45 protein-coding genes (2 of these 45 cut by a window edge) are annotated in these 57,671 nt (G+C 60.6%); 22 read left to right on the top strand and 23 right to left on the bottom strand.

Annotation, left to right across the window (positions count from 1 at the left end):
* Positions 1-1,263, top strand: partial view of a cation:proton antiporter gene (locus J3P89_RS28070; protein ID WP_434696309.1) — the 3' portion only. It extends 501 nt beyond the left edge of the window; the window shows 1,263 of its 1,764 coding nt (coding positions 502-1,764); its start codon lies beyond the left edge, outside the window; the stop codon is at positions 1,261-1,263.
* 21 nt (positions 1,264-1,284) lie between these two features.
* Here the strand turns inward: J3P89_RS28070 and J3P89_RS28065 are convergent, their stop codons facing one another.
* The 3 genes from J3P89_RS28065 to uvrD all read right to left on the bottom strand — a co-directional run bounded on the left by J3P89_RS28065 (position 1,285) and on the right by uvrD (position 5,171).
* Entirely contained in the window at positions 1,285-1,692 is a 408-nt protein-coding gene (locus J3P89_RS28065) for an SMI1/KNR4 family protein (RefSeq protein WP_003187120.1), read from the bottom strand.
* Positions 1,693-1,830: 138 nt separating this feature from the next.
* Complete coding sequence (locus tag J3P89_RS28060) at positions 1,831-2,706, bottom strand: Tim44 domain-containing protein (RefSeq protein ID WP_434570624.1); 876 nt, start codon at positions 2,704-2,706, stop codon at positions 1,831-1,833.
* Positions 2,707-2,990: 284 nt separating this feature from the next.
* Complete coding sequence (uvrD, locus tag J3P89_RS28055; protein WP_434654433.1) at positions 2,991-5,171, bottom strand: DNA helicase II; 2,181 nt, start codon at positions 5,169-5,171, stop codon at positions 2,991-2,993.
* Between the two features lie 261 nt (positions 5,172-5,432).
* Here uvrD and J3P89_RS28050 point away from each other — a divergent pair, with 261 nt between their 5' ends.
* The 3 genes from J3P89_RS28050 to J3P89_RS28040 all read left to right on the top strand — a co-directional run bounded on the left by J3P89_RS28050 (position 5,433) and on the right by J3P89_RS28040 (position 9,706).
* Positions 5,433-8,309, top strand: a complete 2,877-nt coding sequence (locus J3P89_RS28050) for a putative bifunctional diguanylate cyclase/phosphodiesterase (RefSeq protein ID WP_434696308.1) — start codon at positions 5,433-5,435, stop codon at positions 8,307-8,309.
* A 182-nt stretch (positions 8,310-8,491) separates the two neighbouring features.
* Entirely contained in the window at positions 8,492-9,358 is an 867-nt protein-coding gene (gene hexR / locus J3P89_RS28045) for a transcriptional regulator HexR (protein WP_003187110.1), read from the top strand.
* Between the two features lie 138 nt (positions 9,359-9,496).
* Positions 9,497-9,706 (top strand): PA3496 family putative envelope integrity protein, encoded by a 210-nt coding sequence (locus tag J3P89_RS28040; RefSeq protein WP_305497700.1) that lies wholly within the window; start codon positions 9,497-9,499, stop codon positions 9,704-9,706.
* Here the strand turns inward: J3P89_RS28040 and J3P89_RS28035 are convergent.
* Positions 9,648-10,610 carry a LysR family transcriptional regulator gene (locus J3P89_RS28035; RefSeq protein ID WP_336072855.1) on the bottom strand — a complete coding sequence of 321 codons (963 nt, stop codon included), beginning with the start codon at positions 10,608-10,610 and terminating at the stop codon, positions 9,648-9,650. The genes J3P89_RS28040 and J3P89_RS28035 overlap by 59 nt on opposite strands.
* A 188-nt stretch (positions 10,611-10,798) precedes the next feature.
* On the opposite strand from J3P89_RS28035, the gene J3P89_RS28030 reads away from it, so the two are divergent.
* Positions 10,799-12,214: an acetyl-CoA carboxylase biotin carboxylase subunit gene (locus tag J3P89_RS28030; protein ID WP_003206982.1), complete on the top strand. Its 1,416-nt coding sequence runs from the start codon at positions 10,799-10,801 to the stop codon at positions 12,212-12,214.
* Between the two features lie 12 nt (positions 12,215-12,226).
* The gene (gene oadA, locus J3P89_RS28025; RefSeq protein ID WP_434570619.1) at positions 12,227-14,035 is read left to right on the top strand and encodes a sodium-extruding oxaloacetate decarboxylase subunit alpha; all 1,809 of its coding nucleotides are present in this window, start codon (positions 12,227-12,229) and stop codon (positions 14,033-14,035) included.
* 64 nt (positions 14,036-14,099) lie between these two features.
* Here oadA and J3P89_RS28020 read toward each other — a convergent pair whose 3' ends face one another.
* Positions 14,100-16,301 carry an autotransporter domain-containing protein gene (locus J3P89_RS28020; protein ID WP_434696306.1) on the bottom strand — a complete coding sequence of 734 codons (2,202 nt, stop codon included), beginning with the start codon at positions 16,299-16,301 and terminating at the stop codon, positions 14,100-14,102.
* A 647-nt stretch (positions 16,302-16,948) separates the two neighbouring features.
* Here J3P89_RS28020 and J3P89_RS28015 point away from each other — a divergent pair.
* On the top strand, positions 16,949-17,269 hold the full coding sequence (locus J3P89_RS28015) for a hypothetical protein (RefSeq protein WP_434696305.1): 321 nt from the start codon (positions 16,949-16,951) through the stop codon (positions 17,267-17,269).
* 604 nt (positions 17,270-17,873) lie between these two features.
* Here J3P89_RS28015 and J3P89_RS28010 read toward each other — a convergent pair.
* On the bottom strand, positions 17,874-18,710 hold the full coding sequence (locus J3P89_RS28010; protein WP_434626811.1) for an amino acid ABC transporter permease: 837 nt from the start codon (positions 18,708-18,710) through the stop codon (positions 17,874-17,876).
* Entirely contained in the window at positions 18,707-19,528 is an 822-nt protein-coding gene (locus J3P89_RS28005; protein WP_305497695.1) for an ABC transporter substrate-binding protein, read from the bottom strand. The genes J3P89_RS28010 and J3P89_RS28005 overlap by 4 nt, the downstream gene beginning before the upstream one ends.
* 113 nt (positions 19,529-19,641) lie before the next feature.
* Between J3P89_RS28005 and J3P89_RS28000 the strand changes: the two genes are divergently transcribed.
* A complete protein-coding gene (locus J3P89_RS28000) occupies positions 19,642-20,541 on the top strand; it encodes a homocysteine S-methyltransferase family protein (protein ID WP_434696304.1) in 900 nt (299 codons plus the stop codon).
* Between the two features lie 73 nt (positions 20,542-20,614).
* Here J3P89_RS28000 and J3P89_RS27995 read toward each other — a convergent pair whose 3' ends face one another.
* Genes J3P89_RS27995 through J3P89_RS27985 form a run of 3 tightly spaced genes read right to left on the bottom strand, consistent with a single transcriptional unit; the run spans position 20,615 to position 22,387 of the window.
* A complete protein-coding gene (locus tag J3P89_RS27995; protein WP_434696303.1) occupies positions 20,615-21,286 on the bottom strand; it encodes a GNAT family N-acetyltransferase in 672 nt (223 codons plus the stop codon).
* A gap of 10 nt (positions 21,287-21,296) precedes the next feature.
* Positions 21,297-21,743 (bottom strand): GNAT family N-acetyltransferase, encoded by a 447-nt coding sequence (locus tag J3P89_RS27990; RefSeq protein WP_434696302.1) that lies wholly within the window; start codon positions 21,741-21,743, stop codon positions 21,297-21,299.
* Between the two features lie 2 nt (positions 21,744-21,745).
* Positions 21,746-22,387, bottom strand: coding sequence for an FMN-binding negative transcriptional regulator (locus tag J3P89_RS27985; protein ID WP_434696301.1), 642 nt, complete (start codon positions 22,385-22,387; stop codon positions 21,746-21,748).
* A gap of 101 nt (positions 22,388-22,488) precedes the next feature.
* Here J3P89_RS27985 and J3P89_RS27980 point away from each other — a divergent pair, with 101 nt between their 5' ends.
* Entirely contained in the window at positions 22,489-24,039 is a 1,551-nt protein-coding gene (locus J3P89_RS27980; RefSeq protein WP_434696300.1) for a PLP-dependent aminotransferase family protein, read from the top strand.
* Between the two features lie 38 nt (positions 24,040-24,077).
* On the opposite strand, the gene J3P89_RS27975 is transcribed toward J3P89_RS27980, so the two are convergent.
* The 8 genes from J3P89_RS27975 to aspA all read right to left on the bottom strand — a co-directional run bounded on the left by J3P89_RS27975 (position 24,078) and on the right by aspA (position 37,923).
* Positions 24,078-28,685: a dermonecrotic toxin domain-containing protein gene (locus tag J3P89_RS27975; RefSeq protein ID WP_434696299.1), complete on the bottom strand. Its 4,608-nt coding sequence runs from the start codon at positions 28,683-28,685 to the stop codon at positions 24,078-24,080.
* 149 nt (positions 28,686-28,834) lie between these two features.
* Positions 28,835-29,935, bottom strand: coding sequence for a polyamine ABC transporter substrate-binding protein (locus tag J3P89_RS27970; RefSeq protein ID WP_434696298.1), 1,101 nt, complete (start codon positions 29,933-29,935; stop codon positions 28,835-28,837).
* An 11-nt stretch (positions 29,936-29,946) separates the two neighbouring features.
* Positions 29,947-30,978: a histone deacetylase family protein gene (locus J3P89_RS27965; RefSeq protein WP_434696297.1), complete on the bottom strand. Its 1,032-nt coding sequence runs from the start codon at positions 30,976-30,978 to the stop codon at positions 29,947-29,949.
* A 326-nt stretch (positions 30,979-31,304) separates the two neighbouring features.
* Positions 31,305-32,297, bottom strand: a complete 993-nt coding sequence (locus J3P89_RS27960) for an AraC family transcriptional regulator (protein WP_434696296.1) — start codon at positions 32,295-32,297, stop codon at positions 31,305-31,307.
* A 181-nt stretch (positions 32,298-32,478) separates the two neighbouring features.
* Positions 32,479-33,276 carry a hypothetical protein gene (locus J3P89_RS27955; RefSeq protein ID WP_434696295.1) on the bottom strand — a complete coding sequence of 266 codons (798 nt, stop codon included), beginning with the start codon at positions 33,274-33,276 and terminating at the stop codon, positions 32,479-32,481.
* A 147-nt stretch (positions 33,277-33,423) separates the two neighbouring features.
* Positions 33,424-34,428: an asparaginase gene (locus J3P89_RS27950; protein ID WP_434696294.1), complete on the bottom strand. Its 1,005-nt coding sequence runs from the start codon at positions 34,426-34,428 to the stop codon at positions 33,424-33,426.
* A 132-nt stretch (positions 34,429-34,560) separates the two neighbouring features.
* Positions 34,561-36,012, bottom strand: coding sequence for an alanine/glycine:cation symporter family protein (locus J3P89_RS27945; RefSeq protein ID WP_434654391.1), 1,452 nt, complete (start codon positions 36,010-36,012; stop codon positions 34,561-34,563).
* 486 nt (positions 36,013-36,498) lie between these two features.
* A complete protein-coding gene (gene aspA, locus J3P89_RS27940; protein WP_434570586.1) occupies positions 36,499-37,923 on the bottom strand; it encodes an aspartate ammonia-lyase in 1,425 nt (474 codons plus the stop codon).
* 182 nt (positions 37,924-38,105) lie between these two features.
* Here aspA and J3P89_RS27935 point away from each other — a divergent pair, with 182 nt between their 5' ends.
* Positions 38,106-39,017, top strand: a complete 912-nt coding sequence (locus tag J3P89_RS27935) for a LysR substrate-binding domain-containing protein (RefSeq protein ID WP_434602400.1) — start codon at positions 38,106-38,108, stop codon at positions 39,015-39,017.
* A 45-nt stretch (positions 39,018-39,062) separates the two neighbouring features.
* Here the strand turns inward: J3P89_RS27935 and J3P89_RS27930 are convergent, their stop codons facing one another.
* Positions 39,063-39,632, bottom strand: coding sequence for a reprolysin-like metallopeptidase (locus J3P89_RS27930; RefSeq protein WP_434696292.1), 570 nt, complete (start codon positions 39,630-39,632; stop codon positions 39,063-39,065).
* Between the two features lie 353 nt (positions 39,633-39,985).
* Here J3P89_RS27930 and purE point away from each other — a divergent pair, with 353 nt between their 5' ends.
* The 4 genes from purE to J3P89_RS27910 all read left to right on the top strand — a co-directional run bounded on the left by purE (position 39,986) and on the right by J3P89_RS27910 (position 42,545).
* Entirely contained in the window at positions 39,986-40,477 is a 492-nt protein-coding gene (gene purE / locus J3P89_RS27925) for a 5-(carboxyamino)imidazole ribonucleotide mutase (protein ID WP_003196369.1), read from the top strand.
* 12 nt (positions 40,478-40,489) lie between these two features.
* Positions 40,490-41,575 (top strand): 5-(carboxyamino)imidazole ribonucleotide synthase, encoded by a 1,086-nt coding sequence (locus J3P89_RS27920; protein ID WP_434696291.1) that lies wholly within the window; start codon positions 40,490-40,492, stop codon positions 41,573-41,575.
* Positions 41,576-41,677: 102 nt separating this feature from the next.
* Positions 41,678-41,923: a GlsB/YeaQ/YmgE family stress response membrane protein gene (locus tag J3P89_RS27915; protein ID WP_256229514.1), complete on the top strand. Its 246-nt coding sequence runs from the start codon at positions 41,678-41,680 to the stop codon at positions 41,921-41,923.
* 85 nt (positions 41,924-42,008) lie between these two features.
* Complete coding sequence (locus J3P89_RS27910; protein ID WP_305497682.1) at positions 42,009-42,545, top strand: DUF3299 domain-containing protein; 537 nt, start codon at positions 42,009-42,011, stop codon at positions 42,543-42,545.
* Between the two features lie 66 nt (positions 42,546-42,611).
* Here the strand turns inward: J3P89_RS27910 and J3P89_RS27905 are convergent, their stop codons facing one another.
* Together J3P89_RS27905 and J3P89_RS27900 are read right to left on the bottom strand one after the other, a co-directional pair.
* Positions 42,612-43,511: a D-hexose-6-phosphate mutarotase gene (locus J3P89_RS27905; protein ID WP_434654382.1), complete on the bottom strand. Its 900-nt coding sequence runs from the start codon at positions 43,509-43,511 to the stop codon at positions 42,612-42,614.
* 57 nt (positions 43,512-43,568) lie between these two features.
* Complete coding sequence (locus J3P89_RS27900) at positions 43,569-43,973, bottom strand: acyl-CoA thioesterase (RefSeq protein ID WP_003177184.1); 405 nt, start codon at positions 43,971-43,973, stop codon at positions 43,569-43,571.
* 375 nt (positions 43,974-44,348) lie between these two features.
* Here J3P89_RS27900 and J3P89_RS27895 point away from each other — a divergent pair, with 375 nt between their 5' ends.
* From J3P89_RS27895 to J3P89_RS27860, 8 genes are all read left to right on the top strand, one after another.
* Positions 44,349-45,647, top strand: a complete 1,299-nt coding sequence (locus tag J3P89_RS27895) for an MFS transporter (RefSeq protein ID WP_434696290.1) — start codon at positions 44,349-44,351, stop codon at positions 45,645-45,647.
* Positions 45,648-45,874: 227 nt separating this feature from the next.
* Positions 45,875-46,873 (top strand): phosphate ABC transporter substrate-binding protein PstS, encoded by a 999-nt coding sequence (locus tag J3P89_RS27890; protein ID WP_250963871.1) that lies wholly within the window; start codon positions 45,875-45,877, stop codon positions 46,871-46,873.
* Positions 46,874-47,269: 396 nt separating this feature from the next.
* Positions 47,270-49,303, top strand: a complete 2,034-nt coding sequence (locus J3P89_RS27885; protein ID WP_434631563.1) for an ABC transporter permease subunit — start codon at positions 47,270-47,272, stop codon at positions 49,301-49,303.
* Between the two features lie 15 nt (positions 49,304-49,318).
* On the top strand, positions 49,319-50,989 hold the full coding sequence (pstA, locus tag J3P89_RS27880) for a phosphate ABC transporter permease PstA (protein WP_434696289.1): 1,671 nt from the start codon (positions 49,319-49,321) through the stop codon (positions 50,987-50,989).
* A 142-nt stretch (positions 50,990-51,131) separates the two neighbouring features.
* Positions 51,132-51,965: a phosphate ABC transporter ATP-binding protein PstB gene (pstB, locus tag J3P89_RS27875; RefSeq protein WP_434570575.1), complete on the top strand. Its 834-nt coding sequence runs from the start codon at positions 51,132-51,134 to the stop codon at positions 51,963-51,965.
* A gap of 113 nt (positions 51,966-52,078) precedes the next feature.
* On the top strand, positions 52,079-52,840 hold the full coding sequence (phoU, locus tag J3P89_RS27870; RefSeq protein ID WP_072397242.1) for a phosphate signaling complex protein PhoU: 762 nt from the start codon (positions 52,079-52,081) through the stop codon (positions 52,838-52,840).
* 166 nt (positions 52,841-53,006) lie between these two features.
* Positions 53,007-53,960, top strand: a complete 954-nt coding sequence (locus tag J3P89_RS27865) for a response regulator (protein ID WP_434696288.1) — start codon at positions 53,007-53,009, stop codon at positions 53,958-53,960.
* A 246-nt stretch (positions 53,961-54,206) separates the two neighbouring features.
* A complete protein-coding gene (locus tag J3P89_RS27860; protein ID WP_434626772.1) occupies positions 54,207-55,103 on the top strand; it encodes a peptidoglycan DD-metalloendopeptidase family protein in 897 nt (298 codons plus the stop codon).
* A gap of 147 nt (positions 55,104-55,250) precedes the next feature.
* Here the strand turns inward: J3P89_RS27860 and J3P89_RS27855 are convergent, their stop codons facing one another.
* Both J3P89_RS27855 and phoR read right to left on the bottom strand, forming a co-directional pair.
* The gene (locus J3P89_RS27855) at positions 55,251-56,591 is read right to left on the bottom strand and encodes a hemolysin family protein (protein ID WP_434696287.1); all 1,341 of its coding nucleotides are present in this window, start codon (positions 56,589-56,591) and stop codon (positions 55,251-55,253) included.
* 123 nt (positions 56,592-56,714) lie between these two features.
* Positions 56,715-57,671, bottom strand: partial view of a phosphate regulon sensor histidine kinase PhoR gene (gene phoR / locus J3P89_RS27850; RefSeq protein ID WP_434698069.1) — the 3' portion only. 330 nt of this gene lie beyond the right edge of the window; 957 of the gene's 1,287 nt are visible here — the last part of the coding sequence; the start codon falls outside the window, past its right edge; the stop codon is at positions 56,715-56,717.

Genomic DNA, 57,671 nt, shown 5'->3' with positions numbered 1-57,671 from the left:
CTGCTCTCGAGCATCGCCGTCAGCGGCACGGTGAGTTCCGGCGAGGTGTTCTCCACGGTCGGCAAGTTATCGCTGTTCATGATCGTGGCGTTGGTCATTGGTATCCTGCTGGTGCCCAGATTGCTGGCGTACGTGGCGAAATTCGACAGTAACGAGATGCTGCTGATCACGGTGTTGGGACTTTGCTTCGGCTTCTGCCTGCTGGTGGTGAAGCTTGAATACAGCATGGTGCTGGGGGCATTCCTGATCGGTGCGATCATGGCCGAGTCCCGGCAGTTGCTGAAAATCGAACGCTTGGTAGAGCCGGTGCGAGACTTGTTCAGCGCGATATTTTTCGTGGCGATCGGGCTCATGCTCGATCCGGCGATCTTGCTTCAATACGCCTGGCCGATTGCCGTGATCACCTGTGCAGTCGTGCTGGGCAAGATGCTCTCCTGTGGTCTTGGCGCCTTTATCGCTGGCAATGACGGACGCACCTCCCTGCGAGTCGGGATGGGACTTTCACAGATCGGCGAATTTTCGTTCATCATCGCTTCGCTGGGCATGACCTTGCAGGTCACTAGCGATTTTCTTTATCCGGTGGCGGTGGCTGTGTCGGTACTGACCACGCTGCTGACGCCTTACTTGATTCGGGCCGCGGATCCGCTGTCAGTCAGGCTGGCCTCGGCAATGCCGCAACGGCTGGCGCGCGTGCTGGGCATGTATGGCGAATGGTTGCGCAGTATTCAGCCACAGGGCGAGAGCGCCCTGGTGGCCGCCATGATCAGGCGAATCCTGCTGCAGGTCGGCATCAACCTGGCATTGGTCATCGCGATTTTTGTTTCGGGCGGCTATTTCGCCGAGCGGATGTCGGTTTACCTGCAAGCCTGGATCAGCGATCCGAGCTGGCAAAAAGCGTTGATCTGGGGCGGGGCGCTGCTGTTGTCGCTACCGTTCCTGATCGCCGCGTACCGCAAGCTCAAGGCGTTGTCGATGCTGCTGGCGGAGCTGGGCGTCACGCCGGAGATGGCCGGCCGCCACACGCAGCGCGTGCGTCGGGTCATCGCCGAAGTGATCCCGATCCTGTCGCTGCTGGTGATTTTCCTGCTGCTGGCAGCCTTGTCGGCCAGTATCCTGCCGACCAACAAGTTGCTGGTATTGATTGCCGTGGTGGCGACTGCGGTGGCGGCGCTGCTCTGGCGCTGGTTCGTCCGCCTGCATACGCGGATGCAGGTGGCCTTGCTCGATACGCTGGACAATCACAAGGAGTCGTCCGGGCATTGACCGGCGCCAGGCATGGGCGTGTCAGCTTTCCAGCCAGACATCCCGTGCCCAGTGCCAGACCGATTCCCAGGTTTCCTCGGCAATCAGCTCTTCCTCGGCCTGCCACAGCACCACGGTGCCGTCTTCTTCGACGCAATAATAATCGTCGCCGTCCTGGCAGATCGGGATCAGGCTGCGATCGACACCCGCATCCCAGGCATTGGCTGCCACGTCGGGCAAGTAGGTATGGGACTGCGGGTCGGTAACGGTCACCGGTTCCAGGCTGCCATAGACGACGTCGCTGACAGTCAGCAAAAACTCCCTGAAGACGAACGGGATATCGATGAACAGCTGTTCCTCGATCTCTACCAGCAAGTCTTCGTCAGGCAACTCCAGTGGAACCGGTACAGGTTCGTTGGCTTCACGCAGTTGTTCGATGATTTCTTCCACGTCCGGGGATCCTCTTTCTCAATGGCGCGGTTTCATATGGGGCGGTTTATACAGTAGCTCGCTATAGATGCAACCGTGAAATAGAAAACCCCGGCCAAGGCCGGGGTTTTTATTTCAACATGCGAAACGTGCAAAGGGTCAACCGTTCTGGCGGATACCTGCAACCAGCCAAGGCTGGTTCTCGCCTTGGGCACGTTCCATGTTCCAGCTTTCGCTGAACGCTTCGCCCTGGTCGAAGCGAGAGTCCTTCGACACGCCGACAAAGGTCAGGGTGGCGATGGTCTTGTCTGCACGATCGTCGACGCCGTCCAGTTGCACCTGCAGGTTGTCGATGTAGGTGGACTGGTAGCCGTCGCCCAGTTCGGCGCGTTCACGCTTGAGGAACTCCAGCAATTGCGGGGTTACGAACTCGGCGATCTTGTCCATTTCGTTCGAGTCCCAATGTTGCTGCAAGGACATGAAGTGGCTGCGAGCGGCTTCGATGAAACGTTGTTCGTTGAACCAGGCGGGTGCGTTGATCACCGGGCGGGCGGCCACTGGAGCGGCTGAGCCACCGAAGATCGAGCCGCTGGCAGGCTGCTGGTTGAACACTTCACGTTGCATTGGCGCATGACCGGCCGGAGCGAGTTGCTCCTGCTGCTTGCGACGACGGGCGGCAATGAAGCGGAAGACCAGGAAGGCGATGACCGCCATGATCAGGATGTCGAAGATCTGCATGCCCTGGAAGCCGTCGCCCATGAACATGGAGGCGAGCAGGCCACCGGCGGCGATGCCGGCCAGTGGGCCGAGCCAGCGCGAAGCACCGCTGGCCTTGGTGGCAGCGCCAGCCGCACCGGCAGCGCCTGCGGTGGCAGCGGTTGAACCGGCGGCAGAGGACGGCGCCATCTGGCTGGTCTGGTGAGTCGGGGCGGCGCCCGAACTTTTACCACCGCCAAAACGCTTGGCGGCATTGGCGTCGATGGCCATCGTCAGGCCGATGCACAACGCCATGGCGATGCTAAGAAAACGTTTCATATTAAGGCATTCCCATTTGTGGATAGCACGCGCGCCATGTTGCACAGGTGAACTGTTGCTGGCTAGCGGCAGAGTGTTTCGGGCTTTTGCGTGACAGCTGAGGTTCAGCTTCAGATGCGCAAGAAGGCCTGTTCGCTTTGGGCTGTAGGAAAGGGGGACAAGTTCTATCGGAATGCTGAGTGGTTCCCTGTGGGAGCGAGCCTGCTCGCGAAGACACTGTATCAGTGACATCAATGTCAACTGATCCAACCCCTTCGCGAGCAAGCTCGCTCCCACAGGTTCTTTTAGATAGCTTCCAGCTTGGCATACCCCAGCATCAGCCATTTGCTGCCTTCGCTGAAGTTCACCTGGACCCGGGCCTGGGCACCGGCGCCTTCGAAATTGAGGATCACGCCGTCGCCAAACACCGAATGCCGCACAGCCTGGCCGAGGCTGAAGCCGGTTTCCGGAATGTCGCTACCGCCAAACAGGCTGCTGGTGCCTTGCTGGTTGCCGCCAAACGGTCGGCTGACGCTGTTGGACAGGCGTACTTCCTGGATAAGACCTTTCGGCACTTCGCGTACGAAGCGTGACACTTTGTTGTAGGTCTCGCTGCCATACAGGCGGCGGGTTTCAGCGTAGGTCAGCACCAGGTTCTGCATCGCGCGGGTGATGCCGACGTAGGCCAGGCGACGTTCCTCTTCGAGGCGTCCCGGCTCCTCCAGGCTCATCTTGTGGGGGAACAGGCCTTCCTCCATACCCACCAGAAACACATACGGAAACTCCAGACCCTTGGCGCTGTGCAGCGTCATCAGTTGAATGCTGTCTTCATGCTCGTCGGCCTGGGTATCGCCGGCTTCCAGGGAGGCATGACCGAGGAAAGCCGACAACGGGGACAGGTCTTGGTCTTCTTCGGTGTTTTCGAAGTTGCGCGCGGCGCTGACCAGTTCCTCGAGGTTTTCTACTCGCGCCTGGCCTTTCTCGCCTTTTTCCGCCTCGTGGTAGGCGATCAGGCCGGACTGCTCGATGACGGTCTGGGTCATCAGGTGCAGCGGCATCTCGGCGCATTTGGCGGCGAGGTCTTCGATCAGGTCGATGAACGCTTTCAGCGCACCGGCGGCGCGCCCGGTAACGCCTTTGTTGTCGACCAGCTGGCGCATGGCTTCCCACATTGACACGTGGCTATGGCGCGCATGGTCGCGAATCGCCTCGACGGTTTTCTCGCCGATGCCTCGGGTCGGCACGTTGATCACCCGCTCCAGGGCCGCGTCGTTGCCGCGTCCTTCGATCAGGCGAAGGTAGGCCATGGCGTTCTTGATTTCCGCGCGCTCGAAGAAGCGTTGGCCGCCATAGATTCGGTAAGGGATCCGTTCGCGCAGCAGCGCTTCTTCCAACACCCGCGATTGCGCGTTGGAGCGATAGAGAATGGCGATATCGCTGCGAGCCAGGCCAGTTTTCAACGCGCTCTCGATGGTTTCCACTACATAGCGGGCCTCATCGTGTTCATTGAAAGCGGCGTACAGATTGATCGCCTCGCCTTCGCCGCCGTCGGTCCACAATTCCTTGCCCAGGCGCCCGGTATTGTTGGCGATCAACGCGTTGGCGGCCTTGAGGATACCGGCGGTGGAGCGGTAGTTCTGCTCCAGGCGGATGACCTCGGCGTCGGGGAAATCCGCCGAGTACTGATGAATGTTTTCGATCTTGGCGCCGCGCCAGCCGTAGATCGACTGGTCGTCGTCACCTACCACCATCAGGCTGTCGCCACCCTTGGCCAGCAGGCGCAACCAGGCGTACTGAACAGCGTTGGTGTCCTGGAATTCGTCCACCAGTACATGCCGGAAGCGTTTCTGATAGTGCGCCAGCAGGCCTGGGTGGTCGCGCCACAGGTCCAAGGCTCGCAGCAGCAGCTCGGAAAAGTCGATGACTCCGGCGCGTTGGCATGCCGCTTCATAGGCTTCGTAGATGCTGCGCATGGTCGCCAGGAACAGGTCGCCACTGGCCTGGATGTGCTGCGGGCGCAAGCCTTCGTCTTTCTGGCCGTTGATGAACCATTGGGCCTGACGGGCGGGCCAGCGCTGTTCGTCCAGGCCCAGTTCACGGATGACCCGCTTGACCAGGCGCTGCTGGTCATCGCTGTCGAGGATCTGGAAGGTCTGGCTCAGGCCGGCCTCCTGCCAATGGGCCCGCAACAGGCGGTGCGCCAGGCCGTGGAACGTGCCGACCCACATGCCGGCCGGGTTGAGGCCCATCAACTGCTCGATGCGATGGCGCATCTCGGCAGCGGCCTTGTTGGTGAAGGTCACCGACAGGATCGAATGGGGCGAGGCGTTCTCGACCTGGATCAACCAGGCGATACGGTGCACCAGCACTCGGGTCTTGCCGGAGCCGGCACCGGCCAGGACCAATTGACGACCGACGGAGGCAGCAACTGCCTGGCGTTGGGCGTCGTTCAGGGAATTCAGCAGAAGGGAGAGATCATCGCGCATCGAGGCATTCTAGGGTGCGGCGTCACCCCGGGCAAACCGAGCTTTGCATCAGCCGATAAAAAGCCTCCTGGGTGATGACCGGTTGGTCAGCGGCTACAAGCATGGGCGGGGCTCGCTTTCCAAGGTTATTACCCAATGGAATCGCGACTTTTTCGCTGTTTTTATGAGCAGGAGCAGTGTGGGATGGCCTTTGGCTTGTGTATGCTCGGTGCTCGTTTCGGGTGCAGCACGCGCCCCTGAATAAGAACAAGAACATCGCCTATGACCTCCAGTTCCGATCTGGCGGGGCCCTGCGTGGAGCCGCGCCTCATCTGCAAGCAGTACGCCACGGAAATGGCCGTCGAACGCACCAGGCTGTTATATCAGGGTTCGCTGCTGCCCACGCTGTTCATGCTGCTCAACGGGCTGGTGTGCGCGGCGCTCTTATGGACGCCGTCGCGCTACTTCCTGGTCAGCGTCTGGTTGGTCTGGCTGCTGTCGCTGGTGGCGTTGCGGGTGATTCAGGTGGCCGCGTTCGATTCGGCGATACCAAGCCGCCAGGCCCACCCGATCTGGTTGCGCATGTTCCTGCTGGGCTCGGCCATGACCGGCTTGACGTTGGCCGGTGCCGGTATCGCCCTGGTCCCGGCGGACAGCTTCCAGCAACAGGCCTGGGTATTCGGCCTGATCGGCGCGGCCACGCTGTCGGCGAGTGTCGCCTATGCCGTGAGCCTTGCGGCGTTCCTGTCCTTTACCTTGCCCTGCCTGTTGCCGGCCATCGGTTATCTTTTCTGGGGCGGCGACGAGCAGCAGCGTGGCTGGGGCTGGCTTGGGCTGGTGGTGCTGGTTTCGCTGAGTGTGGTGGCCTGGCAGGTCAATCGGCTGATACAGAACGGCATGCTGCGTCGGTTCCAGAACCAGGCACTGATCGAGCATCTGCAGCAAGCACAAGCCCGCGGCGCCCAGCTTAACGAGGCATTGGCCCGGGAGGTCGAACAACGCCGTTCTGCCGAAGCCCTGCTGCGTACGGCGCAGGTTGGCCTGGAGGCGCGGGTCGCGCAGCGCAGCCTTGAACTGGAGGCGGCCAGCCAGGCGCTGAGTAAAAGCGAAGCACGCCTGGCACTGGCGCTCAAGGCCAGTGAGCTGGGGTTGTGGGACTGGAACCTGCAGACTGATGAAGTCCATCACACCCAACTCAAGGAGCTGTTTGGCCTGGAACCCGAGTACATAACGGCCATGCTCAGTCATCTCACCCCGCGCCTGCATCCACAGGATCTTCCGGCGCTCAAGCGTGCCCTGGTCGAGCATCTCAAGGGCCGCAGCGAGGATTACCAGATCGAATACCGCGTCCGTCATGGCGACGGCCATTGGGTCTGGATCGAAGACCGTGGCCGGGCAGTGGAGCGCAGCGCCACGGGTCGGGTGTTGCGCATGGTCGGCACCCGGCGAGACATCAGTGCCAGCAAAGAGCTTGAACAACAGCGGCAACTGGCGGCCACGGTCTTTGAAGCAGCCAGCGAAGGCATTGTGATTTTCGACCCCAACTACGCGTTGCTGGCCGCCAACCAGGCGTTCGCGCGGGTTACCGGCTTCGATATCGCCGACATGCTGGGGCGCAGCGTGGTCGACCTGCCCTGCAGTCGCGATGCACGCCGGCACTATCCGATCATTCGCCAGGCCCTCAAGCAGCATGGCACCTGGCAAGGCGAGCTGGTGGAAGCGCGGGCCAACGGTGAACTCTACCCGCAGTGGTTGCAGTTGAATGTGGTGCGTGATCTGCGAGGAAAGGTCAGCCATGTAGTGGGCTTCTTCGCCGATCTCTCGGCCCGCCGCGAATCCGAGGAGCGGATGCGCTACCTCACTCATTACGACGAGCTGACCGGATTGGCCAACCGTTCGCTGTTCCGCGAGCGCCTGCACGAGGCCCATCAACGGGTTCGCCAGGGCGGGCGGCGCAGCCTGGCACTGCTGCACATCAACCTTGATCGCTTCAAGTTGCTCAACGACAGCCTCGGCCACGACATCGCCGATCAGTTGCTGCAGAAAATGGCTCGCCGCCTGATCAATGCGTTGCCGGAAGCCGACACCATTGCCCGGCTGTCCGGAGACGAGTTCGCCGTGTTGTTCGACGCCTATGGCAACCTTTCCAGCCTGGCGAGGGTAGCGACCCGGCTATCAGCCAAGCTGCGGCTGCCGCTGACGATCGAGGGACATGAGCTGGTGGTCAGCGCTTCGATCGGCATCAGCCTGTTGCCCGACAACGCTCGGGAAATCTCCACGCTGGTCAGCCAGGCGAACATGGCGATGCAACACGCCAAGCACCTGGGCGGCAATAGCTTCCAGTTTTATACCGACAGCCTTCAGGCCAGCACGCTGGAACGTCTGCAGTTGGAGAACCAGTTGCGCAAGGCGCTTGAGGAACAGCAATTGAGCGTTTTCTACCAGCCCAAACTGTGCCTGGCGACCGGCCGCCTGAACGCAGCCGAGGCGCTAGTGCGCTGGGACCATCCGACCATGGGCCAGATTCCACCCGCTGACTTCATCGGCTTGGCCGAGGAGACCGGGCTGATCGGACCCATTGGCGAATTCGTGCTCCGCCAGGCCTGCTGGCAGGCGTGCGAATGGCAGCGCCAGGGGCTTGCGCCTATCAGGGTGTCAGTCAATCTCTCGGTGCATCAGTTGCGCCAGGGCAAACTGGTCAGTCTTGTACGCCAAGTGTTGGAGGAGACCGGCCTGGCCCCGCAATACCTGGAGCTGGAGCTGACCGAGAGCCAGTTGCTCGACAGCGTCGAGCACATCATCGCTACGTTCCAGCAACTGCGTGATCTTGGGGTCAAGCTGGCGATCGATGACTTTGGCACCGGCTATTCTTCGCTGAGCTATCTCAAGCGTATTCCGGTGGATTACGTGAAGATCGACCAGGCATTTGTTCGTGGCCTGGCGGAGGGAGGGGAGGACGCAGCCATCACCCGGGCAATCATCGCCATGGCTCATGGGCTGTCGCTCAAGGTAGTGGCCGAAGGTGTCGAGCGGCAGGAGCAGCTGGATTTCCTGAAAAACGAGCAATGCGACGAGGTTCAAGGCTATCTCATCAGCCGACCGGTGGGAGCCGAAGGCCTGGCCCGCCTGATGCTCGAGCAGAATAAGCCTGCTTTGTAGCAAAGGGCCCGAGGTCCTGCGATGGCTAGCCTTCGTAACGGCTACACGAAGCGTCCCCCGCCAAAACAAGGGGGAACAAGGCCAACTCAGTTACGTATTGGGCGGGCAGAAAGCCAATTCCTGTAGTATAACTACAAGCTTGCTACATCCCGGCACCCGCCCCATAACAAGAGTCCAGTCCTTTGAACCTGTTGCAACACATCGCCCAGTCGCGCCATCTGCTACGCAAGTCGGAACTGAAGGTCGCCGATCATGTACTGCTTGATCCTGCGGCAGTGATGCACAGTTCCATGGCCGATCTGGCCCATAGCGTCGGCATCAGCGAGCCGACCATCGTGCGTTTTTGCCGCGCGATTGGTTGTTCGGGTTTCCAGGACCTGAAACTCAAATTGGCGCAGAGCCTGGCGGCGGGTGCAAGTTTTGGCCAATTCGCGATTCATGAAGACGATTCGGTCGCCGATTACAGCTTGAAAATCTTCGACACGACCCTGCACACCCTGATGGAAGTTCGCGAGAAGCTCGATCCGGTGGCGCTGCAGAAAGCGGTTACGGCCATGTCCCAGGCCCAACGTGTCGAGTTCTATGGTTTTGGTGCTTCTGGCGCGGTCGCGGCCGATGCCCAGCACAAGTTCTTCCGTCTGCTGCTCACGGCGGCGGCCTATTCCGATCCACACATGCAAGCAATGTCGGCGGTGACGTTGAAGCCTACCGACGTGGCGATCTGTATTTCCCAGTCGGGTCGCTCCAAGGACTTGTTGATCACTGCGAACCTGGTACGTGAAAGCGGTGCCTCGCTGATCACCTTGTGCCCGAGCCAGACGCCATTGGCTGAATTGTCGACGGTGAACCTGGCGATCGACGTGCATGAAGACACGGAAATCTACACGCCATTGACCTCGCGCATCGCGCATCTGGTGGTTATCGATGTGTTGGCCATGGGCGTCGCCATGGCGCGCGGCCCGAGCCTGGTCAATCACCTCAAGAGTGTGAAGCGCAGCCTTCGCAGCTTGCGGTTGTCGCCCAAGTCGGTGAAGGCGCTGGATGACTGAGCGCTGTTCCCGGGGTTGAGGGGTTTCTGTAGCAGGGGAGCGCCCCTGCGAATTCATCGTTCTGTAACGCTCGCGCCGCCAAATCGTCATCGCGCGCCGTCATCTTGAAACTCCCGTATACGTCTTGGGAGTCTCGACATGACCCAGTCCTACGAAGACCGCAGCGCCGCCAAAACCCGTCGCCAACAGGAAGACCAACGCCGCATGGCGTTCCGCCGCGCGATCGAAGATCGCTATGAACAACGGCAGCTTCTGGCAGAAATCAGCGAATTTCCTGACGCCGTAGAGTTCAATTACTGGCAGGCAGCGCCGGCGGCTTCCCGTCGAAACGCTCAACCAGGCCGATAATCTGGGCGCGCTCGCCGCGCACGAATGCCAGGAAGGCATGAGCCACCGGTGACAAGCGCTTAGCCCTGGCCTGCACCAGGCACCAGCTGCGGTACAGCGGCAGCTCCTCAACCGGCAACTCGATGAGTGCGCCGGAGCTTAGCTCGCGGCTTACGGCGTGGCGCGTCAACAGTGCCACGCCCAGCCCGGCCACCACGCACTCGCGCTGGGCCTCCGCCGACGCCACTTCCAGCGTCTGGGTGAAATGCACCCGCTTCTCCTTGAAATACTCCTCGCACGCCAGCCGCGTGCCCGAACCGGGCTCGCGCAACAGCAGCGTATAAGGTTCCAGGTCCTGCAGGCGCAGCGGGCCAATGTGGCAAAGCGGATGGTCGGGTGGCGCCACGGCAACGATCGGGTTGTTGAGAAATGGCAGGAATTCCAGGCCCATGTCCTGAGGCACCATCGACATGATCACCAGATCGTCACGGTTGTCTGAAAGGCGCCGGATCACCTGGCCGCGATTGACCACGGTGAGGTTCAGATTGACCTCGGGATGTTGACGCTTGAACGCGGCGAACAGATGCGGGACGAAATACTTGGCACTGGATTCTACCGCCAGCTTCAATTGCCCCTGCAGCGAACCCTGCATGTCCGAAAGCTGCATGTCGAGGTTCTCCAGCCGCCCGAAGATATCTCGACTGGCGCGTTGCAGGGCTTCGGCCGCTTCGGTCATGTAGAGTTTTTTTCCGACGTACTCAAACAGCGGCTGGCCAATCAGCTCTTCAAGGGATCGAATCTGTAGGCTAACGGCCGGTTGTGTGAGAGACATTTCATCAGCCGCGCGGCTGTATGACCTCAGGTCGCACACCTCATTGAAAATCTGCAATTGACGCAACGTCATACGCATCAATGACTTACGCATATATCTGGCTCTCGGGGCGGGGGCGGGCAAGACGACTATAAGTCTTTGCTTATGCACGACCCAACAAATATTCATTTTTGTTAATCAACGACCGGGACTAGTGTGGAGCTGCGACCAATTGTTACATCTGGTCACGCATCGGCCTGGACCTCAGGCCGTGGGTATCACCGGCTCAAGGGAACCTCCAATTGATAACAAAGATCCTGATCGCCAACCGCGGTGAGATTGCCGTCCGAATCGTGCGCGCCTGCGCCGAAATGGGCATTCGCTCGGTCGCGGTCTATTCCGACGCCGACCGCCATGCCTTGCATGTCAAGCGTGCGGACGAGGCCCACAGCATCGGCGCCGATCCGCTGGCCGGCTACCTCAATCCGCGCAAACTGGTGAACCTGGCGGTGGAAACCGGCTGCGACGCGCTGCACCCCGGCTACGGCTTCCTCTCGGAAAACGCCGAACTGGCGGACATCTGCGCCGAGCGCGGAATCAAATTCATTGGCCCGTCGGCGGAAGTCATTCGCCGCATGGGCGACAAGACCGAAGCGCGCCGCAGCATGATCAAGGCCGGCGTGCCGGTGACTCCAGGCACCGAAGGCAATGTGTCGGGTATCGAAGAGGCCCTGACCGAAGGTGATCGGATCGGTTACCCGGTCATGCTCAAGGCCACGTCCGGCGGTGGTGGCCGTGGTATCCGTCGCTGCAACAGTCGCGAAGAGCTCGAGCAGGCCTTCCCGCGCGTCATCTCCGAAGCCACCAAGGCGTTCGGTTCGGCGGAAGTGTTCCTGGAAAAATGCATCGTCAATCCCAAGCATATCGAAGCGCAGATTCTCGGTGACAGTTTCGGCAACGTGGTGCATCTGTTCGAACGGGATTGCTCGATCCAGCGCCGTAACCAGAAGCTGATCGAAATCGCCCCGAGTCCGCAACTGACGCCTGAACAGCGCGCCTACATCGGCGACCTCTCGGTGCGCGCCGCCAAGGCCGTGGGCTACGAAAATGCCGGCACCGTGGAGTTCCTGCTCGCCGAGGGCGAGGTGTACTTCATGGAGATGAACACTCGGGTGCAGGTGGAACACACCATCACCGAAGAAATCACCGGTATCGACATCGTTCGCGAGCAGATCCGCATCGCCTCCGGGCTGCCGTTGTCGGTCAAGCAGGAAGACATCCAGCACCGGGGCTTTGCGTTGCAGTTCCGCATCAACGCCGAAGACCCGAAAAACAACTTCCTGCCCAGCTTCGGCAAGATCACCCGTTATTACGCACCGGGTGGCCCGGGCGTGCGCACCGACACAGCAATCTATACCGGCTACACCATTCCGCCGTTCTACGATTCGATGTGCCTGAAACTGGTGGTCTGGGCGCTGACGTGGGAAGAAGCGATGGACCGTGGCCTGCGAGCCCTGGATGACATGCGCCTGCAGGGGGTCAAGACCACCGCCGCGTATTACCAGGAGATCCTGCGTAATCCGGAATTCCGCAGCGGCCAGTTCAACACCAGCTTTGTTGAAAGCCATCCCGAACTGACCAATTACTCGATCAAGCGCAAACCCGAAGAGCTGGCCCTGGCCATCGCCGCCGCCATCGCCGCCCACGCAGGCCTGTAAGGAATCATGACAATGTCCAAGAAGATCCACGTTACCGACACAATCCTGCGCGACGCCCACCAATCGCTGCTCGCCACCCGCATGCGTACCGAAGACATGCTGCCGATCTGCGACAAGCTCGACAAAGTCGGCTACTGGTCGCTGGAAGTCTGGGGCGGCGCCACCTTCGACGCCTGCGTGCGCTTCCTGAAAGAAGATCCGTGGGAGCGTCTGCGCCAACTGCGCGCAGCGCTGCCCAACACTCGCTTGCAGATGCTGCTGCGCGGCCAGAACCTGCTCGGCTATCGCCATTACAGCGATGATGTGGTCAAGGCGTTCGTCGCCAAGGCCGCGGTCAATGGTATCGACGTGTTCCGTATCTTCGATGCGATGAACGACGTGCGTAACCTGCGCGTAGCCATCGAAGCGGTGAAGGCTGCCGGCAAGCATGCCCAAGGCACCATCGCCTACACCACCAGCCCGGTGCACACCATCGAAGCCTTTGTCGCCCAGGCCAAGCAGATGGAGGCCATGGGGTGCGACTCGGTGGCGATCAAGGACATGGCCGGCCTGCTGACTCCTTATGCCACTGGCGAACTGGTCAAGGCGCTGAAGGCCGAGCAATCCTTGCCGGTATTCATCCACTCCCATGACACCGCCGGCCTCGCCGCGATGTGCCAGCTCAAGGCTGTCGAGAACGGCGCCGACCACATCGATACGGCCATTTCCAGCTTCGCCTGGGGCACCAGCCATCCGGGTACCGAATCGATGGTGGCCGCTCTCAAGGGCAGCGAGTTCGACACTGGCCTGGACCTGGAACTGCTGCAGGAAATCGGCCTGTATTTCTACGCCGTGCGCAAGAAGTACCACCAGTTCGAAAGCGAGTTCACCGCGGTGGATACCCGCGTCCAGGTCAACCAGGTACCAGGCGGAATGATTTCCAACCTGGCCAACCAGTTGAAAGAGCAGGGCGCACTGAACCGCATGAACGAAGTACTGGCGGAAATCCCGCGAGTGCGCGAAGACCTCGGCTTCCCGCCGCTGGTAACCCCGACCTCGCAGATCGTCGGCACCCAGGCATTCTTCAACGTGTTGGCCGGTGAGCGCTACAAGACCATCACCAACGAGGTGAAGCTCTATCTGCAAGGCGGCTACGGCAAGGCGCCAGGTGCGGTGAACGAGAAGCTGCGCCGCCAGGCCATCGGCAGTGAAGACGTGATCGACGTCCGTCCCGCCGACCTGCTCAAGCCGGAGATGACCCGGCTGCGTGGCGAAATCGGCGCCTTGGCCAAATCCGAGGAAGACGTGCTGACTTATGCGATGTTCCCGGACATCGGTCGCAAGTTTCTCGAGGAGCGCGAAGCCGGCACCTTGACCCCGGAAGTGCTGTTGCCTATCCCCGAAGCGGGCAGTGTGAGCTCTGCGGGCGGCGAGGGTGTACCGACCGAGTTCGTCATTGATGTCCACGGCGAAACCTACCGCGTCGACATTACCGGCGTGGGCGTCAAGGCCGAGGGCAAGCGTCATTTTTATCTGTCCATTGACGGCATGCCGGAAGAGGTCGTGTTCGAACCGCTCAACGAATTTGTCGGCGGCGGCAGCAGCAAGCGTAAGCAAGCCACTGCACCGGGCCACGTCAGCACCACCATGCCGGGTAACATCGTTGATGTGCTGGTCAAGGAGGGCGATGTGGTGAAAGCCGGCCAAGCCGTGTTGATTACCGAAGCCATGAAAATGGAGACCGAAGTCCAGGCAGCCATACCGGGCAAGGTCACGGCCATTCATGTCGCCAAGGGCGACCGGGTCAATCCGGGCGAGATCCTGGTCGAAATCGAAGGCTGATCCAAACAGCCTCGATGCAACGTTTTACCTCGGGGGAGCAGGTGCTCCCCTTTTTTTTTGCCCGTCAGAACGTCATCCGCCACTGTCCCACCAGCGCACCGTTGCGGTTGTCCTGCCCTGTTTCGCCGCTGTAGCTCAACCCCAGGGTATGACGTGGCGAAAGCGCCAGGTCCAGCCCTGCCTGCAGAAGCAGGCTGTCGCGGTCCAGTTCGCCACCTTTGATGTGATAAGTGCTGCTTCCCCTGACCAGGCGCTGATGGGAACTACCCTGGACGTCCCCATACAAGTGCTTCCAGCCGATGTCCAGACGCGGCGTCACGCGCATGCCGCGATCAAGCAGGAAGGGACGGGCGAGGCGCAGGCCCAGGTCGCTGCTGAAGTGTTCCTGGGCCTGGCCGTTGTACTGCAATGCCGCATCGCCGCCTTTCTCCGTGAAGCCGTCACGTTGATAACGTTGGTAGCCCACTTGGGCATAGGGCTCGAGTTCGAAATGGCCGATATCCAGCTGGTAGCCAAGTTGCCCGAAGACCTGCTGCGTCGTCGCATCGTAGCGACCTTTCAGACGATCCCTGAACCCATTGAACGCAACGTGGCGCTTGGTACTGCCGTCATGATTGCCATGGACAACGCCCAGGCGCAGCGCCAGCGGCCCGTCCTGGCGCAATGCATACGCGCCCACCAGCCAACTGTCGAGAGCTCCGTCGAACTGATCGCCGTCGAGCCGCGTCCGGGTTGTGCTGCCGATAAGGCCCAGCCGCCAATCGGAGCTGACAGCCCAGTCGGTTCCCAGCATCAAACCTTGTGTCGAATGCTTCATGGCAACGCCGCCCGGTTGCTTGGCGAGGCTGCCACTATTACCGATGGCCTGGACCCAGACCTGTCCACTGTCGTGCCCAGCCGCCGGGTTTCGCCGGCCCATGGCCGAGAGCATACCGCTGCTGACTGGCGCGACGCTGCTCAGGGTGGCGTTGCCAAGGTTTGCCGTGTCATGGCCGCTCAGTTGGTCGATGGCGACAGCGGCGGTGGCCATATTGGTGCCAAGCAGGGCGTTGATGGCGGCGTTGGGTTTGGGGGCAGGTTTGACCAGTTCTGGCTTGGCTGGGGGCTTGGCCTCGGCGCTTACAACCGCAGGTGGTGCGGCGGGCTCTGACGTTGGATGACTGGGTTGCGGCTCGACGGCAGGCGAGTGCGCAACCGGTGCCGCGATGCCGGGTTCGGGCTGCGCAGGGCTGACCGGCTGCTGTTGAATGGCGTCCACGAATTCGAGCGCGTTGGCGGAGGAAGCTGCCTCTCCCAATGGGACACCGTTGCGCTTGAAGGTAAGCCCTACCTGGTTTTCCAGCGTGTAGTCAGGTGTAGCCGTCAAAAAGGCGAGTTCATCGACGACCTTGCCGAATGTCCCTTCAATCTTCTCCGCCTCGATCACGATGCGTCTGTTTGTGTCGACGAACTCACCCGGTACGGAGGGGATCTTCAGAGTCGCATTGCCCAACGTAGCGGTGCCGCCAACCTTGATCGTGCTGCTGCCTTTCTCGGCGTCGATTGCGTAAACCAGCGTCGCGCTCTTGGAAAGCTTCAGGTCATTCGTCACCGAAGGGGCTCCCATTGCGGGGCCGACTTCCAGGATGCCCGCCACGTCCAGCGCATCGACCGTCCCGCTGCCGCTGAAGCGGGCCTTTTTTCCCACGAAAACAGGTCCGGTGACAGTGCCTTGGTTGGTGAGTTCGCCAAGAACGTGCACCGCGCCGTTGATGTGGCCGCTGTTCAGCAATTTGGCCTTCGAGTCGACCAGGCTATTTGCGTCGATACGACCGCCGTTCGACCACTCGCCTTGCTTCAAATACAGATCCTGGAAATTGCGTATCTCGCCTAATTCGCCTCCCTGGGTATCCAGCTGCAAGACATTGGCTCCGCCGCCGCCGTCGGTGAGCCCGAAGAGTCTGCCTTGCTTGCTGACCATCACCAGATCGTTGCTGTCGTCCTTCAATAAGGCGTCTTCGCGAACGGTCGTCACGTTGTCGCGTTTCGTATCCGCTGTTGGTGCCATGAACGCCTTGAGACGAGCCTGCATCTCGGTTGTTGTTTCCAAGGGGCGGGTTTCCCCGGCAACTGACTGAGCTATCGAAGACTCGACACAACCCAGTGCCAAGGCAATCGCCAGTGCGAGATGTTGGGGCAGGAATACATGTTTGGTAGGCATCGAATGCGATCTCTCATGAATGAGGTCGCACTTTAGAAATTCCCTCTGGATGGCGATGCCAGCCATGTTCTCGCCGCAGACAGGATTTGGCGGATGGAATCTGTAGGCTGTTCGTGCTGCGATCAGCGCGTCGTCCGGTTGGATTTCAGGGGTCGCAGCTTTGCCCTACAGCGGGTATGGGCCTTTCTGTTTGATCGACACTTGAAGTTTTTCATCGGGCCGCACCCAGTGCTTTCGGCCCCTGAGGAATGGCGGCTTCTCGCGGGAAATCGTCGTGTTCGGAAGGCTTGTTTATGTCCTTGCGATGAGAAGAGACTCGCTCCCTGAAAGCGCAGTTGATCAACTGCTTGATACAGATTGAGCACGCGATGGTAGGCTTGCGGCCGACCAAAGTTGGCTTTGTAAACCCATTCTGCGTTTCGCGTAGGATAGTTCCGGGATACAAATCCAGCGTTGTATCGTTGGGACCTCGTCTATAGTCCTCTCGTCATCGACAAAATCGGTGATCGATCTTAGCCGGTCGAACAAGAGTGCACGAGCGCCCCCAATGGCGGCGCTTTTTGCTGCCCGTGTTTTACATTTATGGCGGCTGTGCGGGGGACATCTTCGGGTGTGCCGGGTTCTCTTGTCCGGTCGGCTAACCCGCGTACAGCTGCCACCAATATTCGTTTAGCCGCGAACGGTGGTAGCTCCTGACTCAAGAGAGCAAACCGATGACCAAGTATCACCCCCTTCAAGCCAATACCAGCGGCGGCCCCACACTGTTTATCGACACAGAAGCTGGCGCCTCCGATCTTCTGGAAACCGCTGCGCACCGCATCAAAGCCGCCCGCGACTTACTCAACAGTGTTTCCTGTCTCTGCATGAAAAACGCCGAGGGTTATGACCTGGAGCATTTCGCCAACGCCGCGCATCTGTTGTTCCAGGACGGATGTGATGCATTGGAAGTGTTGGGGTGGAGTATCGGTGGAGGTGATATCCAATCCTCACCTGCTAGCGATTCTGCTGTACATCAGGCAGATCTTCCCGTCTAACCACTAAGCTGCAGAGTTGAGAGACCTTAGGATTGGGATTTAAGTCTTTGAATGGTCCGGCCCCTTCGTGAGCAGTCTGCTCGCGATGGCGTAGGGTCAGTCAGTGAAGATGTTGGATGTGCGGGCCCCTTCGCGAGCAAGCTCGCTCCCACAGGGACTCTATGTTTGCCGTAAATCTGAGCCTGCCGAAGAACCGAGGTGGGAGCGAGCTTGCTCGCGATAGCGGTGGGTCAGTTACGCAGTGCTGGCATGCGCCCTGCTGTTGCTGTTGCTGTTGCTGTTGCTCTTGCTCTGCTTTTGATTTTGATCTCAGCGCCCCGTTAACCACGCTGGCCGAACGCAGGCATTGCGCAGTGGGCAACCCGGCATGGATGCCGGGTTAGCCGCGCTGGGCCATGGATGGCCCTTCGCGGCGGCCCGCGGAGCAATGCCGGAGTGAGGGCACACCGAGCCGAGGCGAGGTGCCAAGTGGTGGGGCAAGAGCGTTTTGGTTACTTTTGCGCTTCTCAAAAGTGACCCGCTGTAAGAGCGGAACCATAAGCCGCCGTTACCGCAGCAACGGATATGTACACGACCCTAAGAGTACATCCCCCCCAGCAACAGCTCAGCGATTATGCAGATAAGCCTTCCCATAATGCCGCTCCATCCGCGCCTGAATCAGCTCCAACGCAATGGACATCAGCCAGTAAATAACCGCCGCCGTAGTCAGCATCTCGATATACCGATAGCTGGAACGACCATAGGACTGCGCCAGAAACATCACCTCCCAGACCCCCATCACCGAGATCAGCGAAGAATCCTTGAGCATCGAGATGAACTGGTTGGTGGTCGGCGGGATGATGGTACGCATGGCCTGGGGCAGGGTAACGCGCCAGAAGATCACGGTTTCGCCCATGCCCAGGGCGAGGGAGGCTTCCCGTTGGCCGTGAGGCACGCCGAGAATCCCGGCACGGAAGATTTCGCTCAAGTAGGCGCCGTAGTTGAGTGACAGGGCGATGATTCCCGCAGCGATGGCGCCTGGGACCACGCCCAGTTGCGGCAGGCCCAGGTAGATCAGCAGGATCTGGATCAACAGCGGCGTGCCACGAAAGAACGACGCGTAGAAGCTGGCGATGCCGAACGCCACCGCGCTGCTGGACAAGCGCGCCAGCGCGGTGATGAAACCCAGCAGTGACGAGGCGACGATGGAGCACAGGCACAGGAACAGTGTCAGCACCGCGCCCTGCAGAAAGCCGTTGGGCGCCAGGTGCACGCCCAGCAGGTTCGGCAGTTTGTCGAGGATGATCGAGAACTTCAGGTCGAAACTCAGGAAGAAACTGGCGAACAGCACCAGCATCGCGGCCCAGGTCAGATACAGCCGTGTGCGAAAACCGAAGATTTTTTGCAGGCGCGACTCAGCCACCGGTGGAGGTGGCTGGATAGGGGGCGGAAAAGAACTCATTGGCTGATGTCGGCACCGATCCATTTTTGCGAGAGCTTGCTCAGGGTGCCGTCCTGCTTCAGTTGGGCAAAGACTTCACGCACCTTGCTGTTCCACTCGGCGTCGCCTTTCTCGATGGCAACCGAATTGGGCTCTGAATACAGTGGTTCGCCCGCCAGTTTGAAGCGCTTGTCTTCGGTCAGGCGTGGCTGCGCGGTCACCAGGTTGGTCAACACCGCATCCAGCCGAACCCCGGCGCCGAGGCCCAGGTCCTGGAACGCCACGTTGTCGGTATCGTATGGCGCGATTTGCACATCCTCGAACGGGTAGCTCAGCTGGGTATCCTCGGCGCCTTCGATCACGAGGTTCTTGTTCAGGTAGCTTTCGTAGCTGGAGGCGCTGGTGAGACCGACTTTCTTGCCGCTCAGATCCTTGGCCCCATGGATGCTGTCGTCCTTGGCGTTGACCACGATCACCGCTGGCGAGGCGTAGTACTGCACCGGAAAATCGAACACTTCGGCGCGGGCCTTGCTCGGTGTCATCGAGCAGATGCAGATGTCGTAGCGGCCACTCCAATGGCCGGCCGCGATCACATCCCACGAGGGCGTTTCCAAGCGCAGCTTGACCCCAAGCTTTTGCGCGACGGCCTTGGCGACGTCCACGTCGAAACCGTCAAGCTGGTTCTGGTCATTGAGAAAAGAGAAGGGCGGGTAGCTTTCCATCAACACCCCGACCAGTTCTTTTTTCTGCTCGATACGGTCCAGCGTGGTGCCGGCAAGGATCGATGAGGAAGCGGCCAGCAGCGTCAAGCCCAGGGCAAGCGGTAAAGGTAATTTCACGATAGATCCCAGGCTGAAAAATAGGTTGTGATTGGCGGAAGAGTGCGCATTAAATAGTTATAAGAACGACTCCGATAGTGAGTATTTTTCATAAGCTTATGAGTGAATCGCATATGGCCGCAGCAAGGACAACTATTCTCGACGGCGGCATGGGCCGTGAGCTACAACGCCGTGGTGCGCCGTTTCGACAGCCCGAGTGGTCGGCCCTGGCCCTGAGCGAAGCGCCCCAGGCTGTGGAGGCGGTGCATGCGGCTTATATCGCCAGCGGCGCCGATGTGATTACCAGCAACAGCTACGCCGTGGTGCCCTTTCATATCGGCGAAGCGCGCTTTGCCGAGGAAGGCCAGGCGTTGGCGGCATTGGCGGGGAAATTGGCCAGGCGGGCGGTGCAGGCTTCAGGCAAAGCGGTGCGGGTGGCCGGATCGCTCCCTCCGCTGTTTGGTTCCTACCGTCCCGATCTGTTCGACGCCTCTCGCGCCAGCGAGCTGCTGGCGCCATTGGTTGCTGGCCTGACACCCCATGTCGACCTGTGGCTGGCCGAGACCCAGAGTTCTACCGTCGAGGCGCGGGCCATTCATGCCGGACTGCCGAAGGACGGCAAGCCGTTCTGGCTGTCGTTTACCTTGAAAGACGAAGACACCGATGAAGTGCCGCGCCTGCGCTCCGGCGAGCCGGTGGCGGACGCCGCGGCAGTGGCGGCGGAGCTGGGGGTCGAGACGCTGCTGTTCAATTGCAGCCAGCCAGAGGTGATTGGCGCAGCGATCGACGCGGCGCGCGAAACCTTCGAGCGCCTGGGCGTTAAAATCCACATCGGTGCCTACGCCAACGCCTTCCCACCGCAGCCCAAGGAAGCGACAGCCAATGACGGGTTGGACCCGCTGCGCGAAGACCTCGATCCGCCGGGCTATCTGCGGTGGGCGGCGGACTGGCGCAAGCGTGGGGCCAGTCACTTGGGCGGCTGTTGCGGCATCGGGCCGGAGCACATTGCGGTGTTGGCACAGCAACTGCGCTGACCCTGGTTGCAAGCCCCGTGGCGAGGAAGCAAGCGCCCTCGCCACGCAGACGCCGGGCGGTTCGCCCTGAGGGTCAGGCTCGGCACTGTGCGAGACTGCGCACCTGGCCCTCCGCGCTCTGGTTTTCCTCACTCAGCCAGTGCTCGAAGGCTGCCCCGATCACCGGCCATTCCGAGTCCAGCATCGAATACCACGCAGTGTCGCGGTTCTGCCCCTTGACCACCATATGTTGGCGAAATACGCCTTCAAACGTGAACCCAAGCCGCTCGGCGGCATACCGGGAACGGGCGTTGGCGTTATTGCATTTCCATTCCAGGCGTCGATAGCCCAGGGCGAAACACTCTTTCGCCAGCAGGTACACCGCCTCGGTACTTTTCGGCGAGCGCTGCATCGGCGCGCCGAAGGTGACATGGCCAATCTCGATACGGCCCTGGGCCGGCACGATGGACATCAGGCTGAGGATGCCTTGCACTTCGCCACTGGCGCGGTCGATCACGCTGAAAAAATATGGATCGACGTTGACCGCATGGTTGTTCAGCCAGGCATCGAACCCGCTGCGCTCCTTGAACGGGCCGTAGGGCAGATAATCCCAGAGTTTCGGATCGGCGCCGGGACCTTCGAGGGCTTGCCACAATCCGTCGGCGTGACGCGCCGGGTCGAGTTTTTCCAGGCGGATGAAGCGTCCTTCGAGCAAGCGCGTAAACGGCGCCGGGACACCTTTCCAATCAGCGAGCGAAGTCGACATGCTGCGTTCCTTAGAGGGCTTTGCGAAATTGAATGAAGCCAGGGCGTTCGGCAATCCGCTCGTAGAGCTGGATTGCGGTCGCGTTGGTCTCGTGGGTCAGCCAGTGCACTTTGCAACATCCGTCGGCCTTGGCGGTGGCGTAGACAAATTCGATGAGTTGGCGACCTGCGCCCTTGCCTCGGCAGTGTTCTGCCACCAGCAGATCCTGAAGATAGCAGGAGTTCTCGATGCTCCAGTTGGAACGGTGGTAGATGAAATGCACCAGGCCCACCGCCGTGTCGCCATCCCAGGCGAGCGCGCCATGGGTGGGCTCACGGTCGTCGAGCAAGCGTTGCCAGGTGCTCTGGCTCACCGCGTCTGGCAGTTCGGTGTTGTAGAACCGCAGGTAGGCCTGCCATAGCGGTAGCCAGGCAGCGTGGTCGGCGGCGGTGACAAGGCGGATCTCGAGCTGGCTCATGTTCACTCCTGAGGCGATTGTTCAGGTATCAGGCGTGCGAGTGCCTGGTCCTGCGGGTCGGGGCTCATGGCGAGCCCGTTGCGAACCCCGGCGGCATCCGCGGGGCTGCGGTTCTGGCTGAGCTTGCGCTTGCCTTCCAGACGCTGGATGGGCAGCGCGAAGCCGACGATGGCCTTGAGCATGCTGTCGATATATTCCGCCGGGGCGTCGTCGATTTTCCATGGCTGGGCCCGACCGCTTTCATGGCGGTGGGTGAGCTCGCCGACCAGGTTGCGCAGCCGTTGAGGATCGCTGAACACCTCGGCGTTGCCATAGGCGTGGACGGCGAGGTAATTCCAGGTGGGCACGACCTTGCCGTGCTCGGCCTTGCCCGGATAGAAACCCGGGCTGACGTAAGCGTCGACGCCTGCAAATACCACCAGCGCTTCGGCACCGGCTTCCAGGTCACGCCACTGCGGATTGGCGCGCGCCATGTGCCCATGGAGGGTTCCGTACGGTCCCTGTCGAGTGTCCAGCAACAGCGGCAGGTGGCTGGCCTGCAAGCCGTGTTCGCCGTGGGTAACCAATACGGCGAGGCGACAGTCATCCATCATGCGATGCAAGTGAGGCAGGTCTTCCACAGCAAAGGCTTTTGGGTTGTACATGGAAATTTTTCCTTGGCGATTGGCTTCATCGTAGGCAGGCTATTGGTCTGTTGTAAGAGCCACTTTCGGCCAATTCGACAGGTCCATTTACAGGTGCAGTCATGCCCGATGCCGTACCGCCATTGTCTTTCAACCCCGCCGGCATCGAGCTGGACCGCCGCCATGGGCTCAGTCGCCAGCTCTATCAGGCCCTGCGTGGGCGAGTACTGGACGGACGCCTGGCCAGCGGCACACGGTTGCCGGCTAGCCGCGACCTGGCGGCGGCGTTGTCGATTTCCCGCAACAGCGTGGTACGCGCCTACGACCAGCTGTATGCCGAAGGCTTCATAGAAGGACGAGTGGGTGACGGCACCTACGTGGCGAAACTTTCACCGCTGGCAATGCCGTCGGGAAAATTATCCACAAAACCATCCACAGGGTTTTCAACAGGCTTACCCACAGCCTTATCCACAATTCAGCTGGATTTCCCTGTGTTTTCATCCAGCAAAGTTATCCACAGCAACGCGCTCGAACGAGTCGAAACGCACCATTTGGCCCAGCCCCCGAGCGGACCGCCAAGAGCGTTTCGGGTCGGCGTCCCGGCGTTCGATCTGTTTCCTTTCGACGTGTGGGCCAAGCTGAACGCGGCGTTCTGGCGGAAACCGGACCTGCAGCAGTTGTGCTACGGCGATGCCCAAGGCGATGCGCGCCTGCGCGGCCTGGTCGCGGCCTACCTGCGTAGTTCACGGGGTTTGCACTGCTCGGCTGAGCAAATTGTGATCACCAGTGGCGCGCAACAGGCGATCAGCCTTTGTGCACAGTTGCTGGTGGACCCTGGCGACATCGTCGCGGTGGAAAATCCCGGCTATCGCGCCGCAGGGCATGCGTTTGCCGTGGCCGGTGGCGATGTGCGGGGCGTGCCGGTGGACAGCGACGGGCTCGATTGTGCAGCGCTGGCTGCACTGGACCACTGTCGGCTGGCTTACGTGACGCCATCCCATCAATATCCGACCGGAGTAGTCATGAGCCTGGCACGGCGTCTGGAACTGCTGGCCTGGGCCGGGCGCAACGATGGCTGGATCGTCGAAGACGACTATGACGGCGAGTACCGCTACAGCGGCGCGCCGCTGGCGCCCTTGGCTGCGCTGGATCGCGGAGGCCGCGTCCTGTATGTCGGGACGTTTGGCAAGGTTGCGTTCCCGGCGTTGCGCCTGGGTTACCTGGTGCTGCCGCCCGGCCTGGTCGATGCCTTCGCCCGCCGTCGGGCGGTGGATGTGCGCCATTCTGAAGTCAGCACTCAAGCGGTGATGGCCGAGTTCATGGCCGCTGGACATTTTCAGCGGCACATCAGGCGCATGCGTCGGGCCGCTCTGGCCCGCCGCGATGCGCTTCTGGCGGGCTGGCCGGAGGCTGTCGCAGGCGTTGGCGCGATGCCCACCGTGGTCGCCGGGCTGCACGTCACGGTTCCAGTGCAGAGCATCGAGCGCGAGCGCGAGCTGGTTGCCCAGGCCGCCGGTGTGGGCATCGAAATCAACGGATTGAGCAGTTATTGGTTGCCCGCCACGGCGCCGTCCCAAATCCGGGCAGGCATGGTGCTGGGGTTCGCCGCCGTGCCGCCTGCGGCGATAGACACTGCGCTGGCAAGTCTGGCAAAAGCCTGGGGAATCCGCTGATACGGAACCGGAGTGGAGGGCACCCCGGTTCTTGCACTTTAAGACCGGACCGGTGGAAAAAACACCGCTTTGGCCTGTTCCACGTCGATCTCGCTACGGTAACGATCGATCAATTGGCTTTGGCTAAGACGATGAGGGGAAGCGCCTGGTTTCCCCGACTCAACTTGTTCAGGGGTCTTCAAACGGCCGCTGAGAAACGCATGTTCCGGTGTCCAGCTTCTGGAGTAATGGAAATCTGCGAACCATAGGGTTTTCCTGTCGGCCTGGTCCCTGATTTCGTACCGGTCCAGATAGTGGGCACTCTTGATTCTCTGGCGTTTGTGCTTTGCCGAAATGACAATCTGTTTCCGCTCTTTGAGCCAGAGGACATTACTCATGGTCGGTGGGCTTTGTTTGATGACTTGTTGTTCGATATCAAATCCCAGTGCATAAAGGGCTTGGGTTTCCTTTTCAAGTTGTACCCGCAGGGATTCGGCTGCTCGCTGTTGGGTTTTTTCCGCTGGCGAAACTTCAAGCGTCTCGTTTGCACCGGCGCTTTGCACCTGGTCGAGCACCTTTTTGATCGCGACGCTGATTGTATTCAACCTGCGTGCATGGGCATTGATCACCACCCCGACCCCCGCCGGAGTACGACCTGACTGCTTTTTGCTTTCTTCCACTTGCACCTTGAACGCAGGCAATCCATCGATAAGGGCTTGGCCCTTGCCAATACTGACAGCCAACGTTGGGGTGGGTTGTGGCGGCGCGTCGGGATTGATGTGTTGTACCCATTCTCCGGTTTCTTTATGGTGGAACGTGACAATGATTTCATCCGAGAACGGTTTTTTCACGTCGGCCCAATCGGTTTCTTCATACAGCTCCGATAGGCGGGGTTCGACGCTCACAAGACCCCAGAAGCGCGCCCTGATGAACTTCCTCCTGGGCCGCGGACGTTCCTGGTAGGGAGCAGGTGTACTGCGCCGGGTGCTTCTTTCGTCGAGGGCAAGCGCCAAATGGCGCAAGGCCCTTTTCTTCAGGGCGCTGACCTGGTTTTTGAGTCGGTTGAGTTGGGCCAACCGGGCATGTTCCCGGTATTCATCAGCCACATACTTGACGTGGTCTTCAATGGCCGTGAATTGTTCGGTCAGGCTGCCGAGTGCATTGATTTGCTCATCCAGGCGGATCACGCTGCGCTCGTCAATTGCGTCGCGCAGGCTTTGGAACGCAACCGTGGAGTTATCAACCATCTGATTAATATCCGCCCAGGCTTCAGGTACGGTGTTGACACTGTCGAGCGACAGGCAGAGGTGGCGATACATGTCCAACTGGTACAGCCGAAGATCGTCGCTCTTATAGACAGGCATCATTTTTCGGTGTTGCCGGACAAACTCGAATCCCTCTCTGCCCAGCTTCTTGAGCCTGGAAAAGCGAGTCTCCATGTAGTCCAGGCGTTCGATCATCTCGTCGCCGAGCTGGAGCATGCTATAGGCTGTATTGGCATGCTGTTGCTCCAGGATCTTGACTCCGGAGGTAATCATTTCCGTGGCGGCTTGCATCACTGGGGTAAATTGTTCTCCCAGCGTGTCTATCTCTGCGAACGTGAAATTGATTTGCGCGTTGAGGTAACCGAGTCTGGTTCGGGTAGAGTCCGGCCTGGACTGAGAAATGGGCCAGTCAAGCAGCAACTGCAACGCTTCGTCATAGCTCTCACGCTGCGTCTTCAATGCGCTCAAATATACCTCACGGCTGGCGTCCCTGGACGGACCCGAGTCTTCCTTAAACTGCTTCGAATGCATTGCCAGCAGTTTCTGGTTTTCCAGCCTGCGGTCTTCGAGCCGGTTCAGCTCTTCGTACGCTTTAACGTTGCGACGGCTCGCCTCGGCGTTTATCTTTCGTACGATACTTGCCGATCCTGCTCCGCGTAGACGCAAGCGGGTATCAATGTACCACTGGCCTTGCGTGTCGCTCATCAGCAGAGGTCCCGCTCGGGTGTGGTCATTCCCGTCGACGATGGCGACTTGTTCTTCGTCCGCGAGTACCTGGAACCATTTATCTGCCAATTCCACATAAAGCTTCCCGCCTTGCTCGTAAAGCCCTTTGAGCGGGCCCTCGCTCTTGGGTTGCCCTGGGTTTTGCGGTTTTCCGACACTCAGGGGTTCCAGAAGCTTGGCGCTTTCTCGCGATAGGCTGATCAGTGCGCCGCTGGTTCGCAAAGTGTCATAGTGCTCGATGGCCGCGAGTTTTTGCTTCACCGGTGCGAGCTTTTCAATAATGAGTTCGGGTTTTGGTTTGGCCAGGCTCTCGAGTTCGCGAACCAGTTCAGAAACTTCTGTCGGATGTTCGCGCCCGGCTGTCCTGGCGCGGTCGAGGCTGAAAGTAGTAGTCGCCAGTGCGATATTGCACAGCAAGTCGGTAATGACTTGCCATCTGGCCTGGGCGCCAACCGTTTCGTCGCTCTGCGACAATGTCTCCAGATCATCAAGGATTTGCCACAGCCAGAACGCATTGCCTACGGTAGTGCCCAAGTAGGGCAGTGCCAAGTTGAAAATCACCCAGCCTGCCTGCCTGAAGCTTTCCCAGCGGCTTTCGCTGTTGGAGACCGATTGGCGATCGGCAAGCTCCACCAGGGCCGTGGCGTTGGCTTTGTATAACAAGGGCAGGAAATCCGACCCCAAGGTCTCGTTGCTCAAGCTGATGGGGCCGCTGTTGGAGATCGCCGCCAAAGGGTTCGTCACGAACTCCACGATGCTCCAGGGTGAAGGCAGCGGCCCTGGGAAAATGTACCGGCTGTAGCTGTTATGCACTTCCTTGGGCAGCCAGGCGAGTACGGATTGACGCAGGGAGGCGGTTTGCCTGATGTCATATAGCAAGTTGCTGAATGACGGGTACTGGCACAGCTGTGGCTCAAGCAGGGGACGGTAGAGCAGGCAAGGCCCGGCATTTGAATCTTGCGGGCCGATTACAAACATGTTGGCCACGATATCCTGGGTATTGCCCGGCTGCAGCTCGGGTACGAAAGCCAGTTGTCGCAGGACGATGGGCTGCCCGTCCACCTTGCGATCGGCCTCGTCGGGCTTCATCAGTGCCGCGACATAAGAATAACCCCTTTCATCTATGCCGCCTTGCCCGCGGAGTTTGCTTTCCAACGCAAGCAGGGGCAGCTGTAGACGTAACTGGGACGTGTACAAATTCTGGCGGCGTTCAGACTCTAGCGGGTCGTCGAGTAATTTACTTTTGACCCACTGCGGATAAGTACGACCGATGTCGATTTTGATGACGACATCTTCGATGAAGGCAATCGTCATCCACACGGGCAACTCTTTACCATCGAGCGATCGGACGGTTTTATCGCCCAAGGGAACGGCGATGAGGTTTTGCAGGGCCAGTTCGACGAGGCTGAGTCGAGTGGTTTCGATCTTTCCGGGGACGACAAAACTACCCCAGACGATAACGTTGCTTATCTGGATTTCAATGTTTTCCAGATCCAGCGTCGAGGCGTCGGCGTGTTGTGACTGCATCTGTTTTTTCAGAGCACTCAATACGAAACTCTTGATGGAGGGGATGTCATCCAGGTAGGTCTTGCCAGCCTGCGAGCCATTCAGTTCCGAGAGTTTTTTCAGGTGTTCGGCAAACATATTCTGGTCGGATGCGGAAGCGGTCGTCAGCCAGTCGGGTAACTTGTTTTTGAACCACTCCAGATCAACGGAACGACGCCCGTCCGGCGATTCAGTTTCGTCAGGGGGCGACATTTTCGCTATACCCGGGTCGCCGATAATTTCGATCTGCGACGAAATTATTGCGCAGGCTGCATAAGCAAAAATGTTCTCGGAGGGCTCAAAGAAGCGCCACTGCATCTTATAGTCGGGCCTGGGGTAGGCATGGTCCGCAAGCGATTGTTCGAGTGCGGAGCGGGAGTCGAACTTTTCATAACCATTAAGCATTGAATGCGCAAGAATGACTTCTAAGCCGTCAATCGTGCCGGTCAGTACCACCAATGCGTTTGCCCTGTGGCGTCCGGTTCCATAGTTAGTAATCGCATTGATATCGATCAGGTATGCCTGGGCCCCATAACGGCTGTTATTTTCACGATCCTGCAAGGTGGGGTTAAGGAACAGTTCTCTGGCCATGTCGCATTCAGTCTCGGTCCAGCCGTTGACTTCTGTGACGTTCCAGATGTTTTGCAGGGTTTCGGATAAATAGTGCCAGCGCGGGCCGGAACTGTCGGATAACGCGTTCCAGAATTTCAACTGCTGTTCCTGGCCCGCCGCAAAGATGGCCGGTGTCAATTCGTTGATAAGACACCCGATCTGCTCGATGCGGACCGGTAAATGCACATCGGGCCTGCTCAGCGGTAGTCGACTGAGGAAATGCAAGCCGTCGATCAGCAACACCGGATCGCTATTGATGACCTGCTCCGCCAACCTATCGCTGAGTGTTTCATAGCGTGTGGGAAGCTCAACGATTTCGCCATCGATGATGTCCCACGCCGGTTCGCCGATTACCGTTGTGTTCGGATCAAGGTCCAGCGTCGGATATTGCTTTTTTAGAGCATCGCGTAGAAGGACGGCGGCTACCTCTATATAGGAGGGGCCCATGAGAAGTTGGCTAAATACGGCTCTTTGAAGATCGATCTCAGAAGCGGGATTGCTGGATGGAGGTTGTGTCATCTGAATATTCCTGTCTTGTGCCCGATAAAGCCCCCGAAGCCGGATGCTTCGGGATTTTCATCCTAGGAGGGCGCAAGGCAGGAAAGGTGGTAACTATGTATAGGTCTTTCAACAGATCCGAGATGACGTCTCGAGTTTTTGCAGCCGCGTTACTGGCCGGATTTAATCCGCGTCCAAGCCCTCGTCCGCGCCCGCTCGGCATCCCTCGGCAAGGGTTGCAACGTGTAGAGCGTCGCCATTGCCGCCTCGGTCGGATACAGGTTGGGATTGTTGCGGATTGCCGGATCGACCATGTCGGTGGCGTCCTTGTTCGGGTTCGGGTAGCCGACAAAGTCACTGACGGGCGCGATCACCTTCGGCTGCAACAGATAGTCGATGAAGGCGTAGGCGTCGTCCGGGTTCTTCGCGCCCTTGGGAATGGCCAGCATGTCGAACCAGATCGGCGCGCCTTCCTTGGGCAGGCGCATGTCCACGGTCACGCCGTTCTTGGCCTCCTTGGCGCGGTTGGCGGCCTGGGAGAAGCTGCCGGAGTAGCCGACCGCTACGCAGATATCGCCGTTGGCGATGTCGGCCATGTATTTGGATGAGTGAAAATAGGTGATGTGCGGCCGGATCTTCATCAGCAGCGCTTCGGCCTTGGCATAGTCCGCCGGTTTTTTGCTGTTGGGATCCAGGCCCAGGTGCTGCAGGGCCAAGGGCAGGATTTCCGAAGGCGAATCGAGCAGGGCCACGCCGCACTGCTTGAGCTTGCTGATGTTTTCTTCCTTGAAGATCAGGTCCCAACTGTCCACCGGCGCATTGTCGCCCAGCGCGGCCTTGACTTTGGCCGGGTTGAAGCCGATCAGGATGGTGCCGTACATGTAGGGCACCGCAAACTTGTTGCCCGGATCGTTGGCTTCGATCAGCTTCATCAGCTTGGGATCGAGGTGGTTCCAGTTCGGCAATTTGCTGCGGTCCAGGGGCTGAAATACGCCGGCCTCGATCTGCTTGGCCAGGAATACATTGGACGGCACGACCACATCGTAGCCGGCGTTACCGGTGAGCAGCTTGGCCTCCAGGGCTTCGTTGGTGTCGAAGATGTCGTAGACCAGTTTGACCTGGCTGTGCTGCGCCTTGAAATCTTCAAGGGCCTTGGGCGTGATGTAGTCGAACCAGTTGTAGACACGCAGGGTGCGCTCCTCGGCCTGGACCGCGCCGCATAGCAGCGTGGCGAAGAGGGCTGGAGCCATCAGACGCTTGAGTCTTTTCATGCTGATATTCCTCATTGGGCGCTTTGAAAACCTTCGAGAACGTTCACCGCGTTGATGCCGATTTCTTCCACCGCATAACCCCCTTCCATCACGAACAGCGTCGGTTTGCCGAGCGCCGCGATGCGTTTGCCCATCGCCAGGTAATCCGGGCTGTCGAGCTTGAACTGAGAGATCGGGTCGTCCTTGAAGGTGTCCACGCCCAGGGAGACGACGATGACATCGGCGTCATAGTCCAGGACCTCGCCGCAGGCCTGTTCGAGGGCGGCGCTCCAGCTGTCCCAGCCGGAACCGGCGGGCAGCGGGTAGTTGAAATTGAATCCCGTGCCGGCACCTTCGCCGCGCTCGTCGACGTAGCCCAGGAAGAACGGGAATTCGGCTTCGGGATGGCCATGGATCGAGGCGAACAACACATCGCTGCGTTGGTAGAAAATCGATTGGGTGCCGTTGCCATGGTGGTAGTCGACATCGAGGATCGCGACCTTCCGGTGGCCCTGGTCAAGGAAAGCCTGGGCGGCGATCGCCGCGTTGTTGAGGTAGCAATAACCGCCCATCAAGTCGCTGGCGGCGTGGTGCCCCGGTGGCCGGCACAACGCGAAGGCACTGCGGGCACCGCGCTGGATTTCGGCCTGGGCGGTGAGGGCGACCTGGGCTGCGCTGTAGGCGGCCTGCCAGGTGCCGGCGGTAATCGGGGCGCCGCCGTCGAAACTGTAATAGCCGAGTTGACCGTGCAGGCTCGTCGGGATAACGGTACGCAGGGTGCGCGCCGGCCAGGTATAGGGCAGCAGGTCGCCGTCGCGGTTGAATTCGCTCCAGCGGTCCCAGGCACCCTCGAAGAATTCAAGGTATTGCGCACTGTGGATGCGCTGGATAGGCCCCAGCCCGAAATCCCGTGGCGCCTCCACCGGCCCCAACGCCCGGGCCTTGACCCGCTCCAATACATGATCGGCGCGGGAGGGCATTTCGAAGCAGGGCATCAGCTGCCCGTCCATCAACTCGCAACGTCCATGGTGCAGGTGGTGATCGTCGGAATAGATCGTCAGCATTCTTGTTCTCCGCAGGGGCTGATCCGGTATCCACAGTCTTGCGGCGCGCCGCGTTTGGGAGAACGGCAGGAGAGGCCAAAAGGGGATCGAAATGGCCAAAATAGTTGACCGTAAATCGCCCCTTGTTGGCGCGGGCATGCGCCGGTTCGGGGCAACAGCGATATCCAGGCCTCCCCTTATGTCCCGTGGCGAGAGAGCTTGCTCCCGCTGGGTGGCGAAGCCGCCCCAAAACGCCTGATACGTTTTTTACAGATAAACCGCGTTATCCGGTTTGCGACGGCTGCGCCGCCGAGCGGGAGCAAGCTCCCTCGCCACGGGGGCAGCGTTCATGGCCTGAACTGACTCGGCGCCACGCCGCTCCAGCGTACGAATGCGTGGCGGAAGCTGGCTGTTTCGCTGAAACCGAGCATTTCGGCGATCCGGTAGATCGGCAATTGATCTTCACCGAGCATCTGCTTGGCCCGTTCGAAGCGCAGTTCATCGAGCAATTCCTGGTAGCTGCAGCCCAGGTCCTTGAGATGCCGGCGCAGGGTGCGCGCCGAGCAGTTCATCTGTTCGGCCAAGCCTTCCAGGCCTGGCGGGGCATCCAGTTGTGCGGCGAGCGAGTGGCGGATGCGTCCCAGCCAGGCCTGCCTGCCAGTGAACTCGGTGTTCTGGCGGCGGCAGCGTTCGGCCATGGCGTGATGAGTGATGGGGTCAGCCAGTGGCAAGGGCTGCGCGAGCCAGTGACGATCGAAGGCGAACGCGTTGTCGATACTGTCAAAACGCACAGGGCATTCGAACAGGGCCTCATAACGTGCCTGATAATCCGGTGCCGAGTGTTCGAAACGTGTCGCTCGCAAGGGGAGCGCATGACCGAGCAGGTCGTTGCAGATGACCCTCAGCGAGACCATGCAGAACTCGGCATTGAACACCGCCAGGGCCGGGTTCTCCCGATAGTCGCTGGCGCTGAGCCAGATGTGCTCGCCGTCATCTTCCAGTGTCAGCTCAAAGAGTGTTCCCAATAGCGCCGGGTAACGCAGCGCCAGGCGTAAAGCGTCACCTAAGGTGGCGCTGGTGAGCAGGGCATAGCCGAGCATGCCGTAGGACGAAACGTGCATGTTGCGGCCCAATTCCAGGCCTATGTCACGTTTGAGCGCCACGGCGTTGGCGCAGACCTGCATCTCCTGGTTGGTGGTGATGCGTGTGTCGGCCCGGCTCAGGTGCGCCATGCTGATGCCGCTGCCGGCCAATAGCGCGTCACTGGGCAAGCCTTCGTTCCTGAACGCGTTGAGCACCAGGGAGACCGCGTTGAGCGTGGTGAGGTGGGAATGCAGCATGGTCCGTTTCCAGCCGGGGGAGGCTGGAAGGAGGGAGCAAGTTGTATGCCGGACGGTGCTTGCCAGAATGTGGAGTGTGAGTGCGCTTGAAATGACTGGGGACGCTAAAGCATTAGTCGCCCCTCGCAAGCGAACGCACGCCACAACGCTCAGCCAAAACTGAGCGAGCAGTAACTTGGCTCTATCTGACGAAGCTGAACTTGTGACCACCGAGCCCAAAAAACTGAGCATCAAGATCGTGAGGCTCGAAACTGACACTAACTACGCATTCACATGTCGCCTCGGAGGGGAACGCATAGGCCTGTGGTGGGATACGGAAGCGATAAGGCAAGCCTGGCGCTACCGGGAGGGTCTGCTGCAGGTCATAGAGGGTGACTGGAAAACCACCCTCTACACGGTAGCTCACCCACCATCTGCACGCCACGACGCTGGGATACTCCAGATTCAGAATTATAGATTGATCCACATCCAGTCCATCCGGGTAGTCGGTCACCTTGAGCTTCGAGTCAATCACCCCCTCCACGACGGGAAACTTAAAATCCAGGGGAGAGGTGACCTTGGCGAACAGCTCCTCGGAACCTACCGGTTGCTCATCCGGCAGTTGGACGATATAGCGGACGGAAACCTTCTTGCCGGCAAAACGCTTGAGGTCTTCTTGCGGCACTTCGATGCGCAGGGTTTCCGGCGAAACGATTGGCTGAGGTTTCGAGGCGTAGCTGACGCTGCCGTCGAGCGCCCGGACCTCGATAGCCACTGTGGCAGCGTTCGGCAGGTCGACCGTGGGGATGTGCACATAAATACGCAGGTGGGAGGAGGCCAGTTCCACAGCGACAATGATTCCCTCTGTTTCATGGGGAATGAATGGCTTATTGAAACGATAGAGGGTCGGTGCCACCAGTTGCACTTGAGAAACCGACGTGGTGAAGGGATGTTGAAAACCTTCGAACGGTGGCTTGCCGGGGAATGCATGCGTTTTCATATGAGCTCCGAGATCGATATCGACCCGCGCCCGTCGTGAGACGCGGGTCTATCGGAGCTCACGTTAGGCGTGAGGGACCGGGCCCGGCTACTGTCAGAACTGATAGTTGACCAAGCAGTCCTGATGGGCCGAGCGCTTGCAAGCGGGTCATGCCAGCTCCCTGCAAAGATCCAGCTCAGCCAGCCGCCGCACCTCGTTCACCGACAGTCCCGCACCAATCAGCGCCTGTAACTTGCCGAATGCAGCCTCGCGGGTCATGCCGCCGCCGGACAGCACGCCGACGCCGCGCAAGCGACTGCCGGCTTCGTAGATGTCCAGCTCGACGCCGCCTTCATGGCATTGAGTGACCGCCACGATCACCACGCCGTTGTCCAGCGCCCGTTCCAGGCTGGCGAGGAAGGCCGGGTTGTCGCTCGGACCGGTGCCGCTGCCGTAGCACTCCAGCACCAGGCCCTGGATGCCGCTGCCCAGCAAGCCATCGATAACCTCGGCGCCAATGCCGGGGAACAATGGCAGCACCACGACGTTTGCCAACTGTTTCGGCTGGTTGTAATTCAACTGCGCCGGCAGCGACGTGGCCTTGATGCCGCCGCCCTGGCGCTCCAGGCGCTTGAACGGATGACGACCAAAGCTGCGCACCTTGGCGCAGCGGGTCGGCGCCAGCAGTTCACCGTGGAAATACAGGTGCACGCCCGGCGCCAGGCCCTGGCCGAGGGCGACCAGCGCGCCGCTGAGGTTTTCCCAGGCGTCGCTGTCGGTCACGCCGGCCGGCAGCATCGAACCGGTGAAGCAAACCCGCGCGTGCAAGCCGAGCAACTGGAAACTCATGGCGGCGGCGCTGTAGGCCAGTGTGTCGGTACCGTGCAGGATCAGCACACTGTCGCAGCCTTGTACATCGACGGCATCGACCACCGCTTCGCGCAGTTGCTGCCAGTAGCCCGGGGTCATGTTGGCGCTGTCGATCAGCGGCGACATCTCCCGGAAACGCCATTGCGGGATAACCAGTTCGGGCTGGCTGTGCAGGTAGTCGCGCATCCGCGCTTCGAAACCGGATGCCGGGGCCAGGCCGTTGGCGCTGGCCTGCATGCCGATGGTGCCGCCGGTGTAGAGCACCATGACGTGCTGGGCGGCGGGATAGGTCGAGGCATTCATGGGATGTTCTCCGAGGACGAAAACAGCAGCTTCACTCGCTGCTGCAACATAAGGCCGAGCATGACGCCGACCTTGTGTTGTGTCACGCCGGGCGCAGGGGATGCGCCCGGTTTTTTTCAAACAACCTGCCGATCAGCGTTGCGCTGCGGCCAGGCTCGCGGAGGCGTTGCCGGATTCAGCGGCGGGGGTCGACGGGTTCGCTGGCCAGGCCTTGCGGTCCAGGTCCAGGTCGGGGAATTTGCTGGAATCGAAGACCGGAACCTTGATACCAGCCGAACGCTGGTCGTCATAGTCGCGCAGGATGCGCATGCCGACCTTGAACAGCAGGAACAGCGCGATCAGGTTCACGAACGCCAGCAGCGTCATGGTGATATCGGCGAAGGCGAACACGGTGCCGAGGTTCTCGATGGCGCCCCAGAAAATCAGTCCCAGGACCAAGGCGCGATAGGCCATCAGCGCCTTGCGGTTTTCACCTAGCATGAAGCGCAGGTTGTTTTCGCCCAGGTAATAGTTGTAGAGGATCGAGGTGAACACGAACAACGACAGGGCTACGGAGATGAATATCCGGCCCCAGTCGCCGACCACGGCCGCCAGGGAGTTCTGGGTCAGGGCAATGCCGTCGCCTTCGAAGCCTGGGGTGTAGAAACCCGACAGCAGGATCAGCAGCGCGGTGCAGGTGCAGATCACGAACGTGTCGAGGAAAACGCTGAACGCCTGGACCACGCCTTGGGCGACCGGGTGCTCCACCGACGCCACGGCGGCCACGTTAGGCGCACTGCCCAGGCCGGCTTCGTTGGCGAACACGCCACGCTTGACGCCCATGACGATGGCGCTGCCGATCAGGCCGCCAAAGGCCTGGTCCAGACCGAAGGCGCTCCTGACGATCGTCGCCAGCATGCCTGGTACATGTTCGAATTGCAGCACGATCACGTAGAGCGTCACGGCGATGTATGCCAGGGTCTTGACCGGTACCAGCAGGTCCGCAACCTTGGCGATTCGCTTGATCCCGCCGATGAATACCAGGCCCAGCAGCACCGCCAGGCCGAGGCCGGTGTAGGTGGTATCGAGGCCGAAGGCGTTATTCAGGGAGTGAGTGACGGCGTGGGCTTGCAGGCCGTTGAAGGCGAAGCCGAAGGTGATCAGCAGCAGGAACGCCATGATCATGCCCAGCCAGCGTTTCTGCAGGCCGTGCTGGATGTAGTAGGACGGACCACCACGGAACTGGCCTTCGGAATCGCAGCGCTTGTAGAGCTGGCCGAGGGAGCACTCGAAGAAGCTGCTGGACATGCCGACCAGCGCGGTCACCCACATCCAGAACACTGCACCAGGCCCGCCGAGGGTCACGGCGATGCCGACACCGGCGATGTTGCCCGCGCCGACACGGCCGGCAAGGCTGAGCATCAGGGCCTGGAAGGAGCTGAGCTGGTCAGTGCTGCTTTTCAGGCTGTCCCGGAACACCGAGAACATATGAAAGAAATGACGGAACTGGACGAAACGCGAGCGGATCGTGAAGTAGCCACCGAGCCCGACAATGAGCACGATCAGCACTTTCCCTGAGAGGAAGTCGTTGATGACTTCGAGCATGAGTATTCCTCGCTGTTTTTTGTTTAAGCAAATGCTGGCCATTTGGAAACATCGTGTTACATCGGCCGGCGCGCGGCACGACAGTTGAGGCGATGTTCGTCCCGGTCCACTTCGCGGGTTTGTTATTAGTTCGGTTTTCGCATGTTGTGAGGTCTCGCTACCGACGACCACTCATGCGAAGAGGGGCGGCACTATACCTATCAGTGCGGCGCCCGTCTGCACAGTTGTGGTGCGTGCGACGAAACGGACCCTTGTATCTCCTGGCCCTTCGGTCAGGTTCTTGTGGAAGTGAGCCGGCTCTAGATAGCTGGCGACGCGGGGTACAACGGCAGCGCGTCGCTGTTTATCGCGAGTAGGCTTGCTCCTACAAATTTGCTCCCGCTTTCAGTTGTCGGTTAAAAAAAAGGGCCTGGGGAACGAGTCCCCAAGCCCTCAAAAGGTGAGAGGTGTCTAGTCCCTCGACCTGGTGAGCAGTGGTCGCGTCGATCAAGCCTTCAGTGGGACCAGACGCGGGGCAATCATGTTTTCCGGGCGCAGGATGTCGTCGAGCATGGCGTCGTCGAGCAAGCCTTCCTCGCGCACCAGTTCCAGCACGCCGCGGCCACTTTCCAGGGCGACGCGGGCGATGCGGGTGGCGTTTTCATAGCCGATGTACGGGTTCAGGGCGGTAACCAGGCCGATCGAGTGCTCGACCAGCTCGCGGCAGCGCGCTTCGTTGGCTGTGATGCCGACGATGCAGTGCTCGCGCAGCATGTCCATGGCCCGTTGCAGCAGGCGGATCGAGTCGAAGATCTTGAAGGCGATCAGCGGCTCCATCACGTTCAGTTGCAGTTGGCCGCCTTCGGCCGCCATGGTCAGCGCCAGGTCGTTGCCGATGATCTGGAACGCGACCTGGTTCACCGCTTCAGGGATCACCGGGTTGACCTTGCCAGGCATGATCGAACTGCCTGGCTGGCGGGCCGGCAGATTGATTTCGTTGATGCCGGTGCGTGGGCCGCTGGACAGCAGGCGCAAGTCGTTGCAGATCTTCGACAGCTTGACCGCGGTACGCTTGAGCATGCCGGAAAACAGCACGAAGGCGCCCATGTCGGAGGTCGCTTCGATCAAGTCCGCGGCCGGAACCAGCGGTTGGCCGCTGATGGTCGCCAGGCGCTGTACGGCCAGGGCCTGGTAACGCGGATCGGCGTTGATGCCGGTACCGATGGCGGTGCCGCCCAGGTTCACTTCGGTGAGCAATTCAGGCGCCAGGGTTTTCAGGCGCGCCAGGTCTTCGCTCAGGGTGGTGGCGAAGGCGCGGAATTCCTGGCCCAGCGTCATCGGCACGGCGTCTTGCAGTTGGGTACGGCCCATTTTAAGTACGTGGCTGAATTCCTCGCCCTTGGCGGCGAACGCCTGGATCAGGCTGTCGAGGCTGGCCAGCAACGCGTCGTGGCCCAGCAGCAGACCCAGGCGGATCGCAGTCGGGTAGGCGTCGTTGGTCGACTGCGCCATGTTCACGTCGTTGTTCGGATGCAGATACTGGTATTCGCCCTTCTGGTGACCCATGGCCTCCAGCGCGATGTTGGCGATGACTTCGTTGGCATTCATGTTGGTCGACGTGCCGGCGCCGCCCTGGATCATGTCCACCACGAATTCGTCGTGGAAATCGCCGCGGATCAATCGTGCACAGGCTTCGCTGATGGCGGCGTGCTTGGCTTCGCTGAGCTGGCCCAACTCACGGTTGGCGTCAGCGGCGGCTTGCTTGACCATTGCCAGACCGACCACCAGTTTCGGGTAATGCGAGATCGGGACGCCGGAGAGACGAAAGTTGTTGATCGCTCGCAGGGTCTGGATGCCGTAATACGCTTGCGCCGGTACTTCGAGTACGCCAAGCAGGTCTTTTTCTGTGCGGAATGATGCAGCGGAGGACATGATGTCAATCATCTCAATAAGGACCCGGTCTGAGCCGGAACGCTGTGAATCCTAGGCTTTCAGAAAATTTAGGGCCAATGCTGTTAAGCACTGGCCTATGCACATTCGGCATAATGCGCGTGTGACGCCGATGATGCGGCGAACGTGTGACCTGTTTTGGTGCGTCCTACGGGAGGACGGAGATGAATCTTGAAAGCAAATGGCTAGAGGACTTCAGTGCCTTGGCCGCGACGCGCAGTTTTTCCCAGGCGGCCGAGCGCCGCTTTGTGACGCAACCAGCGTTCAGCCGGCGGATCCGCAGCCTGGAGGCGGCGCTGGGGCTGACCCTGGTCAACCGCTCCCGCACGCCGATCGAACTGACTGCGGCGGGACAGTTGTTCTTGGTAACGGCGCGTACGGTGGTCGAGCAGTTGGGCGAAGTGCTGCGGCACTTGCACCACCTGGAGGGCGGGCAGGGCGAAGTTATCCAGGTAGCGGCGGCACATTCCCTGGCGCTGGGTTTCTTTCCGCGCTGGATCGCCCAGTTGCGCAACGAAGGCATGAACATCGCCACGCGGCTGGTGGCGACCAATGTCGGTGATGCGGTGCATGCCCTGCGTGAAGGGGGCTGCGACTTGATGCTGGCCTTCTACGACCCGGATTCGGCGATGCAGATGGACCCGGAGATATTCCCATCGTTGCACCTGGGCCAGACCGAAATGCTCCCCGTCTGCGCGGCCGATGCCGACCGCAAGCCGTTGTTCGACCTGGAGGGCGAGACCAGCGTGCCCCTGCTGGCCTACAGTGCCGGCGCTTTTCTGGGCCGTTCGGTGAACCAGTTGTTGCGCCAGCGCGCCCTGCGTTTCACCACGGTCTACGAGACGGCCATGGCTGACAGCCTGAAAAGCATGGCCCTGGAAGGCCTGGGCATCGCCTGGGTGCCGCACTTGAGTGTGCGCAACGAACTGGCCCGGGGCGAGTTGGTGATCTGCGGGGGCGCGCAATGGCACGTGCCGCTGGAAATCCGCCTGTACCGCTGCGCCCTGGTGCGCAAGGCCAATGTGCGGTTGTTGTGGCGCAAGCTTGAAGGCGGGGCGGCCAGCCCTGCGGCTTGAAAAGCGTGAAAACCGTCGTCTGGGCTTTCACGCCGGATGGGCGGGTCAGTCGAAGGAGTCTACGTAGCTACGGATGTTTGCCCGGTTCTTTTCGGTAAAGCGGTAAGTATTGCCACGAAAATCCTGGAAGCCGTCGCCGAACATGATCGAATTATGCCACCAGCCATCATATTCGATTGCACCGTCATCATGGGTCGCGCCCAGCATATGGCCTATTTCATGGGCCGGTGTCCGGTATTTAGTAATTGAAGCAATGGCCGCGTAGCCCTTGACGTTTGCGATACCGGCAACTTTGCTGTTGAGATTGTCCCGAGTCAGCAACAGGATCTTGGTGAGGGACGGCTCAAGGCCGCGGTTATGCACCGTCTTGATGTGCAGTTCCTCCACCAGTCGGCGCCACTCCCGGATGGTTTTTACTTCGTCCGCGTGCTTGTAATTGAATCCCGAGAGCGAGGGGTAAGTACCCACGGGATGGACTGTGATCTGGACTTTACGATGTGCAACTCTTTCCAGCTCGGTGTTAAACCAGGAAAAATAATCGGGATAGAATTGGCTCACACTGTAATCTTTTAGATCGTCGTGTTGGATAACTAGGATCACGATAGGTTTTGGCATGTTTGAACGTCCTGTTCAATAAGTGCTCCAGAAAGTGCCCCCTTGGTTACAAGAGCGCACCGTGCCGGATTCTTATAGGCTGCTTTTTGAACTGGATAAACCGCTGCTGCACCTCAAGATATTTCGCCGTAAATGAGCCCGGCGCACTGACTCGATAGTCAGGAAAACCGCGGTTTGCGCAACGCATGACAGATGGTCGCGACAGGGGCTGTTTATCTGCTTCATTACGGTATACTGCCCGGCCTTCGGTCGGTCCACCCGGCCATAATTCGTACAACAAGCCACGCCGGTTTCCTGCGTGGCTTGTTGTTTTTTGACGCGCCCCAGGGCGCCCAGAGAGAAGAGGCACGACGATGAGTGCACTGGTTGGCGTGATCATGGGCTCCAAGTCCGATTGGTCCACCCTTAGCCACACCGCCGATATGCTGGAAAAGCTCGGCATCCCCTACGAGGTGAAAGTGGTGTCCGCCCACCGCACCCCGGACCTGCTGTTCCAGTACGCCGAAGAAGCCGAGGCGCGTGGCATCGAAGTGATCATCGCCGGCGCCGGCGGCGCGGCTCACCTGCCAGGCATGTGCGCGGCCAAGACGCACTTGCCGGTACTGGGCGTGCCGGTACAGTCGTCGATGCTCTCGGGTGTCGATTCGTTGCTGTCGATCGTGCAGATGCCCGCCGGCATCCCGGTTGCCACCCTGGCCATCGGCAAGGCCGGCGCGATCAACGCAGCCCTGTTGTCGGCGAGTATCCTGGGCGCCAAGCATCCGCAGTTTCATACCGTGCTGAAAAAATTCCGCGCTGAGCAGACAGACAGCGTCCTGGACAATCCAGACCCACGCATTGCCTGAGGTTGTTGACGAATGAAGATCGGTGTAATCGGTGGCGGCCAGTTGGGTCGCATGTTGGCCCTGGCGGGTACGCCGCTGGGGATGAACTTCGCTTTCCTGGATCCGGCGCCGGACGCCTGTGCCGCGGCACTGGGTGAACACCTGCGTGCCGATTACGGCGATCAGGATCACCTGCGCCAGCTGGCCGATGAAGTCGACCTGGTGACCTTCGAATTCGAAAGCGTCCCGGCCGAGACCGTTGCCTTCCTGTCCCAGTTCGTCCCGGTTTTCCCGAGCGCCGAAGCCTTGCGCATCGCCCGCGATCGATGGTTCGAAAAGAACATGTTCAAGGACCTGGGCATTCCGACCCCGGCCTTCGCCGACATTCAGTCCCAGGCCGACCTGGAAGCCGCCGTTGCGTCCATCGGCCTGCCGGCCGTGCTCAAGACCCGCACCCTGGGTTACGACGGCAAGGGCCAGAAGGTCCTGCGCAACCCGGAAGACGTCCCCGGCACATTCGCCGAGCTGGGCAGTGTCGGCTGCCTGCTGGAAGGTTTCGTGCCTTTCACTGGCGAAGTCTCGCTGATCGCCGTGCGTGCCCGTGACGGTGAAATCCGTTTCTACCCGCTGGTGCACAACACCCACAAGGACGGCATCCTCAAGCTGTCCGTCGCCAGCACCGACCACCCGCTGCAAACCTTGGCTGAAGACTACTCCAGCCGGGTACTCAAGCAGCTCGATTACGTCGGCGTCATGGCGTTCGAGTTCTTTGAAGTGGATGGCGGCCTCAAGGCCAATGAAATTGCCCCGCGCGTGCACAACTCCGGGCACTGGACCACCGAAGGCGCCGAGTGCAGCCAGTTCGAAAACCACCTGCGGGCGGTCGCCGGGCTGCCGCTGGGGTCGACGGCCAAGGTCGGCGAAAGCGCGATGCTGAACTTCATCGGCAAGGTGCCGGACACCGAGAAGGTCCTGGCGATCGCCGACTGCCACCTGCATCACTACGGCAAGGCGTTCAAGGTCGGGCGCAAGGTTGGTCACGCCAACCTGCGTTGCGCCGACCGGGCCACGCTGGCCCAGCAGATCATCAAGGTCGAGACGCTGATCGCCGAGCAATAATCTGAAACATCGGTGGAACCATTCGTCGGCCGTCTTCTCTCATGGCAAGGTGCCAAAGTCTGACTAGGCTTTGGCATAGCTACTCAATCAGAGGGGAATACCATGGGAATCATCGGAACCATTTTTATCGGCCTGATCGTTGGCCTGCTCGCGCGTTTCCTGAAGCCTGGCGATGACAGCATGGGCTGGATCATGACTATCCTGCTGGGTATCGGCGGTTCGCTGGCAGCCACTTACGGCGGCCAGGCCCTGGGCATCTATCAGGCAGGCGAAGGCGCTGGTTTCCTCGGTGCCCTGGTGGGCGCGGTGGTGCTGCTGGTGATCTACGGCCTGATCAAAAGGAACTGATCAAAGCGCGAAAGTCCTCTGCGCGTGGCGCGCGCGGAGGGCTAGAATGCCCGGCGTCGTATTTTCCCTAATGCCGAGCCCTTTCATGCGCCGTCTACTGCTGACCTTCCTTCTGCTGGGCACTGGCCTGGCCCACGCCGCCGAGCTGCCCGAAACCGACTGGCTCGAACTGATGCCCAAGTCGGACCAGAAGGCCCTCGAGGCCATGCCCGAGATCGATCACAACTCCCCCGAAGCCAACGGCACCTTCACCGAAAAGGGTGGCCTGAAGCAGAGCAAAGGCTTGCCGGCGGTGATGTATTCGACCAAGACCGTGGCATCAATGAACGACAAGCACATCCGCATCGGCGGATACCCGGTGCCGCTGGAAACCGACGCCAAGGGCCGCAGCACGCTGTTTTTCCTGGTGCCATACCCCGGTGCCTGCATCCACGTCCCGCCACCGCCACCCAATCAATTGGTGCTGGTGCGTTATCCCAAGGGCCTGAAGCTGGATGATATCTACACGCCGCTGTGGGTCACCGGCACGCTGAAGATCGAAAAGGTCGACAACGACCTGGCGAGCGCGGCGTATGCGATGGAGGCGCAGAAGGTGCGGGTGGTGCAGGAGGCGGATTTGTAGGCTTGGCATCAACCCATTGTGGGAGCGAGCCTGCTCGCTCCCACAGGGGATTTTTGTTCAGTGTGTTTAGAGCGGTTTGCTGCGAATGCTCACGCCCAGCGTATGGCTGGCATCTGGCAACAACGTCACCACATCATCCATCACATTGGCCGTCTCGATGCAGAGCATGCGTTGCCAGCCATCATCGGCCATGTCGCTGAAGGCCTTGGCCCGTTCGGTCCAGGGGTTCCAGATCACCGCCGAACGTGAACCGGTAGCGGTCAATTCGATGCGTCGCTGCCAATGCGCGTCGACGATGCTCAGCGTCGGCGGCGTATCGAGATAGATCCGGTCGGTTTCGCCGGCAAAATGCAGCTCGCCGGCCTGGGTATGGACGTTCCAGTCATCCAGGGTCTCGACGTAGCGCAAGCCATCCACTCCGTCGACATGCACGTTGCGCACGTCGCTGACCGCAAAATAGCTGTGCAGCGCCTGGCTCAGGCTGACGGTTTCGCTGCCACGGTTATGGCTGGTCAGATGGATATGCAGTTGCTCGTCCATGACGATGGTCAAGGTCAGGTCGACCTGATGGGGCCAGCCGGACAAACCGTTTTCGGGGTAGGGCAGCACGAATTCGATCTTCAGGCTCTCGCCCTCGGCTTCGATGCCCTTGAGTTCCCAATCCATTGCCCGTACCAGGCCGTGGGCGGTGGCCGGTTCGTTGCTGACGCGCATGGCCTGGACGCTGTCGGGGTTGCGCGTCAGGTTGCCGAACCACGGCCAGCACACCGGTACGCCGGCACGGATGCTCTTGCCGGTCTTGAACGTCGCCTGGTCGTTGAGCCAGATCAGCGGCGGCTGGCCGTCCACCTGATAGCTGAGAACGTGCGCGCCTTGCTGGGCCACGAGCAACTCGGCCTGACCGTGGCGGATGCGCCAACCGTTCAGTTCATCCAGTTTGACGGCTTCGACGTTAGGCGTTGGCATGCTGCAAATCTCGTTCAGGAACATGGACTGCAATGGACCGCAAAACGGCCGCCGTGTTTAACGCGCCCGAGGTGGAACCGAGCGGGTACGACCACTGCCATCGATGGCGACGAACACGAACACCGCTTCGGTGACCTTGCGCCATTCGCTGGACAATGGGTCGTCACTCCAGACCTCGACCATCATCTGGATCGAGCTTCGGCCGATTTCCAGGGCCTGGGTGTAGAACGACAATTGCGCACCCACTGCCACCGGCACCAGGAACGCCATGCGATCGATCGCCACGGTGGCCACGCGGCCGCCGGCAACCTTGCTGGCCATCGCGGTGCCGGCCAGGTCCATCTGGGACACCAGCCAACCGCCGAAAATATCCCCGAAGCCGTTGGTCTCTCGGGGAAGCGCGGTGATTTGCAGGGCCAGATCGCCTTGCGGGATTGGATCTTCTTGTTCGAGCTCTATCATGCCGGGGGTGCCTCTGACCCGTAACGCTGTCTTGTATTTCAGGTGAGTAGCCGTCCTTAAAAAAACGATTCAGCCCGAACATGCTGCGTTCGTCACGTTTTTCGTCAAGGCGTGCCAAAGGGAAACTCTGCGAAACCGGCTGATCTCGTATTGCGCCACCAACGACGTTTTCGCACAGCAACCCCTTACAGAGTGTTGCAAGGTTGCGAGTATATCGGGCGATAGTCGTCGAGACGACCACTCGGTTCTGATTTCGACTGTCAATTACGCGCCTCTATGTGCTTTTTCGAACAATTTGCTATCGTGCCGAACCTGCCCGGGCGCCCATTCAGCGTTGTCGGGGCCGCAGAATCGACTATAAGAGAAGCACTTGCCATGACCACTGCGCCTTCGAGCACGGCGACACCCGCACAACCGGCCCGTCCGCTGACCCGTAACGACTACAAGACCCTGTCGCTTTCTGCCTTGGGCGGTGCGCTGGAGTTCTACGATTTCATCATTTTCGTGTTCTTTGCCACCGTGGTCGGCAAATTGTTCTTCCCGGCCGAAATGCCCGAGTGGCTGCGCCTGATGCAGACGTTCGGCATCTTTGCCGCCGGTTACCTGGCCCGGCCGTTGGGCGGGATCATCATGGCCCACTTCGGCGACCTGCTGGGGCGCAAGAAGATGTTCACCCTGAGCATCTTCATGATGGCCGTGCCGACCCTGATCATGGGTTTGCTGCCCACTTATGCGCAGATCGGCATGTGGGCGCCGATTCTGCTGCTGCTGATGCGGGTGATCCAGGGCGCCGCAATTGGCGGCGAAGTGCCGGGCGCCTGGGTATTCGTTTCCGAACACGTGCCGGCGCGCCACATCGGCTATGCCTGCGGCACGCTGACGTGTGGCCTGACGGCGGGGATTTTGCTGGGTTCGCTGGTCGCCACGGCCATCAACAGCATTTATACGTCGGTGGAAGTGGCGGATTACGCCTGGCGGATCCCGTTCCTGCTGGGCGGCGTGTTCGGCCTGTTTTCGGTGTACCTGCGCCGCTGGCTCCACGAAACCCCGGTATTTGCCGAGCTGCAATTGCGCAAGGCCCTGGCCGAAGAAGTGCCGTTGCGCGCGGTGCTGCGTGATCATCGCGGCGCCATTGTCATTTCGATGCTGTTGACCTGGCTGCTATCGGCGGGCGTCATCGTGGTGATCCTGATGACACCCACCGTGCTGCAGACCGTGTATCACTTCAGCCCGACCACGGCGTTGCAGGCCAATAGCCTGGCGATCGTATTCCTGAGTTTCGGCTGTATCGGCGCGGGTGTGCTGGCTGACCGCTTCGGCGCCGGGCGGGTGTTCGTCTTTGGTAGCGGCTTGCTGCTGATTACCTTCTGGACCTTCTACCACAGCCTGTTCGAGCACCCCGAGTGGTTGTTCCCGCTCTACGCCTTGAGTGGCTTGCTGGTCGGCACCATTGGCGCGGTGCCCTACGTCATGGTCAATGCCTTCCCGGCCGTGGTGCGCTTCAGCGGACTGTCGTTCTCCTACAACCTGGCCTATGCGATCTTCGGCGGGTTGACCCCGATGATCGTGACCCTGCTGTTGAAAGAGAGCCCGATGGGGCCGGCGTACTACGTGGCGATCATCTGCGGGATCGGGATGCTGATCGGTGGGTATCTCTGGAAGAAGGGCCGATAACCGGCGCTTTTTCTCACTTGTACTGGTCCTTTCGCGAGCAGGCTCGCTCCCACATGGGTTTGCATTCCCTGGTGGGAGCGAGCCTGCTCGCGAAAAGGGCACCATGAATCATCCTGCGAAACCCAATGCTGGCCTTTCATCCAATTGTCATATTTCAGCCATAGAGTGTTCATACGGCTTATCGATACTTGGCCGACTTAACACACCCTATCTGCTAGGAGTAAGGCATGAAACTGAAGCGTTTGATGGCGGCAATGACGTTTGTCGCTGCTGGCGTCGCGACTGCCAACGCGGTTGCCGCTGTTGACCCTGCGATCCCGAGCTACACCAAGACCACTGGTGTGTCGGGCAACCTGTCCAGCGTCGGCTCCGATACCCTGGCTAACCTGATGACCTTGTGGGCAGAGAACTACAAGAAGGAATACCCGAACGTCAACATCCAGATCCAGGCCGCCGGTTCTTCCACCGCGCCGCCCGCACTCACCGAAGGCACCGCCAACCTGGGCCCGATGAGCCGCAAGATGAAGGACAACGAGCTGCAGGCCTTCGAAACCAAGTACGGCTACAAGCCAACCGCTATCCCGGTTGCCGTGGATGCCCTGGCGGTATTCGTGCACAAGGACAACCCGATCAAGCACCTGACCATGGCTCAGGTCGATGCGATCTTCTCCTCGACTCGCCTGTGCGGCGCCAAGGCTGACGTCAAGACCTGGGGCGACCTGGGCGTGACCGGCGACCTGGCCAACAAGCCAGTCCAGCTGTTTGGCCGCAACTCGGTGTCCGGCACCTACGGCTACTTCAAGGAAGAAGCCCTGTGCAAAGGCGACTACAAGCCAAACGTCAACGAACAACCAGGTTCGGCTTCGGTTGTGCAGTCGATCAGCAGCTCGCTTAACGGCATCGGCTACTCGGGTATCGGCTACAAGACCGCCAGCGTGAAAACCGTTGCCCTGGCCAAGAAGGAAGGCGGCGAGTTCGTCGAGGACACCGAAGAAAACGCCCTGAACGGCAAGTATCCGCTGTCGCGTTTCCTCTACGTCTACGTCAACAAGGCACCGAACAAGCCTCTGGCCCCGCTGGAAGCCGAGTTCGTCAAGCTGATCCTGTCCAAGCAAGGCCAGGAAGTCGTGGTCAAGGACGGCTACATCCCGGTTCCAGCCAAAGTCGCCGCCAAGGCACTGGCTGACCTGGGTCTGCAGGAAGGCGGCAACGTCGCCAAGCAGTAACGCCTGAGCCCAGGCCCCTGTGGGAGCGAGCTTGCTCGCTGCCACAGACCAAATTTCCATCCGCTGCCGGTTCCCACCGGCGGTGGATTTGTTGCGTCACTTCACTGTCATCTTTCTGTCATACAGGATCGCTAGGGTGTGCGCATGAATGATCTGGCCAACTCCACAATGACTACGACTTCCCCTCCCAAGCGCATTGACTTCAATACGCCTGAGCTGCAACGCAAGCGCCGCATCCGCGCGCTCAAGGATCGCCTCACCCGTTGGTACGTGCTGGTTGGCGGCCTCGCCGTCCTCGCCGCCATTACTTTGATTTTTTTCTTCCTGGCCTACGTGGTACTGCCGCTGTTCCAAGGCGCGGACCTGACCGCCAAGGACTCGATTACCCCTGCCTGGATGCAAGACGCCGGCAAGCCGCTGATGATCGCCATCGAAGAACAGAACCAGGTGGCGATGCGGGTTTCCGACAAGGGCGTGGCGCTGTTCTACAACCTCGACAGCGGTGCCGAACTGCGGCGTGTCGACCTGCCGATCCCGGCCGGCGCCACTGTGACGTCCATCGGTGAAGATCAGCCCGGCAGCCCGCTGGTGGCGATCGGCTTGTCCAATGGCCAGGCCCTGGTGTTCCGCCACACTTATAAAGTCAGCTACCCCGACGGCAAGAAAACCATCTCTCCGGCCATCGAATACCCTTACGGTGAAGCGCCGATCGCGTTGAACGAGCAGGGCGCGGCCCTGGAGCATGTCAGCCTCAACGCTACCGATTCGACGTTGCTGCTGGCTGGCTCCAGCGGCGCGCAGCTCTATGTGCTGTCGCTCACCAGCGAAGAAAACATGATGACCGGTGAAATCACCAGCGAGCAGACGCGTATCGATCTGCCGCAGATGACCGAGCCGGTAAAAAACATCTTCGTCGACCCGCGCCAGCAGTGGCTGTATGTGGTCAACGGGCGCGCCCAGGCCGATGTGTTCAGCCTGCGGGACAAGAGCCTCAACGGTCGCTACAAGCTGCTCGAGAACGCTGACGCCCAGGTCACCGCCGTTGCCCAGTTGGTCGGTGGCATATCGCTGATCATCGGTGATTCCAAGGGCGGCCTGGCCCAGTGGTTCATGGCTCGCGATCCGGACGGCGAGCTGCGTTTCAAACAGATTCGTACCTTCCAGATGGGCAGCGCGCCTATCGTCGAGATCAGCGCCGAAGAGCGTCGCAAGGGCTTCGTTGCGCTCGACGCCGCCGGCAAGCTTGGCGTGTTCCACAGTACTGCCCACCGCACCTTGCTGGTTGATCAGGTAGTCGATGGCCAAGGCCTGTTCGGCATGTCGCCACGGGCCAACCGCCTGATCGTGGAGCAGGGCGGCAAGCTGCAACCGCTGGTCCTGGAAAACCCACACCCGGAAGTCTCGTGGAGCGCCTTGTGGAGCAAGGTCTGGTACGAAAACTACGATGAGCCCAAGTACGTCTGGCAATCGACTGCCGCCAACACCGACTTCGAACCCAAGCTGAGCCTGTCGCCGCTGACCTTCGGCACCCTGAAAGCGGCGTTCTACGCGATGCTTCTGGCCGCGCCGCTGGCGGTTGCCGCAGCGATCTACACCGCCTACTTCATGGCCCCCGGCATGCGCCGCAAGGTCAAGCCGGTGATCGAGCTGATGGAGGCGATGCCGACGGTGATCCTCGGTTTCTTCGCCGGTCTGTTCCTGGCGCCGTACGTCGAAGGGCATCTGCCGGGCATCTTCAGCCTGCTGATGTTGCTGCCGATCGGCATCCTGGTCGCCGGTTTCGCTTTCAGCCGCCTGCCGGAATCCATTCGCCTGCGCGTGCCGGACGGCTGGGAAAGCGCCTTGCTGATCCCGGTGATCCTGTTCGTCGGCTGGCTCTCGCTATACATGAGCCCGTACATGGAAGCCTGGTTCTTCGGCGGCGACATGCGCATGTGGATCTCCCATGACCTGGGTATCACCTACGACCAGCGCAACGCCCTGGTGGTCGGCCTGGCGATGGGCTTCGCGGTCATCCCGAACATTTACTCCATTGCCGAAGACGCCGTGTTCAGTGTGCCTCGCGGCCTGACCCTGGGCTCGCTGGCCCTGGGCGCTACCCCATGGCAGACCATGACCCGCGTGGTCATCCTCACCGCCAGCCCGGGCATCTTCTCGGCGCTGATGATTGGCATGGGCCGGGCGGTGGGCGAGACGATGATCGTGCTGATGGCCACCGGCAACACCCCGGTAATGGAAATGAACCTGTTCGAAGGCCTGCGCACCCTGGCGGCCAACGTCGCGGTGGAGATGCCCGAGTCGGAAGTCGGCGGCAGCCATTACCGCGTGCTGTTCCTGTCGGCCTTGGTGCTGCTGTTGTTCACCTTCGTCATGAACACCCTCGCCGAGCTGATCCGTCAGCGTCTGCGCAAGAAATATTCGTCGCTTTAAGAAAGGTAGAAGTCTGTGAAACAGAACTCCCTGAAAGGATGGTTCAAGAGCGGCGCCCCGGGCGTCTGGATCAGCGGTGGCGCGGTGTCCATCGCGGTCATCATGACCATTGGCCTGTTGGCGGTGATTGCCGTGCGCGGCCTGGGCCACTTCTGGCCAGCCGACCTGATCCACGCCAGCTACAACGTACCGGGCATGCCGGCGCACCTGGTGGTCGGCGAAGTCGTACAGAAAGAAGAAGTGCCTCGCGAGCGCCTGAAAAGCGCTGGCCTGCCGGTGCCGGACGAAGGCCCGGAGTTCATGACCCGCGAACTGGTGAAGGTCGGCAACCGTGACCTCAACGGTACCGACTTCACCTGGATCGTCGGCGACTGGCTGAGCAACCAGACGACCCCGCCGGAGCTGATGGCTCTGGAGCGACGTGAGTGGGGCAACTTCTACGGTTACCTGGTCAACGTCAAGGAACAAGGCAAGATCATCGCCGAGGGCGAAGCCGCCTGGCCGCAGCTGCAAGCGCGTATCGAGCGGGTCAACCAGTTGGCCGACGAACTCAAGACCCTGGAAAAAGTCGACATCGGCGCGATCAACGCCGGCCTCGAGCGCATCCGCCTGCACGGTCGCAAGCTGGAGCTGGACGGCAAGCTCGACGCCGCCGCCCAGGCTGACCTGGAAAGCGAACGCGCCGAACTGAACGCCCGCTACAAGGACATCGAAGCCCGCCTGACCGACCTGCATGCGCAGTTCAACCGCGACAGCCTGACGGCCCGCGATGCCAACGGCAAGGAAGTGGAAATCGAGATCGGCAAAGTGGTGCACGCCTACCAGCCAAACGGCATGGGCACGTTCACCAAGATGGGTTTCTACTTCAGCAAGGTCTGGGAGTTCCTCAGCGACGATCCGCGTGAAGCCAACACTGAAGGCGGGATCTTCCCGGCGATTTTCGGCACTGTGATGATGACCCTGATCATGGCGATGATCGTCACGCCGTTCGGCGTACTGGCAGCGGTCTACCTGCGTGAGTATGCGCGCCAGGGGCCGATGACCCGCCTGATCCGCATCGCGGTGAACAACCTCGCAGGCGTTCCGGCCATCGTCTACGGCGTGTTCGGGCTGGGTTTTTTCGTCTATGTGCTGGGCGGCTCGGTTGACCGGCTATTCTTCCCCGAGGCTTTGCCGGCACCGACCTTCGGCACGCCGGGCCTGCTCTGGGCTTCCTTGACGCTGGCGCTGCTGGCCGTACCGGTGGTGATCGTGGCCACCGAGGAAGGCCTGGCGCGGATTCCGCGGACCGTGCGCGAAGGCTCCCTGGCCCTCGGTGCGACCAAAGCCGAGACCCTGTGGAAAATCGTCCTGCCGATGGCGAGCCCGGCGATGATGACCGGCATGATCCTCGCCGTGGCCCGTGCCGCCGGCGAGGTAGCGCCGCTGATGCTGGTGGGCGTGGTGAAACTGGCGCCATCGCTGCCGCTGGATGGCAACTACCCGTACCTGCACCTGGACCAGAAAATCATGCACCTGGGCTTCCACATCTATGACGTCGGCTTCCAGAGCCCGAACGTCGAAGCAGCCCGGCCATTGGTCTACGCCACGGCGTTGCTGCTGGTGCTGGTGATCGCGACCCTGAACCTGTCGGCGGTGTGGATCCGTAACCACCTGCGAGAGAAGTACAAGGCACTGGATAGTTGAGGGTCTGTGGGAGCGAGCCTGCTCGCGAAGCTTTTGGCGGCCTCAAGGCCCCCTTCGCGAGCAGGCTCGCTCCTACATTGGAATTTCATGGGGCCGCCACACAGGCGTTCCGAACCGAATTTGTTAGCACAGGGAGCCTCCCATGCAACACGACGCACCTACACACGGCATCAACATGTCGGCCCTGGGCCGCGACAAGCAGAGCCTGAACCTGGCTCAGGAAACCGTCGCCATCGAAGTGCCCGGCCTGAACCTGTTCTACGGTCAGAAACAGGCGCTGTACGATGTCAGCCTGAACATCCCGAAACAGCGCGTCACCGCGTTCATCGGTCCGTCGGGCTGCGGCAAGTCGACCTTGCTGCGCACCTTCAACCGCATGAACGATCTGGTGGACGGCTGCCGCGTCGAAGGCGAAATCAACCTCTACGGCAACAACATCTACCGCAAGGGCGAAGACGTTGCCGAACTGCGTCGTCGCGTGGGCATGGTGTTCCAGAAGCCCAACCCGTTCCCCAAGACCATCTACGAGAACGTCGTCTACGGCCTGCGGATCCAGGGCATCAACAAGAAGCGCGTACTCGATGAAGCCGTGGAGTGGGCACTCAAGGGCGCGGCGCTGTGGGATGAGGTCAAGGACCGCCTGCACGAATCGGCGCTGGGCCTGTCCGGTGGGCAGCAGCAGCGTCTGGTGATCGCCCGCACCATCGCCGTGGAGCCGGAAGTGCTGCTGCTCGACGAACCTTGCTCGGCACTCGACCCGATCTCGACGCTGAAAGTCGAGGAACTGATCTACGAACTCAAGTCCAAGTTCACCATCGTCATCGTGACCCACAACATGCAGCAGGCGGCGCGGGTGTCCGACTACACCGCGTTCATGTACATGGGCAAGCTGGTGGAATTCGGCGACACCGATACCCTGTTTACCAATCCGGCCATGAAGCAGACCGAGGACTACATCACGGGTCGCTACGGCTAGCCGTAAAGCCGCAAGCTTCAAGCTACAAGCGGCAAGTAAAGGCGGTTTGAGTAACGACATATATCAGCTTGCAGCTTGAAGCTTGCAGCTCACAGCTTTTGCGGAGCAAAACCATGATTTCGAAGGAAGGCCTTACTCACCACATTTCCGCACAGTTCAACGCTGAGCTTGAGGAAGTGCGCAGCCACCTGCTGGCCATGGGCGGGCTGGTGGAAAAGCAGGTCAACGACGCGGTGACCGCGCTGATCGAGGCCGACTCCGGTCTAGCCCAGCAAGTGCGCGAGATTGATGACCAGATCAACCAGATGGAACGCAACATCGACGAAGAATGCCTGCGCATCCTGGCCCGTCGTCAGCCGGCGGCTTCCGACCTGCGCCTGATCATCAGCATCTCCAAGTCGGTGATCGACCTTGAGCGGATCGGCGACGAAGCCACCAAGATCGCTCGTCGCGCCATCCAGTTGTGCGAAGAAGGCGAAGCGCCGCGCGGCTACGTCGAGGTTCGCCACATTGGTGACCAGGTGCGCAACATGGTCCGCGATGCGCTGGACGCCTTCGCCCGTTTCGACGCCGACCTGGCGCTGTCGGTGGCCCAGTACGACAAGATCATCGACCGCGAGTACAAGACCGCCCTGCGCGAGCTGGCGACCTACATGATGGAGGACCCGCGTTCGATTTCCCGGGTGTTGAGCATCATCTGGGTGCTGCGTTCTTTGGAGCGTATCGGCGATCATGCACGCAACATCTCGGAACTGGTGATCTACCTCGTGCGTGGCACCGATGTCCGGCACATGGGGCTCAAGCGGATGAAGGAAGAAGTTGAGGGCACCCCGTCCGAAACCGCTAATGTTCCCGGTCAAACTGACGATAAGTAAGATTGCCAAGAAAAGCGCCCGGCCTTCTGGTCGGGCTTTTTTTTGCGGTTTTTTTAATCAAAAGCAGCACCCCGCGAACGAAAAGTCCCGGCGTGACTGAAGGTTTTTGGCGATGTGCCATCAGTAAGGCGGTATGCTTGCCGGGATTTTTTAGAGGTGTATCTGGATGAGTAAGGTCAGTGTGTTGGTCGTGGACGATGCTTCGTTCATTCGTGACTTGGTGAAGAAGTGCCTGCGCAACTACTTCCCAGGCATCCGCATCGAAGACGCGGTGAACGGCAAGAAAGCCCAGGCCCTGCTGGCCCGTGAAGCGTTCGACCTGGTGCTGTGCGACTGGGAAATGCCAGAAATGTCCGGCCTGGAATTGCTGACCTGGTGCCGCCAGCAGGACAATCTCAAGGGCATGCCTTTCGTGATGGTGACCAGCCGTGGCGACAAGGAGAACGTGGTCCAGGCGATCCAGGCCGGCGTTTCCGGCTACGTCAGCAAACCCTTCACCAACGAACAGTTGCTGACCAAGGTCAAGCAGGCCTTGAACAAGGTCGGCAAGCTCGACACGTTGATGAACAGCGCTCCGACCAAGATGAATTCGGCGTTCGGCAATGATTCGCTCAGTGCCCTGACCGGCGGCAAGGCCGCTCCGGTTGCGGCGGCTGCGCCAGCGGCGAACCCGTTTGCCAAGCCCGCTGCCGCGCCTGCACCCGCTGCGGCTGTCGCTCCGGCGGCACGTGGCTTGCTCAACAGCCCGCCCGTCAAGGCACCTGCCGCGTCCGCACCCACTGCCAATCGCGGCCAAGGCCAGTTGCGCCTGTCCAGCGGCACCCAGCAATGCGTGATCAAGGCCCTGAGCCTCAAGGAAGCGCTGCTGGTGGTCAAGCGCACCGACATCCTGCCGCAAGTGCTGGAGAGCTCGGTGCTGGACATGGAGCAGGGCGACAACGCCGAAACCGCTCGTCTGAACGGCTACCTGCACGCCATCGTCGCCCATGAGCAGACCCCTGACAGCGAATGGCTGCAACTGACCTTCCGCTTCGTCGACAAAGACCCGCAGAAACTCGACTACATCTCCCGCCTGATCGCCCGCGGCACGGCGCAGAAGCACTTCGTACCGGGCGCCTGATCTGGCGGCGCCCCTCAGTCCGCTTTCGCGAGCAGGCTCGCTCCCACAGGTTTTTTGTAGGGCACAGATTTGTGTGGCCTGCACAAATCACTGTGGGAGCGAGCCTGCTCCGGGCGGCGATCCGACGAAAAGGCCATCAGCTTCAACCCGACCGCCGATCCAATTTTGAAACATCCGTCGACTACGCTGGTCCATCCCAGCTGCTAGGCTGCTTTGCAGGCCTTCATTTCGACAGAATTCTTGCCCATGCTCGTGCCGTTGCTGTTCGCCTGTGGTCTTGTCCTGGCCGCCACCCCGGCCTTGGCGATGACCATCTACAAATCCACCGACGCCAATGGCGTGGTCTCCTACAGTGACCGCCCCAGCAAAGGCTCCCAGGTGTTCGTATTTCGTGATCGCATGGTCGAGCGCCTGGAGCGCCAGGTGTTTCTCGACATCAGGAAGCAGAAGGGCGCGGACGCGGTGTACGTGCGCAATGATCTCTATGCCCCGGTGGAAATCGAGCTGAGCTTCGCCGGGTTGCGCAATGTCAGCGGAGCGCCGAGCCGGCCGATCCGCCGCGTGCTGCCTGCGCGCAGCAACCTTCGCCTGGCGCTGCTGACGGCCACCCGGCCCGGCAGGCCACTGGCTTATACCCCAAGGTTCGAATACTCCCTGGGCGACCCCGCAGGCACGGCGCAAGCTTATCGCTATCCGTTGCCCTGGCGTGGCGGGCCGTTCCGGTTGAGCCAGGGCGCCAACGGCCAATACAGCCATTACGGCCCGAAGAACCGCTACGCCATGGACATCGCCATGCCCGAAGGCACGCCTATCATCGCGGCGCGTGGCGGCGTGGTGGTCAAGACCGAGAACGAGCAGACCGGGCGCGGCACCGATCCTGCCGGCAACTTTGTGCGCGTGTTGCACGATGACGGGACCATGGGAGTCTACCTGCACCTGCAGAAGGGCTCGGTGAGCGTCCAGGAGGGGCAACGGGTCGTGGTGGGCACGCCGCTGGCGCTATCAGGCAACACCGGTAACAGCTCCGGCCCGCACCTGCACTTCGTGGTACAGCGCAACACCGGGCTGGGGTTGGTGTCGATTCCCTATCAGTTCAACCAGCCGGTGGGTGACTTGCCCAACTTTGCGTTGGGCAAGCAGTAGCTGTGTGCGGAGGCTTTTCGTGGCGAGGGAGCTTGCTCCCGCTCGGCTGCGAAGCAGTCGTCGCTTTTGGGGTCGCTTCGCGACCCAGCGGGAGCAAGCTCCCTCGCCACAGTGGGTTATGCCTTCAACTTGCGGGCAGATCGACACTCAATCGAGCATCAAAACCTTCGCCAGAATGATCTTCGGCCCTTTCATCTTCTTGATGATGATCCGCAGGCCTTCGACTTCCAGCACTTCTTCCTCTTCCGGCACCCGTTTCAGGGTTTCGTAGACCAACCCTGCCAGGGTTTCCGCTTCGATGTGGTCCAGGTCGATGCCCAGCAGGCGTTCCACCTTGAACAGCGGGGTGTCGCCGCGCACCAGTAGCTTGCCCGGCTGGTAGGCGAGGATGCCGCGCTCGGCCTTGCGGTGTTCGTCCTGGATATCGCCCACCAGCACTTCCAGAACGTCTTCCATGGTCAGGTAGCCGATGATATTGCCGTCGGCTTCCTCGACCACGGCGAAGTGCGAGCCGCCCTTGCGGAACTGCTCCAGCAGCTGCGACAACGGCATGTGCCTCGATACTCGCTCCAGCGGGCGGGTCAGTTCCGCCAGGTTGAACGATTCGGGGATGTGGTCCAGGGCCGCCAGTTCCAGCAGCAGGTCCTTGATGTGCAGCAGGCCGACGAATTCCTGGCGCTCGCTGTCGTACACCGGATACCGGCTGAACTTGTGGCGACGGAACATCGCCAGGATTTCCTTGAGCGGGGCATTGAATTCCAGCGTTACCAGGTCTTCCCGGGAGTTGGCCCAGTCCACCACCTCCAGCTCGCCCATTTCCACGGCGGAGGCCAGCACGCGCATGCCTTGGTCGCTCGGGTCCTGGCCACGGCTGGAGTGCAGGATCAGCTTCAACTCCTCGCGGCTGTAATGGTGTTCATGATGCGGGCCGGGCTCACCCTGGCCGGCGATACGCAGGATCGCGTTGGCGCTGGCATTGAGCAGGTAGATCGCCGGGTACATGGCCCAGTAGAACAGGTACAGCGGCACGGCCGTCCACAGCGACAGCAGTTCCGGTTTGCGGATCGCCCAGGATTTGGGCGCCAGCTCGCCGACCACGATGTGCAGGTAGGAAATGATGAAGAACGCGGTGAAGAACGACACGCCCTTGATCACTTCCGGCGACTGGACGCCAACCGCGCCCAGCAGCGGCTCGAGAATGTGCGCGAAGGCCGGCTCGCCGACCCATCCCAGCCCCAGGGAGGCGAGGGTGATACCCAACTGGCAGGCCGAGAGATAGGCGTCGAGCTGGCTGTGGACGGTGCGCAGAATATGTCCGCGCCAGCCGTTCTGCTCGGCGATGGCCTCGACCCGGGTCGAGCGCAGCTTGACCATGGCAAACTCGGCCGCAACGAAAAAACCGTTGAGCAAGACCAGGACCAGAGCAAAAAGAATCATGCCGAATTCGGCGAAGAGTGTAGCGAGGGACAAGCCAGGGGAAGGGTCCATGATGGAGTTTTGCAGGTTCCGTATGTTCGTATGATGGGAAATTCGGTGCCTGAAAAGGCAGGCACAAGTCAGCCAATGTAGCGGCTGACCGGGCGATTGCCTAGTGGGGAGCGCCGGCCGGCGTCATTCGTCGTGGCTGGAGTGCCGTCCGCGGACCACCTGCGCCGGGGTGAAATGGCAGGTAAACGTACTGCCATGGCCGGGCACGCTGCTGATTTCCATGCGTCCACGATGGCGCAGCAGCACATGCTTGACGATTGCCAGACCGAGCCCGGTTCCGCCAGTGTTGGAGTTGCGGCTGGAGTCGACCCGGTAGAAACGCTCGGTCAGGCGCGGCAGATGCTTGCTATCGATGCCGATGCCGGAATCGCGCACGCTCAGGTGTGCGCCTTGTTCATCGCCCCACCAGCGCACATGGATCCGCCCTTGTTCAGGCGTGTATTTGACCGCGTTGAACACCAGGTTGGAAAACGCGCTGCGCAGTTCCGCCTCGCTGCCCTTGAGTTGCACGGTCGGGTCTGCTTCAAGCGTGATGGACTGCTGCTTGGGACCGGACAACTCCTGCGCATCTTGGGCAATGAATTGCAGCAGGTCCTCGATGGGCACCGGCTGGTTGTCCGAGGGATAGTCGGTGGCTTCCAGCTTCGCCAGCAACAGGAGGTCGTTGAGCAGCGTCTGCATGCGTCCGCCCTGCTGCTGCATCTGTTGCAAGGCACGGGTCCAGCGCGGGTTCACCTCCTCGACATTGTCGAGCAGGGTCTCCAGGTAACCGCAGATCACCGTCAATGGCGTACGCAGTTCATGGGATACGTTGGCGATGAAATCCTTGCGCATCTGTTCCAGTTGATGAATGCGCGTCACGTCGCGCACCAGCATCAGGTGCTCGTTGTTGCCATAGCGGGTGATGTACAGCTGGATGCGCAGCCGATCATTGGTGGGCGACGGGATTTCCAGCGGTTCGGCGTAATTGTCTTGCTCGAAATATTCCTTGAAGCGCGGATGGCGCACCAGGTTGGTCACCGGCTGGCCGCTGTCCTGTGGCGTCTTGAGGCCCAGCAGGGTTTCTGCGGCGCGGTTCCA

This window comes from Pseudomonas sp. Z1-14 (assembly GCF_051132005.1).
GTDB lineage: Bacteria > Pseudomonadota > Gammaproteobacteria > Pseudomonadales > Pseudomonadaceae > Aquipseudomonas.
Note: the sequence above shows the minus strand (reverse complement) of the source record. Positions and strands in the feature narration are given on the sequence as shown.

Bases quoted from the DNA above. Each gene is read 5' to 3' on its own strand.
- J3P89_RS27920 (WP_434696291.1), top strand. From the start codon at position 40,490: ATGAAGATCGGTGTAATCGGTGGCGGCCAGTTGGGTCGCATGTTGGCC.
- J3P89_RS27975 (WP_434696299.1), bottom strand. From the start codon at position 28,685: ATGACACAACCTCCATCCAGCAATCCCGCTTCTGAGATCGATCTTCAA.
- J3P89_RS27905 (WP_434654382.1), bottom strand. From the start codon at position 43,511: ATGCCAACGCCTAACGTCGAAGCCGTCAAACTGGATGAACTGAACGGT.
- J3P89_RS28060 (WP_434570624.1), bottom strand. From the start codon at position 2,706: ATGAAACGTTTTCTTAGCATCGCCATGGCGTTGTGCATCGGCCTGACG.
- J3P89_RS27900 (WP_003177184.1), bottom strand. From the start codon at position 43,973: ATGATAGAGCTCGAACAAGAAGATCCAATCCCGCAAGGCGATCTGGCC.
- J3P89_RS27910 (WP_305497682.1), top strand. From the start codon at position 42,009: ATGCGCCGTCTACTGCTGACCTTCCTTCTGCTGGGCACTGGCCTGGCC.
- aspA (WP_434570586.1), bottom strand. From the start codon at position 37,923: ATGTCCTCCGCTGCATCATTCCGCACAGAAAAAGACCTGCTTGGCGTA.
- J3P89_RS27955 (WP_434696295.1), bottom strand. From the start codon at position 33,276: ATGAAAACGCATGCATTCCCCGGCAAGCCACCGTTCGAAGGTTTTCAA.
- J3P89_RS28000 (WP_434696304.1), top strand. From the start codon at position 19,642: ATGGCCGCAGCAAGGACAACTATTCTCGACGGCGGCATGGGCCGTGAG.
- J3P89_RS28015 (WP_434696305.1), top strand. From the start codon at position 16,949: ATGACCAAGTATCACCCCCTTCAAGCCAATACCAGCGGCGGCCCCACA.
- J3P89_RS27965 (WP_434696297.1), bottom strand. From the start codon at position 30,978: ATGCTGACGATCTATTCCGACGATCACCACCTGCACCATGGACGTTGC.
- J3P89_RS27945 (WP_434654391.1), bottom strand. From the start codon at position 36,012: ATGCTCGAAGTCATCAACGACTTCCTCTCAGGGAAAGTGCTGATCGTG.
- J3P89_RS27980 (WP_434696300.1), top strand. From the start codon at position 22,489: ATGCCCGATGCCGTACCGCCATTGTCTTTCAACCCCGCCGGCATCGAG.
- J3P89_RS27865 (WP_434696288.1), top strand. From the start codon at position 53,007: ATGAGTAAGGTCAGTGTGTTGGTCGTGGACGATGCTTCGTTCATTCGT.
- J3P89_RS27915 (WP_256229514.1), top strand. From the start codon at position 41,678: ATGGGAATCATCGGAACCATTTTTATCGGCCTGATCGTTGGCCTGCTC.
- J3P89_RS27960 (WP_434696296.1), bottom strand. From the start codon at position 32,297: ATGCTGCATTCCCACCTCACCACGCTCAACGCGGTCTCCCTGGTGCTC.
- J3P89_RS27890 (WP_250963871.1), top strand. From the start codon at position 45,875: ATGAAACTGAAGCGTTTGATGGCGGCAATGACGTTTGTCGCTGCTGGC.
- J3P89_RS28050 (WP_434696308.1), top strand. From the start codon at position 5,433: ATGACCTCCAGTTCCGATCTGGCGGGGCCCTGCGTGGAGCCGCGCCTC.
- J3P89_RS27950 (WP_434696294.1), bottom strand. From the start codon at position 34,428: ATGAATGCCTCGACCTATCCCGCCGCCCAGCACGTCATGGTGCTCTAC.
- phoU (WP_072397242.1), top strand. From the start codon at position 52,079: ATGATTTCGAAGGAAGGCCTTACTCACCACATTTCCGCACAGTTCAAC.
- J3P89_RS27985 (WP_434696301.1), bottom strand. From the start codon at position 22,387: ATGTACAACCCAAAAGCCTTTGCTGTGGAAGACCTGCCTCACTTGCAT.
- uvrD (WP_434654433.1), bottom strand. From the start codon at position 5,171: ATGCGCGATGATCTCTCCCTTCTGCTGAATTCCCTGAACGACGCCCAA.
- J3P89_RS27860 (WP_434626772.1), top strand. From the start codon at position 54,207: ATGCTCGTGCCGTTGCTGTTCGCCTGTGGTCTTGTCCTGGCCGCCACC.
- purE (WP_003196369.1), top strand. From the start codon at position 39,986: ATGAGTGCACTGGTTGGCGTGATCATGGGCTCCAAGTCCGATTGGTCC.
- J3P89_RS28035 (WP_336072855.1), bottom strand. From the start codon at position 10,610: ATGCGTAAGTCATTGATGCGTATGACGTTGCGTCAATTGCAGATTTTC.
- J3P89_RS28010 (WP_434626811.1), bottom strand. From the start codon at position 18,710: ATGAGTTCTTTTCCGCCCCCTATCCAGCCACCTCCACCGGTGGCTGAG.
- J3P89_RS28020 (WP_434696306.1), bottom strand. From the start codon at position 16,301: ATGGCTGGCATCGCCATCCAGAGGGAATTTCTAAAGTGCGACCTCATT.
- J3P89_RS27895 (WP_434696290.1), top strand. From the start codon at position 44,349: ATGACCACTGCGCCTTCGAGCACGGCGACACCCGCACAACCGGCCCGT.
- oadA (WP_434570619.1), top strand. From the start codon at position 12,227: ATGTCCAAGAAGATCCACGTTACCGACACAATCCTGCGCGACGCCCAC.
- J3P89_RS27855 (WP_434696287.1), bottom strand. From the start codon at position 56,591: ATGGACCCTTCCCCTGGCTTGTCCCTCGCTACACTCTTCGCCGAATTC.
- J3P89_RS27885 (WP_434631563.1), top strand. From the start codon at position 47,270: ATGCAAGACGCCGGCAAGCCGCTGATGATCGCCATCGAAGAACAGAAC.
- pstB (WP_434570575.1), top strand. From the start codon at position 51,132: ATGCAACACGACGCACCTACACACGGCATCAACATGTCGGCCCTGGGC.
- J3P89_RS28040 (WP_305497700.1), top strand. From the start codon at position 9,497: ATGACCCAGTCCTACGAAGACCGCAGCGCCGCCAAAACCCGTCGCCAA.
- J3P89_RS27995 (WP_434696303.1), bottom strand. From the start codon at position 21,286: ATGTCGACTTCGCTCGCTGATTGGAAAGGTGTCCCGGCGCCGTTTACG.
- J3P89_RS27935 (WP_434602400.1), top strand. From the start codon at position 38,106: ATGAATCTTGAAAGCAAATGGCTAGAGGACTTCAGTGCCTTGGCCGCG.
- J3P89_RS27990 (WP_434696302.1), bottom strand. From the start codon at position 21,743: ATGAGCCAGCTCGAGATCCGCCTTGTCACCGCCGCCGACCACGCTGCC.
- J3P89_RS27970 (WP_434696298.1), bottom strand. From the start codon at position 29,935: ATGAAAAGACTCAAGCGTCTGATGGCTCCAGCCCTCTTCGCCACGCTG.
- J3P89_RS27930 (WP_434696292.1), bottom strand. From the start codon at position 39,632: ATGCCAAAACCTATCGTGATCCTAGTTATCCAACACGACGATCTAAAA.